General features: G+C 49.6%; 70 protein-coding genes and 1 tRNA gene (1 of these 71 running past the window's edge). 60 read left to right on the top strand and 11 right to left on the bottom strand.

Translation table 11 applies throughout. The features are described from left to right. From ACL2XJ_RS23660 to ACL2XJ_RS23550, 23 genes are all read left to right on the top strand, one after another. On the top strand, window positions 1–87 hold the final stretch of the coding sequence (locus ACL2XJ_RS23660; RefSeq protein ID WP_413724694.1) for a DUF1627 domain-containing protein. Its footprint begins 681 nt before the window's first position; 87 of the gene's 768 nt are visible here — the last part of the coding sequence; the start codon falls outside the window, past its left edge; the stop codon is at window positions 85–87. Between the two features lie 56 nt (window positions 88–143). Then, complete coding sequence (locus tag ACL2XJ_RS23655) at window positions 144–1,103, top strand: replication protein (protein ID WP_413724693.1); 960 nt, start codon at window positions 144–146, stop codon at window positions 1,101–1,103. Next, entirely contained in the window at window positions 1,100–1,789 is a 690-nt protein-coding gene (locus tag ACL2XJ_RS23650) for a replication protein P (protein WP_413724692.1), read from the top strand. Before ACL2XJ_RS23655 ends, ACL2XJ_RS23650 begins: the two co-directional genes overlap by 4 nt. A gap of 20 nt (window positions 1,790–1,809) precedes the next feature. Next, window positions 1,810–2,124 (top strand): MarR family transcriptional regulator, encoded by a 315-nt coding sequence (locus ACL2XJ_RS23645; RefSeq protein WP_413724691.1) that lies wholly within the window; start codon window positions 1,810–1,812, stop codon window positions 2,122–2,124. Continuing rightward, entirely contained in the window at window positions 2,121–2,468 is a 348-nt protein-coding gene (locus ACL2XJ_RS23640; RefSeq protein ID WP_413724690.1) for a DUF4406 domain-containing protein, read from the top strand. Before ACL2XJ_RS23645 ends, ACL2XJ_RS23640 begins: the two co-directional genes overlap by 4 nt. After that, window positions 2,465–3,187, top strand: coding sequence for a DNA-methyltransferase (locus ACL2XJ_RS23635; protein WP_413724689.1), 723 nt, complete (start codon window positions 2,465–2,467; stop codon window positions 3,185–3,187). The genes ACL2XJ_RS23640 and ACL2XJ_RS23635 overlap by 4 nt, the downstream gene beginning before the upstream one ends. Next, a complete protein-coding gene (locus ACL2XJ_RS23630) occupies window positions 3,184–3,456 on the top strand; it encodes a hypothetical protein (RefSeq protein WP_413724688.1) in 273 nt (90 codons plus the stop codon). Before ACL2XJ_RS23635 ends, ACL2XJ_RS23630 begins: the two co-directional genes overlap by 4 nt. Beyond that, window positions 3,453–5,585, top strand: a complete 2,133-nt coding sequence (locus ACL2XJ_RS23625) for a DNA cytosine methyltransferase (protein WP_413724687.1) — start codon at window positions 3,453–3,455, stop codon at window positions 5,583–5,585. Before ACL2XJ_RS23630 ends, ACL2XJ_RS23625 begins: the two co-directional genes overlap by 4 nt. Before the next feature lie 81 nt (window positions 5,586–5,666). Next, window positions 5,667–5,891, top strand: coding sequence for a hypothetical protein (locus ACL2XJ_RS23620; RefSeq protein WP_413724686.1), 225 nt, complete (start codon window positions 5,667–5,669; stop codon window positions 5,889–5,891). A 158-nt stretch (window positions 5,892–6,049) separates the two neighbouring features. Then, entirely contained in the window at window positions 6,050–6,487 is a 438-nt protein-coding gene (locus ACL2XJ_RS23615) for a recombination protein NinB (protein ID WP_203523563.1), read from the top strand. After that, window positions 6,484–7,125: a recombination protein NinG gene (locus ACL2XJ_RS23610; protein ID WP_413724685.1), complete on the top strand. Its 642-nt coding sequence runs from the start codon at window positions 6,484–6,486 to the stop codon at window positions 7,123–7,125. Before ACL2XJ_RS23615 ends, ACL2XJ_RS23610 begins: the two co-directional genes overlap by 4 nt. Beyond that, window positions 7,122–7,955, top strand: coding sequence for an antitermination protein (locus tag ACL2XJ_RS23605; RefSeq protein ID WP_413724684.1), 834 nt, complete (start codon window positions 7,122–7,124; stop codon window positions 7,953–7,955). The genes ACL2XJ_RS23610 and ACL2XJ_RS23605 overlap by 4 nt, the downstream gene beginning before the upstream one ends. A 298-nt stretch (window positions 7,956–8,253) precedes the next feature. Beyond that, the gene (locus tag ACL2XJ_RS23600; RefSeq protein WP_413724683.1) at window positions 8,254–8,766 is read left to right on the top strand and encodes a PH domain-containing protein; all 513 of its coding nucleotides are present in this window, start codon (window positions 8,254–8,256) and stop codon (window positions 8,764–8,766) included. 132 nt (window positions 8,767–8,898) lie between these two features. Continuing rightward, a tRNA-Ser gene (locus ACL2XJ_RS23595) sits at window positions 8,899–8,984 on the top strand. A 124-nt stretch (window positions 8,985–9,108) separates the two neighbouring features. Next, a complete protein-coding gene (locus ACL2XJ_RS23590; protein WP_413724682.1) occupies window positions 9,109–9,501 on the top strand; it encodes a hypothetical protein in 393 nt (130 codons plus the stop codon). Then, window positions 9,498–9,776: a hypothetical protein gene (locus ACL2XJ_RS23585; protein WP_413724681.1), complete on the top strand. Its 279-nt coding sequence runs from the start codon at window positions 9,498–9,500 to the stop codon at window positions 9,774–9,776. The genes ACL2XJ_RS23590 and ACL2XJ_RS23585 overlap by 4 nt, the downstream gene beginning before the upstream one ends. Beyond that, entirely contained in the window at window positions 9,773–10,399 is a 627-nt protein-coding gene (locus ACL2XJ_RS23580; protein WP_413724680.1) for a glycoside hydrolase family 19 protein, read from the top strand. The genes ACL2XJ_RS23585 and ACL2XJ_RS23580 overlap by 4 nt, the downstream gene beginning before the upstream one ends. After that, on the top strand, window positions 10,399–10,695 hold the full coding sequence (locus ACL2XJ_RS23575; RefSeq protein WP_413724679.1) for a hypothetical protein: 297 nt from the start codon (window positions 10,399–10,401) through the stop codon (window positions 10,693–10,695). The genes ACL2XJ_RS23580 and ACL2XJ_RS23575 overlap by 1 nt, the downstream gene beginning before the upstream one ends. After that, window positions 10,670–11,206: a lysis protein gene (locus ACL2XJ_RS23570; protein WP_413724678.1), complete on the top strand. Its 537-nt coding sequence runs from the start codon at window positions 10,670–10,672 to the stop codon at window positions 11,204–11,206. Before ACL2XJ_RS23575 ends, ACL2XJ_RS23570 begins: the two co-directional genes overlap by 26 nt. Beyond that, window positions 11,203–11,667, top strand: coding sequence for an XF1762 family protein (locus tag ACL2XJ_RS23565; protein WP_413724677.1), 465 nt, complete (start codon window positions 11,203–11,205; stop codon window positions 11,665–11,667). The genes ACL2XJ_RS23570 and ACL2XJ_RS23565 overlap by 4 nt, the downstream gene beginning before the upstream one ends. Then, the gene (locus ACL2XJ_RS23560; RefSeq protein ID WP_413724676.1) at window positions 11,664–11,873 is read left to right on the top strand and encodes a hypothetical protein; all 210 of its coding nucleotides are present in this window, start codon (window positions 11,664–11,666) and stop codon (window positions 11,871–11,873) included. Before ACL2XJ_RS23565 ends, ACL2XJ_RS23560 begins: the two co-directional genes overlap by 4 nt. Next, window positions 11,870–12,436: an Ig-like domain-containing protein gene (locus tag ACL2XJ_RS23555; protein ID WP_413724675.1), complete on the top strand. Its 567-nt coding sequence runs from the start codon at window positions 11,870–11,872 to the stop codon at window positions 12,434–12,436. The genes ACL2XJ_RS23560 and ACL2XJ_RS23555 overlap by 4 nt, the downstream gene beginning before the upstream one ends. An 8-nt stretch (window positions 12,437–12,444) precedes the next feature. Continuing rightward, entirely contained in the window at window positions 12,445–12,780 is a 336-nt protein-coding gene (locus tag ACL2XJ_RS23550) for a hypothetical protein (RefSeq protein ID WP_413724674.1), read from the top strand. A gap of 57 nt (window positions 12,781–12,837) precedes the next feature. Here ACL2XJ_RS23550 and ACL2XJ_RS23545 read toward each other — a convergent pair whose 3' ends face one another. From ACL2XJ_RS23545 to ACL2XJ_RS23520, 6 genes are all read right to left on the bottom strand, one after another. Beyond that, complete coding sequence (locus ACL2XJ_RS23545; RefSeq protein WP_413724673.1) at window positions 12,838–13,719, bottom strand: tyrosine-type recombinase/integrase; 882 nt, start codon at window positions 13,717–13,719, stop codon at window positions 12,838–12,840. Between the two features lie 479 nt (window positions 13,720–14,198). Then, window positions 14,199–14,684: a hypothetical protein gene (locus ACL2XJ_RS23540; RefSeq protein ID WP_413724672.1), complete on the bottom strand. Its 486-nt coding sequence runs from the start codon at window positions 14,682–14,684 to the stop codon at window positions 14,199–14,201. Window positions 14,685–14,698: 14 nt separating this feature from the next. After that, window positions 14,699–15,052, bottom strand: coding sequence for a hypothetical protein (locus tag ACL2XJ_RS23535; RefSeq protein WP_413724671.1), 354 nt, complete (start codon window positions 15,050–15,052; stop codon window positions 14,699–14,701). Between the two features lie 122 nt (window positions 15,053–15,174). Beyond that, a complete protein-coding gene (locus ACL2XJ_RS23530) occupies window positions 15,175–16,065 on the bottom strand; it encodes a tyrosine-type recombinase/integrase (RefSeq protein WP_413724670.1) in 891 nt (296 codons plus the stop codon). Window positions 16,066–16,122: 57 nt separating this feature from the next. Beyond that, the gene (locus tag ACL2XJ_RS23525; protein WP_413724669.1) at window positions 16,123–16,296 is read right to left on the bottom strand and encodes a hypothetical protein; all 174 of its coding nucleotides are present in this window, start codon (window positions 16,294–16,296) and stop codon (window positions 16,123–16,125) included. After that, a complete protein-coding gene (locus ACL2XJ_RS23520; RefSeq protein WP_413724667.1) occupies window positions 16,293–16,751 on the bottom strand; it encodes a hypothetical protein in 459 nt (152 codons plus the stop codon). The genes ACL2XJ_RS23525 and ACL2XJ_RS23520 overlap by 4 nt, the downstream gene beginning before the upstream one ends. A 243-nt stretch (window positions 16,752–16,994) precedes the next feature. Here ACL2XJ_RS23520 and ACL2XJ_RS23515 point away from each other — a divergent pair, with 243 nt between their 5' ends. The 29 genes from ACL2XJ_RS23515 (at window position 16,995) to ACL2XJ_RS23375 (ending at window position 42,658) form a co-directional block, all read left to right on the top strand. After that, the gene (locus tag ACL2XJ_RS23515; protein WP_413724666.1) at window positions 16,995–17,126 is read left to right on the top strand and encodes a hypothetical protein; all 132 of its coding nucleotides are present in this window, start codon (window positions 16,995–16,997) and stop codon (window positions 17,124–17,126) included. Window positions 17,127–17,128: 2 nt separating this feature from the next. Further along, window positions 17,129–17,509 (top strand): hypothetical protein, encoded by a 381-nt coding sequence (locus ACL2XJ_RS23510; protein WP_413724665.1) that lies wholly within the window; start codon window positions 17,129–17,131, stop codon window positions 17,507–17,509. A gap of 110 nt (window positions 17,510–17,619) precedes the next feature. Further along, on the top strand, window positions 17,620–17,820 hold the full coding sequence (locus ACL2XJ_RS23505; protein ID WP_413724664.1) for a hypothetical protein: 201 nt from the start codon (window positions 17,620–17,622) through the stop codon (window positions 17,818–17,820). Between the two features lie 52 nt (window positions 17,821–17,872). Continuing rightward, window positions 17,873–18,508: a putative metallopeptidase gene (locus ACL2XJ_RS23500; RefSeq protein WP_413724663.1), complete on the top strand. Its 636-nt coding sequence runs from the start codon at window positions 17,873–17,875 to the stop codon at window positions 18,506–18,508. Window positions 18,509–18,551: 43 nt separating this feature from the next. Beyond that, a complete protein-coding gene (locus tag ACL2XJ_RS23495; protein WP_413724662.1) occupies window positions 18,552–19,055 on the top strand; it encodes a DUF2280 domain-containing protein in 504 nt (167 codons plus the stop codon). Then, window positions 19,036–20,337 carry a terminase large subunit domain-containing protein gene (locus ACL2XJ_RS23490; RefSeq protein ID WP_413724661.1) on the top strand — a complete coding sequence of 434 codons (1,302 nt, stop codon included), beginning with the start codon at window positions 19,036–19,038 and terminating at the stop codon, window positions 20,335–20,337. The genes ACL2XJ_RS23495 and ACL2XJ_RS23490 overlap by 20 nt, the downstream gene beginning before the upstream one ends. Before the next feature lie 2 nt (window positions 20,338–20,339). Continuing rightward, window positions 20,340–21,743 (top strand): DUF4055 domain-containing protein, encoded by a 1,404-nt coding sequence (locus ACL2XJ_RS23485; RefSeq protein WP_413724660.1) that lies wholly within the window; start codon window positions 20,340–20,342, stop codon window positions 21,741–21,743. Beyond that, on the top strand, window positions 21,724–22,779 hold the full coding sequence (locus ACL2XJ_RS23480) for a phage minor head protein (RefSeq protein ID WP_413724659.1): 1,056 nt from the start codon (window positions 21,724–21,726) through the stop codon (window positions 22,777–22,779). The genes ACL2XJ_RS23485 and ACL2XJ_RS23480 overlap by 20 nt, the downstream gene beginning before the upstream one ends. Window positions 22,780–22,895: 116 nt before the next feature. After that, complete coding sequence (locus ACL2XJ_RS23475) at window positions 22,896–23,690, top strand: DUF6651 domain-containing protein (RefSeq protein WP_413724658.1); 795 nt, start codon at window positions 22,896–22,898, stop codon at window positions 23,688–23,690. 135 nt (window positions 23,691–23,825) lie between these two features. Beyond that, window positions 23,826–24,992 (top strand): P22 phage major capsid protein family protein, encoded by a 1,167-nt coding sequence (locus ACL2XJ_RS23470; protein WP_413724657.1) that lies wholly within the window; start codon window positions 23,826–23,828, stop codon window positions 24,990–24,992. A 50-nt stretch (window positions 24,993–25,042) separates the two neighbouring features. Continuing rightward, window positions 25,043–25,228, top strand: a complete 186-nt coding sequence (locus ACL2XJ_RS23465; protein ID WP_413724656.1) for a hypothetical protein — start codon at window positions 25,043–25,045, stop codon at window positions 25,226–25,228. A 33-nt stretch (window positions 25,229–25,261) separates the two neighbouring features. Next, a complete protein-coding gene (locus ACL2XJ_RS23460) occupies window positions 25,262–25,744 on the top strand; it encodes a DnaT-like ssDNA-binding protein (RefSeq protein WP_413724655.1) in 483 nt (160 codons plus the stop codon). 1 nt (window position 25,745) lies between these two features. Beyond that, window positions 25,746–26,102 (top strand): hypothetical protein, encoded by a 357-nt coding sequence (locus tag ACL2XJ_RS23455; RefSeq protein ID WP_413724654.1) that lies wholly within the window; start codon window positions 25,746–25,748, stop codon window positions 26,100–26,102. A 15-nt stretch (window positions 26,103–26,117) separates the two neighbouring features. Then, the gene (locus ACL2XJ_RS23450) at window positions 26,118–26,555 is read left to right on the top strand and encodes a hypothetical protein (RefSeq protein ID WP_413724653.1); all 438 of its coding nucleotides are present in this window, start codon (window positions 26,118–26,120) and stop codon (window positions 26,553–26,555) included. A 9-nt stretch (window positions 26,556–26,564) separates the two neighbouring features. Beyond that, window positions 26,565–26,975 (top strand): phage tail terminator-like protein, encoded by a 411-nt coding sequence (locus ACL2XJ_RS23445; RefSeq protein WP_413724652.1) that lies wholly within the window; start codon window positions 26,565–26,567, stop codon window positions 26,973–26,975. Window positions 26,976–26,981: 6 nt separating this feature from the next. Continuing rightward, a complete protein-coding gene (locus ACL2XJ_RS23440; protein WP_413724651.1) occupies window positions 26,982–27,923 on the top strand; it encodes a phage tail tube protein in 942 nt (313 codons plus the stop codon). A 40-nt stretch (window positions 27,924–27,963) separates the two neighbouring features. Further along, window positions 27,964–28,410 carry a phage tail assembly chaperone gene (locus tag ACL2XJ_RS23435; protein ID WP_413724650.1) on the top strand — a complete coding sequence of 149 codons (447 nt, stop codon included), beginning with the start codon at window positions 27,964–27,966 and terminating at the stop codon, window positions 28,408–28,410. 47 nt (window positions 28,411–28,457) lie between these two features. Continuing rightward, on the top strand, window positions 28,458–28,661 hold the full coding sequence (locus tag ACL2XJ_RS23430) for a hypothetical protein (RefSeq protein ID WP_413724649.1): 204 nt from the start codon (window positions 28,458–28,460) through the stop codon (window positions 28,659–28,661). Window positions 28,662–28,703: 42 nt separating this feature from the next. Further along, entirely contained in the window at window positions 28,704–32,333 is a 3,630-nt protein-coding gene (locus ACL2XJ_RS23425) for a phage tail tape measure protein (protein ID WP_413724648.1), read from the top strand. Window positions 32,334–32,345: 12 nt separating this feature from the next. Further along, window positions 32,346–32,678: a phage tail protein gene (locus tag ACL2XJ_RS23420; RefSeq protein WP_413724647.1), complete on the top strand. Its 333-nt coding sequence runs from the start codon at window positions 32,346–32,348 to the stop codon at window positions 32,676–32,678. 75 nt (window positions 32,679–32,753) lie between these two features. Beyond that, window positions 32,754–33,086, top strand: coding sequence for a hypothetical protein (locus ACL2XJ_RS23415; RefSeq protein ID WP_413724646.1), 333 nt, complete (start codon window positions 32,754–32,756; stop codon window positions 33,084–33,086). 9 nt (window positions 33,087–33,095) lie between these two features. Further along, window positions 33,096–33,788, top strand: a complete 693-nt coding sequence (locus tag ACL2XJ_RS23410; RefSeq protein WP_413724645.1) for a hypothetical protein — start codon at window positions 33,096–33,098, stop codon at window positions 33,786–33,788. Window positions 33,789–33,875: 87 nt separating this feature from the next. Further along, entirely contained in the window at window positions 33,876–34,580 is a 705-nt protein-coding gene (locus ACL2XJ_RS23405) for a phage minor tail protein L (protein WP_413724644.1), read from the top strand. A 9-nt stretch (window positions 34,581–34,589) separates the two neighbouring features. Further along, window positions 34,590–35,333 carry a C40 family peptidase gene (locus ACL2XJ_RS23400; RefSeq protein ID WP_413724643.1) on the top strand — a complete coding sequence of 248 codons (744 nt, stop codon included), beginning with the start codon at window positions 34,590–34,592 and terminating at the stop codon, window positions 35,331–35,333. Beyond that, window positions 35,270–35,857, top strand: a complete 588-nt coding sequence (locus ACL2XJ_RS23395; protein ID WP_413724642.1) for a tail assembly protein — start codon at window positions 35,270–35,272, stop codon at window positions 35,855–35,857. Before ACL2XJ_RS23400 ends, ACL2XJ_RS23395 begins: the two co-directional genes overlap by 64 nt. Window positions 35,858–35,914: 57 nt before the next feature. After that, window positions 35,915–39,109 carry a host specificity protein J gene (locus tag ACL2XJ_RS23390; protein ID WP_413724641.1) on the top strand — a complete coding sequence of 1,065 codons (3,195 nt, stop codon included), beginning with the start codon at window positions 35,915–35,917 and terminating at the stop codon, window positions 39,107–39,109. A gap of 41 nt (window positions 39,110–39,150) precedes the next feature. Next, entirely contained in the window at window positions 39,151–41,355 is a 2,205-nt protein-coding gene (locus ACL2XJ_RS23385; RefSeq protein ID WP_413724640.1) for a prophage tail fiber N-terminal domain-containing protein, read from the top strand. Then, window positions 41,355–42,167, top strand: coding sequence for a hypothetical protein (locus ACL2XJ_RS23380; RefSeq protein ID WP_413724639.1), 813 nt, complete (start codon window positions 41,355–41,357; stop codon window positions 42,165–42,167). The genes ACL2XJ_RS23385 and ACL2XJ_RS23380 overlap by 1 nt, the downstream gene beginning before the upstream one ends. A gap of 107 nt (window positions 42,168–42,274) precedes the next feature. Then, complete coding sequence (locus ACL2XJ_RS23375) at window positions 42,275–42,658, top strand: RND transporter (RefSeq protein ID WP_413724638.1); 384 nt, start codon at window positions 42,275–42,277, stop codon at window positions 42,656–42,658. A 128-nt stretch (window positions 42,659–42,786) separates the two neighbouring features. Here ACL2XJ_RS23375 and ACL2XJ_RS23370 read toward each other — a convergent pair whose 3' ends face one another. Further along, window positions 42,787–43,371, bottom strand: coding sequence for a trypsin-like peptidase domain-containing protein (locus tag ACL2XJ_RS23370; RefSeq protein ID WP_413724637.1), 585 nt, complete (start codon window positions 43,369–43,371; stop codon window positions 42,787–42,789). An 821-nt stretch (window positions 43,372–44,192) separates the two neighbouring features. On the opposite strand from ACL2XJ_RS23370, the gene ACL2XJ_RS23365 reads away from it, so the two are divergent. From ACL2XJ_RS23365 to ACL2XJ_RS23350, 4 genes are all read left to right on the top strand, one after another. Next, window positions 44,193–45,356, top strand: a complete 1,164-nt coding sequence (locus ACL2XJ_RS23365) for an acyltransferase family protein (protein ID WP_413724635.1) — start codon at window positions 44,193–44,195, stop codon at window positions 45,354–45,356. 258 nt (window positions 45,357–45,614) lie between these two features. Continuing rightward, window positions 45,615–47,165, top strand: a complete 1,551-nt coding sequence (locus ACL2XJ_RS23360) for a phage tailspike protein (protein WP_413724634.1) — start codon at window positions 45,615–45,617, stop codon at window positions 47,163–47,165. A gap of 626 nt (window positions 47,166–47,791) precedes the next feature. Then, window positions 47,792–48,481: a PAS and helix-turn-helix domain-containing protein gene (locus tag ACL2XJ_RS23355; protein ID WP_132926708.1), complete on the top strand. Its 690-nt coding sequence runs from the start codon at window positions 47,792–47,794 to the stop codon at window positions 48,479–48,481. A gap of 149 nt (window positions 48,482–48,630) precedes the next feature. After that, the gene (locus tag ACL2XJ_RS23350; protein ID WP_413724633.1) at window positions 48,631–48,894 is read left to right on the top strand and encodes a helix-turn-helix domain-containing protein; all 264 of its coding nucleotides are present in this window, start codon (window positions 48,631–48,633) and stop codon (window positions 48,892–48,894) included. Window positions 48,895–48,979: 85 nt separating this feature from the next. Here ACL2XJ_RS23350 and ACL2XJ_RS23345 read toward each other — a convergent pair whose 3' ends face one another. Further along, window positions 48,980–49,480 carry a hypothetical protein gene (locus ACL2XJ_RS23345; RefSeq protein WP_413724632.1) on the bottom strand — a complete coding sequence of 167 codons (501 nt, stop codon included), beginning with the start codon at window positions 49,478–49,480 and terminating at the stop codon, window positions 48,980–48,982. Window positions 49,481–49,766: 286 nt separating this feature from the next. Here ACL2XJ_RS23345 and umuD point away from each other — a divergent pair, with 286 nt between their 5' ends. Then, complete coding sequence (gene umuD, locus ACL2XJ_RS23340) at window positions 49,767–50,186, top strand: translesion error-prone DNA polymerase V autoproteolytic subunit (protein WP_413724631.1); 420 nt, start codon at window positions 49,767–49,769, stop codon at window positions 50,184–50,186. A gap of 1 nt (window position 50,187) precedes the next feature. Next, on the top strand, window positions 50,188–51,456 hold the full coding sequence (umuC, locus tag ACL2XJ_RS23335) for a translesion error-prone DNA polymerase V subunit UmuC (protein WP_413724630.1): 1,269 nt from the start codon (window positions 50,188–50,190) through the stop codon (window positions 51,454–51,456). A 2-nt stretch (window positions 51,457–51,458) separates the two neighbouring features. Here the strand turns inward: umuC and ACL2XJ_RS23330 are convergent, their stop codons facing one another. From ACL2XJ_RS23330 to ACL2XJ_RS23320, 3 genes are all read right to left on the bottom strand, one after another. Continuing rightward, on the bottom strand, window positions 51,459–52,166 hold the full coding sequence (locus tag ACL2XJ_RS23330) for an SOS response-associated peptidase family protein (RefSeq protein WP_413724629.1): 708 nt from the start codon (window positions 52,164–52,166) through the stop codon (window positions 51,459–51,461). A 334-nt stretch (window positions 52,167–52,500) separates the two neighbouring features. After that, complete coding sequence (locus ACL2XJ_RS23325; RefSeq protein WP_413726952.1) at window positions 52,501–52,710, bottom strand: tyrosine-type recombinase/integrase; 210 nt, start codon at window positions 52,708–52,710, stop codon at window positions 52,501–52,503. A 153-nt stretch (window positions 52,711–52,863) separates the two neighbouring features. Continuing rightward, the gene (locus ACL2XJ_RS23320; protein ID WP_413724628.1) at window positions 52,864–53,001 is read right to left on the bottom strand and encodes a hypothetical protein; all 138 of its coding nucleotides are present in this window, start codon (window positions 52,999–53,001) and stop codon (window positions 52,864–52,866) included. A 384-nt stretch (window positions 53,002–53,385) separates the two neighbouring features. Here ACL2XJ_RS23320 and ACL2XJ_RS23315 point away from each other — a divergent pair, with 384 nt between their 5' ends. Together ACL2XJ_RS23315 and ACL2XJ_RS23310 are read left to right on the top strand one after the other, a co-directional pair. After that, entirely contained in the window at window positions 53,386–53,802 is a 417-nt protein-coding gene (locus ACL2XJ_RS23315) for a hypothetical protein (protein ID WP_413724627.1), read from the top strand. 165 nt (window positions 53,803–53,967) lie between these two features. Then, a complete protein-coding gene (locus ACL2XJ_RS23310; RefSeq protein ID WP_413724626.1) occupies window positions 53,968–54,141 on the top strand; it encodes a hypothetical protein in 174 nt (57 codons plus the stop codon). Window positions 54,142–54,412 lie beyond the last annotated feature (271 nt).

The raw sequence follows: 54,412 nt of genomic DNA, 5'->3' as shown, positions 1-54,412 counted from the left end.
CGGGTGTTGAATAATTACAAGGGCACTTTAACGGCAATGATGCCCGGGCCGGCGCCATCGGGTGATGCTAAGGATGGTGAGCGGTGAATACAGCAGAAATACTCAACTTCCCTGATCGCCAGGGTCTGTTCAGGAGCAACAGGATGGAGAACCAGAAGACCGGTTATGTCCCGTTGTACCGAAGTATCAAGAAGAAGCCATGGGCCAAAGATGTCTACCTTCGTGCTCTCTGGGATAACCTGCTACTGGATGCCGCAAGACAGCCCTATACGGCGGTTTTCAAGGGTAATTCATGGGAACTTCAACCCGGTCAACTGGTCGTTACCTCAGACGATTTGGGGCTGGCTTTATGCGACAGAAAAGGAGTTCCGACAGGGCGCCATGCAGTCGAGCGCATGCTGGCGTTTTTCGTCAAAGAGAAAATGATTGAGGTGCGAAGCGTTCATAGAAAAGGAACGCTGATCACCATCCTGAATTATTCTGAATATGCCGAAAAAATAGGCAATTTACCCGAGCATAATACCGAGCATATCAGCGAGCATAACAAACCCAGTGATGACGCGGCCTCAGGGGGTAGTGCCGCGCATAACAGCGAGCACAACACCGCGCACCATGAACAAGAAGGTAATAACAAGAATAAAAAGATCTCTACGTCGGAGAATTCTGACGAATTCCCCAACGACGTTACAGAAAAATTTCTCTCAAGGCATCCTGAAGCCGTTGGCGGAATATATACCCCTGCTGGTAAGTCATGGGGAACGGCTGACGACCTGAAAACCGCTAAGTTCATTTTTGGCAGGGTGTTAAAAATCAACGCCACCGTCAAAGAACCAAACTGGCCAGATTGGGCCAACGAAGTTCGCCTGATGCGCGAGATTGATGGCCGGACCCTGTCGGAAATCTGTTCCCTGTACGATTGGGCTAGCCGGCACTATTTCTGGTCAAGCAACATTCTGAGCCCCGATAAACTGCGCAAGCAGTGGAATACCTTGACCATTCAGAAATCACGCCAACCCATCCCACCCCAAACACGCCAAGCTAAACCCGCCCTGGACTGGAACAACCGCGACTGGGCCGACTCATTGCCGCCGGGGACCCTATGAAAACACTCCAGCAAGCCATCCATGAACGAGACAACGGCACACTGCAGCGAATGATGCCGGCCGATAACCCGCAAGCGAACGGCCCGGATGCCGTGGACCTGTTTAACGAATTGTTCCGCCAACTGCGTGCCGTGATGCCGGCCATCGATGCGACCATCAGCGACCAGGCGCAATCGAACGAACTACGCCGGCAATGGATGCAGGCTTTCCGGGAAAACGGCATCCGGACAATTGCGCAGATCAACGCCGGCATGACCATGGCCCGCCAGCAGGAAAAGCCATTCCTACCGTCGCCCGGGCAGTTCATCACATGGTGCAAAGAGGGCGCCCTGAAGCAGGCTGGCCTGCCGGATGACGAGGGCCTGGTCACGATGGTGTTGGTGTATGCCCGTAAACGCAGCCAGTACCAGACAGCCGAATCCTATCCCTGGCCCAGTCATGCAGCGTACTGGATGATTACCCGGCTATACGACGGGATGCGTGGCGGGAACTGGAGCGTGCTGGAGCTGCGGCGCGAAGCGCGTCGGGAATTAAATCTCATGGCGCGGCGAATCGAGGCGGGGGAGCCTATCCCGGCGCCGGTGGCACAGCTCCCATTGAGCACGTCAGGTCCGCCGTTATCGAAAGAACGAGGCCTGGATAAAATCGCGGAAATTCGAAAGAAATTTAATCTCCGCCGTAATTAACCAAAATCGAGATTTGACCAATGACCAACACAAAAAGAATGACCACAAAACAGCGCATATCGCGTTACGTGAAAAAATTCGACGGGCCGACAGTTTCCGATATTTGTCGCAGCTTGAGTTTAAGCAAGTCCGCAGTAGGTGATGCCGTTAAGCAACTGAGAGAGGAGGGCGTCATCATAGCTAAAGCAACCTGCGAACCCGGTATGCACGTTTCACAGCGTTATTACCCGGTTACCACCGTTGAAAGTCTGGATCCGGAGCGCACCGTCATTACGCGTATGGCGCTTTTTGACCGGTACATTTTGCAGACGCGTGGAAAAGGCGGAATTTCATGATTAAGGGAAAAGTCGTCTACCTGGCCGGGCCGATAACCGGTATCCCCGATTACAGGGCGCTTTTTCAAAAAGCCGAAGACCGGGCGCTGATACAGTTCCAGGCGCGCGTTGTGCTCAATCCCGCCGCGCTTCCGGGTGGCTTAGAGCATGCCGCTTACATGCGAATCTGCATCCCAATGATTAGCGAAGCAGATTGCGTCTTGCTGCTGCCCGGCTGGCGCAAGAGCACTGGTTCGCAAATGGAATTTTCATTCGCCCGGGAAAATGGAAAACAGATTTACGAATTCGATTATTTTTCCCACTCCCCACGTCTGCGCCCGTTAACGCTTGGGAGCGAGGCATGAGCTATCAGCTTTTTGTCGGTGATTGCATTGATGTGATGCACCAACTTCCCGCTGGTATCGTGGATATGGTTTGTGCTGATATCCCCTATGGGACGACGCAATGCAAATGGGATTCTGTAATTGATCTGGCGGCGATGTGGGAGCAACTGTATCGGGTGGCAAAACCGAATGCCGCGATTGTTTTGTTTTCCGCCCAGCCGTTCACCGCAACGCTGGTGGCCAGCAATTTAGCGCATTGGCGCTCCGAATGGATATGGGAAAAGGGGAACGCTACCGGGTTCTTGAACGCTAAAAAGCAGCCGTTACGCGCGCATGAAAATATCGAGGTCTTTTATCGCCGGCAACCCACATATAACCCTCAGATGACGGAGGGTCACGAACGGCGCACCAGTAAACGCAAAACGGTCAATTCGGAATGTTATGGCAAGGCCTTGTCGTTAACCGAATATGACAGCACATCGCGCTATCCGCGCAGTGTTCAATTTTTCTCAAGCGATAAACAGCGCAATAACTGGCACCCCACACAGAAACCGCTGGCGCTGGTCCGTTATCTGATTGAGACCTACTCAAACCCGAATGATCTGGTCCTTGATTTTACCATGGGCAGCGGCACTACCGGACTGGCCAGTATGCAGACTGACCGCCGATTCATTGGCATTGAAAAGGATCCGGTTATTTACCACAGAGCTGTAGCTCGGATAAGTGGGGTGGCAGCATGACTTCACCATCAGAAGATCCACTAATGCAATACGCCATTCGTCGCATCATTGAACTCGAGGCGCTATTGATGCCGGACGTACCGGAAACCGTCTGGCCGGAAGAGGTTCATTTTCTGTTTGACCAGGTCCCGGCAGCCGGGAACCTACCGGCCCGGTTGCAAAACAAAATCCGTCATCACATACACCAAATGAAACTTGATGGCATGCCCGCCGAGGCCATTATCAGCCAGACCGTAAAATTAGCCGCGGCTATGGGAGCGAAAGCATGAGGGAAATCATTGTTGATAATTTTGCCGGCGGCGGCGGTGCCAGCACGGGAATAGAAATGGCGACCGGGCGCAGCGTGGATATCGCGATTAATCACGACCAAAACGCGATCGATATGCATATGACAAACCACCCCGACACATTGCATTACTGCGAAAACGTTTTTGACGTTAATCCCGTTATTGCCTGCGGCGGTCGGCGGCCGGCCCTGGTTTGGTTCTCGCCTGATTGTCGCCATTTCAGCAAAGCCAAGGGTGCTACGCCAGTGAAAAAGGAAATCCGGGGATTGGCCTGGGTCTCTATTCGCTGGGCACTGGATACCCGTTTTCGGGTTGGCGTACTCGAAAACGTCAAAGAGTTTAGAACCTGGGGGCCATTAATTACGCTTGCTGACGGCACACAAAGGCCCGATCCTGCCAGGGCAGGTGAAACCTTTGCGGCATTTGTGGCGATGCTGACTACCGGCATTGCCGCTGATCATCCTGCTCTGGACGAATGTTGTGAGGTTTTGGGTATCGCATCGGATAGCGACGACCGGCGCCGGCTCATTGCCGGGCTTGGTTATGACGTCGAATATCGGGAATTGCGCGCCAGCAAACTGGGAACGCCGACAATCAGGGAACGGTTCTTTATGGTGATGCGCTGCGACGGCCGTCCGATTGTCTGGCCAGCACAAACGCATGGCGACAGAAAATCTCTTGAAGTCCGCAGCGGAAAACTAAAGCCGTATCACACCGCGGCGGAGATCATTGACTGGAATATCCCAAGCAAGAGTATTTTTGAACGCAAGAAGGCGCTCGCCGATAATACCCTGCGCCGGGTTGCAAAGGGGCTGTGGCGCCACGTCCTGACCAATGCCGAACCATTCATTGTCGGCGCGGGCGGTTCGGAATATAGCGGTAAACCGGCCCCCATAGATCAACCGATTGGTACCCTGACCACTGAGAATCACCGGACTGTCGTGAATCCGGTACTGGCCCCATTTCTGAATGAACACGCCAATGCGAGCAATCAGCGGACGATGCCGGCAGACGAGCCAATGCGCACGCTATGCGCCCAGGTCAAAGGTGGCCATTTCTCAGTTGTTGCACCAACTCTTTTGCCGCTTCATGGAACAAGTGACGCACATCTTACAGGCCACAATGTAGATCAGCCACTCTCGACCATTACCGCCGGCGGTGGCCATCATGCGCTCGTCGGCGCTCATCTGATCACAATCGGCTACGGTGAGCGCGAGGGACAGCAGGCCCGTGCGCAGGACATCAATTCACCATTAGGGACTGTCGTCGTCGCCAATAAACACGCCCTAGTCGCCGCACATCTGATCCATATGACGCACCACGGCGACCGGCCCGGCACCACACCGGCGGATCCGCTGCCAACAATAACCGCCGCCCACCGCGGGGAACAGGCCCTGATTTGCGGCAGTCTGGTAGATATGGGCCATGGCGAGCAGTGTGGTACAGGAGCAAAACGCTGGAGTGATGGCGCTCGCTCACTGGATATGCCACTTAATACCGTGACCGCCAGCAGCGTGCCGTCAGCGTTAACTTCCGCATTCTTCGAGCAGGCGAACGGCGGATTCTACGACGGCGATGGCCACGCAGCTGACGCGCCGATGTCCACAATCACGTCGGCCGGCAGCAATCAACGCCTGGTCACGGCCTACATGGTCAAATATTACAGTTGCGGCGGACAGTCGCAGGGCGTCGATGAGCCGGTGCATACCCTGACAGCTAAAGCGCGGATGGGTGTTGTGCAGGTCATAAACGTGCCGGTCGATTGCCTTTCACCGGAACATCGGGAAAAGGCACCCCAGTGCGCGGAGCTGCTGCATAAATACCTGCCCGAGCATTTTCCCGAACCGGCCGACCTTGTTTTGATGAGCTATCGCGGCACTTGGTGGGCGCTGGTTGATATCACGTTACGTATGCTGCAGCCTACTGAGCTCTACGGCGCCCAAGGTTTCCCGTCTTGGTACGTCATTGATCAGGACTACAAGGGCAAGAAATATTCAAAAGAGCAGCAGGTCGCCCGCTGCGGCAATGCCGTCCCACCGCCGTTCGCCGAAGCGCTGGTCCGGGCTAATCTCCCAGAGTTGTGCCAGGCGAAAGCCGAGGAAGCGGCTTAAGTCTATTTCTTTTTCATTGCAATCCTAATAATTGGAGATGATAATTACTGTATATTTACACAGTAAAATAAGGTGGCAGACGTGAATGAGGTTGCCGATGATTTACCGGAATCCGGGTATGCAGTAGTTCGCTGCGTGGATATGGCTGTAGTAGCGATTTTTGCTCATTTCCCGGACTGTGAAAGGTCCATAATGTATCGGCGTGGCGCCGATATTTCCTTCCTACCGCTGCAACCGGACGAAATCATCGGCACACCCACACTGTTTACTCAGATGCTTGAAAAAGCGGGTTACCGCATTACATAAATTTCTGATATATTCCAATCAGGCTCTGAACAAGCCTGACCTGCTGCGCCACCGGAGAACACCATGGCGCAGTCACAAAAAAGCATTGACACCCTGCGACTGACGTTTAACGACGCCAGCACTTTGTTGTTTTCTGCGTTCGCCCCCGGCGGTGATGCATGAAAGCAACCTTCTATCTCCGCGACGACAATGTCCGCCGCAACCTCATCGAGTACATCAAAGCGCTCCCGGCGGATGCCAATTTCCCCCTGGTGGTGAAGTTTTCTGATCCCGATCGCACCCTGCCACAAAACAGCCTGTTTCATGCGTTATGCGGCGACCTCGAGAAACAGCACATCATTTTTGCCAGCCAGACCAGGCCACTTGTCTCCTGGAAAGCCATTCTGGTCTCAGGCCATGCAGTGGCCACCGGCAAACCCGGCGAAGTGATTACCGGTATTGAGGGCGAGCTCGTCCCGATCCGCGAGAGCACCGCTCAAATGGGCATCCGTCGCATGAACAGCCTGATTGAATACTCCCAAGCGTGGGCGGTTGGCCATGGCGTTCGGCTGCGCGAAGTGCGCTATACGAATGATTATTTCGGGCGGATGGCATGAAAAAACCAACTCGTCGGAAATGCGTATGGTGCCGTGAATGGTTCCATCCGGTGCGCGAGGGGCAAATTGTCTGCACTTACACCTGTGCGGCGGAATATGGCCGGGCGCAAACCGAAAAGACCCGAGCTAAAGCCGCGCAGCTAGCAAAGCAGCGCCAGAGCAACAAACAGAAGGAAGAGCGCATCGCCTGGCGGGAACGAAAGGAAAAATTAACGACAAAATCAGAATGGATGAGGAGGGCGCAAGACGAATTCAATGCGTATATCCGCGAGCGCGATTATGACCGTCCCTGTATCAGCTGCGGTGACGTTAATCCGCCAGACCTGCATGGCGGCAAATGGGATTGCGGCCATTTTCTCTCAGTCGGTTCACATCCGGAACTGCGCTTCGAAGAAAAAAATGCCTTTAGGCAATGCAAAAAATGCAATGGCGGCGCCGGGCACTACACACGCAAAAACCACACCGTCAGCCAGCGATACCGGGAAAATCTCGTTGCTGAATTCGGCCAGGATTATGTCGATTGGCTTGAAGGTCCGCATGAGCCCAAGCGCTATCGCATTGAAGATTATCAACGGATCCGTGACGAGTATAAGGCGAAACGTAAGGCACTTATAGCGAGCCGGGAGGAGGCAGCATGAAGCTCGAATCATTACCGAAGTTTTTTTCACCCAAAAGTATGCATATTGGCGATTCCTCCAGGGCCACAGCTTCCGACTCGCTCACAATCACTGATGTCATGGCATCCCTTGGGCTGGTCGGGCTGCAAGCGCGCCCTGGTATCGAATTGTTTTTGTCCAAGGAGGGCATCAGCAAACCGGATGGCGCCCTGGAATACCTCTACCAATACGCGCTTTCCCAGGCCCACCGGTACCGAGCAGTTGAAAAGCTGCAGGATGACATTAAGCGCCCGACGCTGAGATTGTTAGCAGTTTATGCCTATCAGGATTACGCCCGCAGCGCCGCCAGCGTCCGGACATGTGAATGCTGCGGCGGGGAGGGGTTTCTCGAAGAACGAAAATTCGTCATGAATAAGCTGGCAGCGACGCGCGAGACGGTGTCGATGTTTGAGCGCGGGGATTTGCCCGCCAGCATAGAGCAGATGCCGGGCCGTGAAATGCTGGCAAAGCTTAGCTATTACGATATCACCCGCCGGGTATGCCCAACATGCAACGGTAAAAAAGTAGTCAGCAATTCGTGCCGGTGCAACGGCCGGGGCGAGGTGATGGACAAAGAGAAAACAGCGGAGCAGGGCGGGATCCCCGTTTATAAGACCTGCAGCAAATGCCAGGGCCGCGGGTATTCCCGCATTCCAGCCGAAACAGTTCGCCGCGCTCTCGCCGGCATCGGCCTGGATATGCCGCAACAGACCTGGTCCCGCACATTGAAACCCTTCTATGAAGACCTGATAACGCAATGCCACAAGGAGGAAAGCGACGCTGGCGCCGCGCTCGAAAACATAACCCGTTAAAACCTATTGCGGCTTTGGGTGAAATGGACTAACGTAACGCCAACGATGGGATTTTAAAGCCCGTTGAACAGCAAAGAACATTGAAACCTCGGCAAACGCCGGGGTTTTTTTTCATAACGCCCATGAATGCCTATAAAGAACCTTATTGGTTAGCCATTTCATAACACCAAAAAATCCTATATACCTGCTTAGCTTAATAATAACAAAATCGATTGAAATATTTTTTAACATTCACTGTTAGAAATCTTATTAAAGTTTTACACTCCTTGAAACTTTTTTTCATTTTTCGAGGGCTGTTATGGCTAGCTATGTTGATTCGAACCTTTCCAAAGGCGAAGAAGTTATCTCTAGGGCTCATGTTTCTTGGCTTTCATACTTGTTATCTATTGTCTCAACTATAATATTGCTCTTGTTTGGACTGCTCATGCTTTTGGCTAGTTCATCAGATAAAACTGGAAATTCAAACGGTGCAGGAACTGCTGGCTGGGTGTTTGTTATTCTTTCGTTAGCCATTCTAGGCAACATCGCATTAACTATTTTTACCACTGAGTTGGCGCTGACAAACAAGCGGGTCATTGCGAAGTTTGGCTTTATAAGAAGAACAACGATAGAACTCAGACTTGAGAAAGTCGAAAGTATTGGCGTTAATCAAGGAATTTTAGGACGCATGCTTGGTTATGGGAATATAGTCATAAAAGGCACAGGTGGCACAGGCACGCCAATCCCATCGATCAGTAAGCCATTGGATTTCCGTCGCGTAGTCAACAATTATATAGAAGAAAATGAAAAGCTCCACTATTCAGTAAGTTAAAAAGTATTATACAGCCTTTAACATCGTAGGTTAACTTGATAATTCCTTAGCAGATCGGGCATTCGGAATCACAAGTAATAAAACTCGAACTTTTAACATGAGGGCTGCACTTCGGTGCGGCCTTTTTAATGTGGAGAATTGGCCGAGTGGTAAGGCAGCGCCCTGCTAAGGCGTGCAGCGGAAACGCTGCATAGGTTCAAATCCTATATTCTCCGCCACATTCGTCTACATTGCCAAATCTGACGTACAACCACTCACACCTAATGCGCCTACGGCAGCGCAGACGATCCCCATTCCTCACTGCCTTCGGGTGGATATCAAAATACCAGCATAAGGCACCCTATGGCCGATATTCAAACTACCGCGGGCATATGGGCCAGCATTGGAACGGCTTTCGTTTCTCTGGTAGCCGGCGGCATGTGGTTTGTAAAACAGCGGGCGAAAGATTCAGCGGATATTGCAGGCAGCAAGGCGGAAGTGGAGATGCTCGCAGAGCTGAAAGAGGAAAATAAAACATTAAAAGAAGAGCGCGACGCTGCAAACAAAGAACGAATTGTGCAGTGGCGGCAAATAGCCGAAATGGACGCCCGGCTTCTGATAATTCAAAACTCTGTTGATATTTTGACCAAACAAAATAACAGCCTGACGGCTCAGGTCGAATTATTGACGCAACAAAATCAATCCCTCACGCAGGAAGTTAGTCGCTTGCGCTCTGCGCTGGAGGCCAATAAATGACCGGAACAGCGAACACCATCACCGAAGACGCAAAAAAGGAGTTTAAGCGCCACTGGCAAACCTGGTTTGTTTTGTCGCTAATAGCCGCCGCCGGCTTTTTTGGTGGCTTCTCTGTGGGGCTGATCATTGCCAGTAACAGAGCTGCCGTTGAGATTTCAGCCATACGCGCTGATTACTCTCGCCGCGCCGATAAGCGGGATGCAAAGGTCGAGCAGATTAAGCAGGCTGTTGGCCAAGTCGATGACAAGATAGACGCATCGAAGGATAAAAAATGACATCCGAGCAATTTCAGCAGGCGGCTAATATCAGCGCCGGATTAGCTGCGCGCTGGTTTCAGCCACTTACTGATGCGATGGCGGAATTTGGCGTTAATACCGCGCTGCGCCAGGCGGCGTTCATTGCGCAAATCGGGACCGAGTCGGGCGGGTTCAGCCAATTGTCCGAGTCGTTCAATTATTCGGTCGCTGGACTGGCGATATTTGGGAACCGGCTCACCGACGCTCAGCGTGCCACGTTAGGCCGGCAGCCCGGCGAAAAGGCAGTCCCGATTGAGCGCCAGCAGCAGATCGCCGATATCGTTTATGGCGGCCGGTATGGCAATACGCATGAGGGCGACGGCTGGCTGTACCGCGGGCGCGGGCTGAAGCAGGTCACTTTCTACTACAACTATTTCGAGTGCGCGGCCGCGCTGGACGTTGATGTTGTTGGGGATCCGGATTTGCTGCTGCAGGACGTTAATGCCACCCGCTCCGCCGGCTGGTTCTGGCAGGCGAACAAGTGCAACGGATTCGCTGATATCAGCGACATGATTGGGCTGACCCGGCGGATTAACGGTGGATTGAACGGTTTACCGGACCGGCAGGCCCGATATCAAATCGCGCGGAAGGCGCTCCTGTAATGCCAATGCTCGACATATTCAACAGCTCAGGCGATGAACGACCCTCATTAAGCAAATGGATGAAGGGTCTTGGCTTCATTACCGTAACCGCAGTGATCGGCTGGGAAGCGTACAGAGGCACCCTGACGGACACCATGCTCATTGCCTATTTTGCCGCCGTCATTGCAAACGACCAGATAGGGAAGAGGCAAAGCATTCATCACGATTTGGAAAGAAAGCGGATCAACACGGTCAGTGATGCAATGACACAACAACCCCCGGGCGGACTCCATGACGGAAATACTTCTCACCCTTAAAACGTACTGGCGGCTCTGGGTATTCCTGGCGCTGATGGCCGTGGCGTTCGCCGGCGGCTCGTACATAGAGAGCCTTCGCAAAGACCAGGATATCGCCACGCTTCAAAAGGCATCCGACGACTATAAAAAAGCCGTTGACGATGCCGCAACTGCTCAATTAGCCCAGGCGCTCGCAAAGCAGAAATCGGCGGAACAGGCCGCCGCGGACATTGACACGAAATATCACCAGGACTTAGCGAATGCGAAAACTCAGAATGATGCTCTGCGCGCTGATCTTGCCGCTGGCAGGCGTAAATTGCAGCTCCACGCCACCTGTACCGCAGGTAATAGCAAGTCAGTGTCCGACCCCGCCACCGCCGCCGGCGGAACTGATGCAGCCACCGCCCGACTGGACGACGCCGCTCAACGGGATTATTTCACTCTCACCGAGCGACTCAGCACTCTCACCAGCCAAGTAAACGGACTGCAATCCTATATCCGGAATGTATGCCGCCAAGGCGCAACGAAATGACCATTGTCCCTGTGACGTTCCGGCAGGCGTGCGACTTCGTACGAAAATTTCATCGACACAATAAGCCGCCGCGGGGCCATAAATTCAGCATTGGGCTGGTGGATGATTCCGGCCAGTTGGTCGGCGTGGCGATGGCTGGCCGGCCTATAGCCCGTCACTTGGATGATGGCATAACCATTGAAGTTAACCGGACCTGCACGGACGGAACGGCCAACGCAAACAGCATGCTTTACGGCGCCGTCTGGCGGGCAGCTCGTGCCATGGGTTACCAGCGCTGTATCACTTATACCCAACATGACGAATCCGGCGCCAGCCTCCGCGCCGCCGGGTTCCTGCATCTGAAATCACTACCGCCCCGCAAATCATGGGCTGAATCAAGCGTGAAAATGGCCCAATGTCGTGATCCATCCGGCCCTGGCGCCGTGGCCCGCGAACTGTGGGAAATAGCGAGGAAAAAATGACCGACGAAAGATTTCCTGTTCAGCAAACCAACATGAAGGACATCCCCAAAGATTGGGCGCGTGAAGCTTATAAGGAATATTCGGCCCAATTCGGCACGCAACAATCTTTAGAACGCTTGGGCGAGCGCGCAGGCTTCAGTTGGGGAGAGTTGGTTATGCTCCTCTACCAGCGGATAAAGCGAATCGAGGTGCAGAAACAAAAATGAGCATCAAAACCTTGCTGAAAGGCCTATTCACCGATACGAAGGATAAACCAATGCCTCAATTAATTCTTGCTGTGCTGCTCAACGGGCAGGTTGCTGACGGCGTTGCCGCCAATTCCGTTCAAGTCAATGTCGCCGGAAGCGGCGGTACGCCGGTCGCTGGAGTAGCCGTCAATTTTGGCGTGAATGCCGGTACCGTTACGCCGGCATCCGCCCAGACCGATGCGAACGGCCAGATTACCGTCAACATTACCAATACGGTGGCCGGCCCGATCACGTTCACCGCGACCCTGGAGGACGGCACCGCGTCGCAATCCGTTAATCTGGAATTCGTGGCTGTGCCGGCTGCTGCGCAGAAACCTGTAACAGTGGGCAATACGACCATCGTCGGGACCATTGACGCTGCGGCTGCTGGTGCCCAGGTGCCCTCCGCTCCGGCTGTGTCCCCGCTCGAAAAGTTCAAGGCCGAAGCGCAAAGCTTCGTTGAGTTCGTCGAACACGGCATTTCTGTGCTGGGCGCGGATGCGGAAGCCGACCTGGTGGCATTGAAAAGCAAATACCTGTAAGGGGACCCATGGAAAACCAACACCGTAAAATATCCGGCTATAGGGATTTATCACCGGAAGAAATCGACCTGATGAACCGCATTAAGGCCAAGGGCGTCGAGTTGTTGGCACTCCAGGCTGAGTTGGCCGGCCGTTTGAGAACAGACCATGAAATCAAACTGGCTGCCGCTTGCGATGCACAGCATGGAACTGGTTTCGATGTGTATCAGGGGGCATCAGACGAAGCGCAGGAATTCCGACGTTTCATTGCGGCTGAACCCCAGCGCTGGGCAGCTATCGGCAAGAACGACATCCAAACCGGCATTATGGCGCTGGTTCGCGCTGTGGCGCAGCCTGGCCTGTAGCCACTGCAAGAGCCCATTACCTTTTCCTGATGGGCTCTGACAGTGATTACTGATAAACTACTCGCCGGTTTTTAGTTTTAGATAATTCCATTCCAAACCGCGATTATTATTATATTTATCAGTCATTTCTTTGTGCCTATGCCCTAACAGTCGCTGAGTATCAATGCCGCTTTCTCTGTAGATACGCTCGGCGAGCGAACGTTGTTCATGAAATGATGGGGGAAACTCCCAATGCCCACTGGAAAATGCGGTATCTCTGGCAAATTTAAAACCGTAGCTCAGGGAAAATGCATGTACCGGTTTATTTCCCAGCAGATAATCGTTACCTGGACACGATTCGATGATGTCACCCAAGGATATTTCGAGGGCAGGGCATTTTAAAGTCAATGGTAGCGCAAGCAGGTAGCCTGTTTTCTCTTGTTTGACATGTAAATGTTCATCAAAAACATCAGCGCGCCGCATTTTGGCAATATCTCCCCGCCGTTGCGCCGTGCTCAATGCCAGTAGCATGGCATGCGGCATGTATGAGCGGGATAGGTCCTGAGAAACAGAGAAAATAGTTCTCCAATCCTGTTCATTGAGCCGGGATCGTTTCACCGGTTCGTGAGGAGATCGTAACGGTAATGCGGGGCTATAGGCTACCCATCCATCAAGCCATGCCTCGCGAAACAAATCGCTGATTATGTGAAATGCCGTTTTAGCTGCACTCGATTTACTGTTATTCTCATATACAGCAATGAATGTTTGTAGCATTTTTGGGGTAATGTTTCGGAGTCGTTTACCGCCCAAATCAGCAGTTAACCGGGTGAGGACCGCTGATTTGTTCCGGATAGTTTTTAATTTATAATTTCGTTTCTCAATAATTAATTTATAAACGAGTATCCAATCTGCTAAAGTTTTATTTGACCGACGAGTCCATGATGGATATGTGTTTAACATAATTATGCCTTAAAAAACCGCTGGATCTAATGTCCAGAATCCCCGCTGGCGCAGGGAACATTTAGAATTACTAAACTGATTTTAAGACCGGTTTTGATACAAATTTGCAGATTCCATTGATTTTTTCGATGTGAATTTGCACATTAATTGCGGCCCGCCATAGCAGCTCAAAATCACTGCCCTGGTCAATATAAATATTAATTAGGTCTCGAGCATTAAATTTATTATATATATCAATTGGTTTGACGTACTGAGACAGTCCTAACCATGTATTTCGATTCTTTATATGCAATTCCATCTTGTTTGGTAATTTTTCATGATGGCTATCATTATTTTTTTCGTCTAGATGCATTTTTAATGCATTGAATGCGCAATGCGTGTTAAATTTTAGTTCATAATAATTTGAGCATGAAAATTCATAGGAAAATTGATGCCATTGACTAACTAATCTGAAATAAAAATTGTTATCCATATGCACCTCAGTTTTCTGCTATTTGATTTTCTGGATTTTCAATATAGGATTTTTTAGCATAGTAGAGTTGCTCGATTGATACGCCATCCGGCAACGCTGCGTTATTTCCAGACATATCGATGACGGTACCGTCACTATGAATTGCATAGAGCTTTCCGTCTATATCGAACCATTCGCGCGTTTCCACATCAAGATCGATGCGCATATTGGCGATTTGCATTGATGGCATATAAATTATGCGTTCATAACCGTCCTCCGTTACGAATTCCATTGCAATTTCATCAGCAGCGGCGGTTATAGCTCGGATGCGGGCATACATGAAAGACAACATGCCCCGGATAGCCTCGTCCGGGATTTCGTTTTCACCCGTGGCCCACCTGCGGATGGTTCTGTCGGTTACGCCAAAAAATTCAGAGAGTGGCATTTTCCAATGTTTACCAAACATGGATTCGGCCATTTCGGTAAAATATTCAATTTTGTCTAATTTGTTCATAACCGTGGACTCTATTAGTTAGCGTATACATAGCAAACGGATTGACCGACCCATGAGCGCGGGGCGCGTTGAAAATTGTGCCGTCCGCAGTTATTTTCCTCGCAAATCCAGGATTGGCCGTGTTTGAGTCCATTGCGTTCTGCGGTCTCAGCCAATTCGATATACCGACCCATTTTTAAAGCATCAGGTTTGTACTCTTCATACAGTTCGAAATCCTGCGCTGCACCCTTCGCCTTTGCCCAAGACTGGCGAAGAGCGGATGAAAAAATTTTAGAAATTGGTTCTTTGCGACCCTGAGCAACACGTTTGCGAGTCAGTGCCCATGCCTGTTGCATGATGGATTTTGTGTCGTAGATGAATTTAGTCATTTTGGAGCCCTCGGCTGTTGGGAGTTGCTCGAGCCCCTCCCCTTGAAAACAATAATACTACTTGTCCGATTTTCGGACAAGTTATTTATTCAGTATTTCGTGATAATTATCGCAAAAATTGCTCAGATGATTATTTTCCTGAACTCCCGCCCCCGGTCATCATCGTACCTGTCGGTTGTGCGCTGGTATTTATGCCCGAGCAGCCGTTGAGTGTTGATGCCCTGGTCGCGGTATAGCCGCTCCGCGAGAGACCGCTGCTCATGAAACGAGGGCGGGGTTCCCAACCATTGATCGCGCGGGAATATCGCATCTCTCACTGCCTGGAATCGATGCGATAACGAATGGACCATGATTTGCCGGTGCGACAGCAGGAAATCATTGCCTGGACACATATCTATGACCTCTCGTACAGAAACTCCCAGAGCATCTAGGCGCAAATCCAGCGGTATGGCAATTTTGGCGCCGGTCTTAAGTTGCTCAATATGCAGATGGTCATCGAAAATCTGCTCGCGCCGCATTGCTGATATGTCGCTTCTCCGCTGCGCGGTGACGAGCGTCAGTAGCATGGCGAGAGGGAAATAGTCCGGTGATTGGAATTTTGCGGCTAAATAAATCCTTTGCCATTCATCAACCGTCAGCCGATCTCGCTTAACGACATCATCCGGGACTAGGACTGGCGTGACGGGATTTTTGTTTATCCATCCGCTGAATTCTGCTTCGCGGAAAACGTCTTTAATCAGAAAGTGCGCAATGGCCGCCGATCTCGTTTTTCCCTGGGCAACGTAGAAATCGAGAAAATATAAGACATGGTGCGGTGTAACGGACCCGATAGGCAATGGCCCAATAAAGCGATTTAGGACCGAAAGCATCATGCGTTTATGTTGAAGCGTTGTCCTGGCAAAATTTTTGGCCTGCAGGCGTTTTTCATAAACGGTTAACCAGGTCGAAACGCGGCGATATGACGGGTTGGCCCAGCCGGCGGCAACCGGCAGGATGGCATTCATAATACTCATTGAAATTATTCCTCATGACAGTTATGGACCTGCCTGCACGGCAGTAAGTCATGATGTCTAAGGAGGAGACACTTCTCTGCGCGGGCTATAAAGCTTTCCGTCAAAGACTATCCAGTTATCGTTAATCCAGCCATTGACTTTTTGACGATTGACGCCCATATGCCGGGCGAATTCTGACTGATTACCACCGAAATAGGTTTTGATGTATTCCAGTAAGCCCATGGCCATCATTCTGCAATCACCTTCGGGTTAACGATGAGATAAGAGGTACCGTGTTCGTCGTACATTTCAACGGCATCAAAGCCCAGATGTGCAGCAACACGGCCCCGAAGGCGTTGCATTTCCCACCCAGCATTACCGGTTATAGAACGCGGTGACAGCAAGTATTCGAAAGCGTCGCCACATTCGTCATCTGCAATAGCGTTAGCGAGGTCTTCCAGTTCATCAGGGTTGGCATCGACTTGTGATTTAAGGAATGCGATAACCTCTTTGATGCGGGCATTTAGAGTGGCGCTATTAGCGATGGAAGCAACGTTATATGCGTGGACGTAGTCACCATGGGAACCTGCTACATCGACGTCATCACAAGCAAAAATGCCATCAAACACATTGTCACCGCTCATTGCAAATTCGCCGACTTTTATGATGGGTGCTGCTTCGAAGAATGAGCCGTGGAACAGTTTCATGATGATGCCTCGTTGCGTTGTCTATGATATTAATGTACCCGAAAAACGGGTACAAAACAATAGATAGCCATCACAATTTTTCATCGTCGCGCTGTCGGAAGCGTACCCCGTTAGCAATGACGCTGAACCTCTATACAGCTGAGCGCGCGGATTTCAGTAAACAGAGAATGCCGCCCATTACCGGCTCATAGTGGCTGCGCAGGCCATGGCAGAAGAATGTGCGCATTAACCCAGGAGAGAAAAATGTACAGCGGACTTGATGGTTCATTTACTGCGGTATTTGTCGTTTTCTTCATTATCAGCGCGGTTGTCGGCTGGGCTATGATTGAAGGGCTGATCTGGTTTTTCCATCACCTCAGCTTTGTCTGGAGTTAATTGTGGCTAAAAAGAACAAACATCCAGAAATGCGAACCCCACTGTTTAACTGCGCTCGCATCGTGTTGTTGCGAGACCGGGAGCAGGCGGCGAAATACATCAAAAAGCTGACAGGCGAAGAGTTCGATTTCAGCGGCTATGATGGCTTTGAGATGGAACGTGCAGCAAAAAACCGCAGGACAATCATGCTGGGCGTCTTCAATGATTCGGCGGCCACCCTGGCGCATGAAGCGGGACATGTGGCATTTGAAATATGCAGCATTGTTGGTATCCCAACTCCCAATGACCATACGAACGAAACGTTTTGCTATCTCGTTCAGCGCATTATGGAAAAATTCCTGCCGATGATTAAGGCCAAGCGCGGCAGGTGGACGACTTCATGATGGACCACTACGAAGCCAGCAAGACGAGATAGCGAATTATTGATGGAGTGCAAGCATTTGGGTCAAGACTGCTGTTAACGTAGCATCTTCATCATCATTCGGAGGTTACGATGTTAGAGGGATATTACACGCAACAGGAAGCAAAAACGCCCGAGGCGCATCAAAGGCTTTTAGCTGTGCGTGCCGCATTAGAAATAATCAAGGCCGCCGCCAGTAACGACAGTGCATTCCAAACTATTAAACAAGCGAAAGAAGGTATTAATGGCTTGGCTGACGCCATTCAGTCAGCGTTAGAAAACAACCAAGAATAAAACACAATAAGTCGAATGAACCGCCTGCGGGCGGTTTTTTTATGGAGCGAACATGGCAAGCGACACGCATAGCCTGGACCGGCCATATCCGCCAATTTCTACGCAAAGCGATAATCTTGCGGCAATGAATTTCCAGCCTGCCCCGGAAATTTATGACTGGCTGCATGAAACGGTCCTCAGCGAGCATTCAGCCCTCTACAACCCTGACCATGAACACCTGATTGAACATGATGGAGTCTGCTTTCTGTGGGCAGAAGAAGGCTTCGTGAAGCAAGGGCGCCGTGTGTTGGGACAGGCTGAAATCCCCGCGTTCCGCGTCAGCGGCTGGCAAAAGCTACGGCAAGAAGCCCAGATGATCGGCTGGTTTGGCTTCATTCCCAGCGCTTTGATCACCCTGGACGCCCGTTACTGCAGTCAATGCCAGGATGAAGACTTTTGCGCGCTGGTCGAGCATGAGCTTTATCACCTGGCGCAGCGTGTCGGGGCGAGCGGCCCCTGTTTCGATTCAATGGGCCGGGCTTCATTAACCATTCGCGGTCATGATGTTGAAGAGTTCTTTGGCGTTGTGCAGAGATACGGCGCAACGGAAGACGTGCAAAGGATTGTAGACCTGGCTAATTCCGGCCCCACCATTTCCCGAGCCTCGGTTGCTCATGCATGTGGAACCTGCCTCTTGAAGTTGGCCTGACTGCCGTCCGCGTTGCTTGACCCGGCATGACAAAGAGGTGCTTATGGCAGCGCTCAAGGAGCCTGTAAAAATATATATAGTTCAAGCTCTTGCCTGCATGGATACACCTCAACGAGTCGCGGACGCCGTCAAGCAGGAATTCGGCCTGGAAATTGACAGAAGGCAATGCGCGCTTTACGACCCCACGAAGCGATCAGGTAAAAATTTAAGCAAGAAGCTCAAAGCCCTGTTTTATCAGACCAGGGAGGATTTTAAGGGGAATATTCTCGACATTCCCATTGCCAATAAATCGTTTCGCCTCCGTGAGCTGCAACGGATGTATGAGGATTGGGGCAAAAACAAAATCATGCGTCAAGGCATCCTGAAGCAGGCCAGGGATGAGACGCAGGGCCACGAAATCTCGCTGCTCGACATGGAACTCAAGCGGCTGGAGATTCAGAAACAGCTCAATGGAGAGGGGGGCGTTGGCGACGAACCGACCCCGGTGGCGATAAACGTCAATGTGGTGGACGCGAGGGTTAATCACGATGATCAACCCGACGCTTAATATTCCCCAGGCCCGCTTTCTCGCTTTACCACAAAAATTCAGGACTTACGTTGCCGGGTTCGGCAGCGGGAAGACGTGGATCGGTTGCGGCGCCATCTGCAAAGGCTTCTGGGAATTTCCTAAAGTTAACCAGGGCTACTTTGCGCCGACCTATCCGCAGATCCGCGACATTTTCTATCCGACCGTTGAAGAGGTGGCCGAGGATTGGGGCCTGAAGGTCAAAATCAACGAGAGCAACAAAGAAGTCCATTTCTATGAAGGGCGCCGGTACCGCGGCACCACAATATGCCGCTCGATGGAAAAGCCCGAGACCATCGTCGGTTTCAAAATCGGCAATGCTCTGGTCGATGAGCTCGACGTTCTGAAAACAGCCAAGGCGCAGCAGGCATGGCGAAAAATAATTGCCCGCATGCGTTACAAGCGCGAAGGATTGCGAAATGGCATTGACGTCACAACGACTCCGGAAGGTTTTAAGTTTGTATACCAGCAATTCAAGAAAGCCGTTCGCGACAACCCGGAACTGGCGACGCTATACGGGCTGGTACAGGCGAGCACATACGACAATGAAGCCAATTTGCCGCCGGATTACATTCCATCGCTGCTGAAGTCCTATCCGCCAGAGCTGATAAAGGCCTATCTGAACGGCCAGTTCGTTAACCTGACGAGCGGGACGGTTTACCACCAATTCGATCGCCGGCTGAATGACTGCAAAGATGAAGAGCTTCCGGGCGAAGCGCTGTATATCGGCATGGATTTTAACGTCGGCAAAATGGCGGCCATTGTTCATGTGAAGCGCGAAGGGCTACCGCGCGCAGTCTGCGAAATCATCAATGCCTATGACACGCCAGATATGATTCGCCGGATCCGTGAACAGTTCTGGCTGTACGACGGAAATAATTACAAAAAGACCCGCGAACTTTATATCTACCCTGACGCATCGGGTGATTCGCGCAAGTCCAATAATGCCAGCCTGACCGATATCGAACAGCTCAAACAGGCCGGCTTTAAGATTGTCGTGAATGAAGCAAATCCGCCGGTTAAAGACCGCGTTAACTCAATGAATGCCATGTTCTGCAACGGCAATGGTGAGAGACGCTATCTGGTCAATACCAGGCGTTGTCCGACCTATACCGACTGCCTGGAACAGCAAATTTGGGATAAAAATGGCGAGCCAGATAAAAAATCTGACAATGACCACCCCAATGATGGCGGCGGTTATTTCATCACGAAAGATTATCCAATCATTAAGCCGCAAGGCACCGTTCACAAACTACGGATGTAATCATGGCTGACATTTCAACGCCCATTAAAGCCTATTCCTGCATGGTCGACGATTGGGACCTGATCGACGCCCTGATGGGCGGCACGAAGGGCATGCGCGGTGCCGGAGAAAAGTATTTGCCGCGCTGGCCGAACGAAGATATTGATGCGTATAAATGCCGGCTGAAAGTGGCCACGCTGCTGCCGGCGCTCGAAGAGACAATAAAGGGCATGAACGGGCGCGTGTTCGCCGACGAAACCACGCTTTCCGCTGATACGCCGGACGACATCAAATTTTACGCAGAAAATTTCGACCTGGCCGGGAACAACCTGGACGTATGGGCGCAACAGTTTTTCAATAAAGCCATGGAGCGAGGACTTTGCCATGCGCTGGTTGATTATCCACGCATTGAGGGTGTAAGTAATCTTGCCCAGGAGAAAGCCGTCGGCGCCAGGCCGTATGCCATTATTATCGATCCGCGCCAGCTCATCGGCTGGAAGTCGGCGAGAACGGCAAAGGGCGAAACACTGACCGAAATTCGCATCATGGAATGCGTGACTGTTCCGGATGGCGAGTGGGGCGAAAAGGAAGTGCTGCAAATCCGGTTGCTGCGCCCGAATTACTGCGCGCTCTATCAAAAGCAGCAGGACGCTAATAATCAGGCCGTTTGGGCGTTAACGGATGAATGGGCTACCACGATGGACACCATTCCGCTGGTGACGCTTTATACCAAGCGCACCGGGTTTATGACCGCCTCGCCGCCGCTACTCAATTTGGCGCATCTGAACGTCAAACACTGGCAGAGCCAAAGCGACCAGGACACCATTTTGCACGTCGCTCGCGTGCCGATACTGTCGGTATTTGGGCTTGCTGACGACCAGGAGCTCACGCTCGGCGCGTCAACGGCCATGAAATTCAACGACCGCACAAAGCAGGGCGTCGAATATACCGAGCATACCGGCGCCAGTATCGATGCAGGACAGGCCTCGCTTGATGATTTGCTCGACCAAATGCGCATGGCTGGCGCCAAGTTGCTGCGCAAAGAGAACACGTCAACCAAGTCGGTTGATCAGGTTGGGCAGGAAACCATGCAGGAAGACAGCCCGCTCTACACGATGGCGAATTCCCTGGAGGACGCGCTCGACAACGTCCTGCAGTTCATGGCCGACTGGCGCGGGATGGATGATGGCGGCAATGTCGAAATCCATACCGAACTGGATATGTCGTCCTTGTCAGTTGATGCCCCGGGCGTTACCGCGCTTGTTTCGGCATACCAGGCCGGCGCCATCCGGAAAGTCGATTTAGTGCGTGATTTGCAGACGCTGGGCTTGATTGACGCTGACGCTGATGTCGATGAGGTGATTGCTGAACTGGCCGCCAGCGTACCGGGAATGGGAGCGTACACGAATGGCCCAGTCACTGCATGATAACGCCATACTCATTCAGTCGCTGATTGAGCGCATCAAGGCTGGACAGGGCGGAGAGCTCAAAACCCTATTTAATGATCTGCGCTCTGCCGCGGGCGATATCCTACAGGATTATGACGGCATTATCGGCACGATGGGTGAGCGTGATGAGATATCAAAGCTGCTCGCCAAGGCCATGGCGCTGCCGGTCGATGCTTACGGCCAGCAGCTGCGCGACCTGTGCAATCAGATATCCGGCGAAGTGGTCAATCTGGAATATCATTCGCTGATGTCGATTGCCGGCATGCCGACGCTGGTTATTCCCGATACCGATAAAATCATTCGTCAGCTCAACAATACGCCAATGTCCATCAGGAACTGGCGCGGCGAGTTAATGCTCGACCCGTTCATCAAAGATTGGGAGACGGCAACGCTCACCGCGGCGAATAACGCGGTGCTGCGAGCCTGGAGCGAAGGCCAGACGATACAGCAGCTGACCACAGCGCTGCGCGGCACCAAAAAGCTTAACGGCGCCGACGGCATTATCGGCCAATACGTTCAGAACGCCGACATGATCGGCAGGACGGCGATACAGCACACCTCAAGCGTGGCGCGGGAGGCTTTCTATGATGCCAACGATGACGTGATCGATAAGGTGCGATTTGTTGCCACGCTTGATAATCGGACAACCGCTGTTTGCCGGTCATTGGATGGGACGGAATACCCGATTAATGTCGGGCCCAGACCTCCGCTTCATATTGGATGCCGAAGCACAACTCGTCCGGTGCTGGATGACGACACTTTCAGTGAAGGCGCAACGCGTTCATCAGCAACGGGTTATGTGCCAGCAAACGAAACCTATTACCAATGGCTGGAGCGTCAGCCTGACGAGTATCAGGATAGCGCCATTGGTAAAATGCGGGCCACGCTGCTTCGAGATGGTGGTTTAAGCGCTCAACAATTCGCAGCCCTGCAGCTCGATAAGAACTTTCAGCCGCTTACCTTAGATGAAATGCGGCAACTGGCGCCAAACGCATTCATTCGCGCTGGCGTTTAATCAACTCAATCATTACCTGGTCGCTTCGGCGGCCTTTTTTATGCCTGTCGTCCGGCGGATGCCGGCGGCGAACCGGGGCGGATGCCCTATCAATGGCCACAAGGCCGGAGAAAGTCATGAAACTGAAATTAGATGAGAATGGTCATGCAGTGCTGGTCGACGGCAATCCTGTTTATGTGCATGCCGATGGGAAAGAGGTGCCGTTTGACGCTGCTGGCACTGTTGAAACTATCAAACGTCTCAATGGTGAAGCGAAATCACATCGTGAACGAGCCGAAGCCGCCGAAGCGAAGCTGAAGACCTTTGATGGCATCGAAAGCGTTGAAGCGGCGCTGAAAGCGATCGAAACCGTCAAAAACTTCGATGACAAAAAATTGGTTGAAGCAGGCGAAGTCGAGCGCGTCAAAACCGAAGCCGTCAAAGCCTATGAAGGGCGCCTTACTGAACAAGAAAAGAGGCACGCTGAAGAATTAAGCAAGATTTCTGGCGAACGTGACACCCTTCAAAGCACGTTATTCAACGAACGCATTGGCGGACAGTTCGACCGTTCGCCATTTATCAAAGAAAAGCTGATTATCCCCAGCGATATGGCGCGGGCGGCGTTCGGTAATGCATTCAAAATCGAGGACGGGAAAATAGTTGCGTATGACCCGTCAGGTAACAGAATTTTCTCTCGCGTTAAACCGGGTGAACTCGCTGGATTTGACGAGGCGATCGAAACGCTGGTGGATAACTATCCGAACCGCGATTACATCCTCAAGGGCTCGAATTCTTCGGGCAGCGGTGCTCATGGCGGATTGCCTGGCGGCAAACGCACTGTTACTCGCGCTCAATTTGATGGTCTTTCCGCTGCTGAACAAGCCGCTGTTGCCGCATCTGCAAACAAGGGCGAAGTCAGTATCGTCGATTAAGAAAATTCAGGCCTCGCTAAATGCGGGGCTTTTTTTTGCACCTGGCTATATCCCCGGATGGGGTGCGCCGAATGGGCTGGATGGCCCGAAACACAGGTTCACTCACTCATTTTATAAATTTCGGAGATATGCCTCATGGCTAACACCTTAACCGGATTGATCCCGATCATCTATCAGGCGCTGGACGTGGTTTCCCGCGAACAAATCGGGTTCATTCCTGCTGTTTCCCGCAATTCCAACGGTGAACGCGCTGCGTTGAATGAAACAATCACGATCCCCATAGTCCCTCAGGGCACATTGGCTGACAATACTCCTGGTATTACCGCACCTGACAGTGGCGATCAGCAAATCGGCAATGTCGAAATGACGATCAGCAATTCGAAACATTACCCGATCCGCTGGAATGGTGAAGAGCAAACGGGACTCAATAACGCCGGCATTTACGGCGGAGTATTGCAAAACCAGTTTGCGCAGGCATTCCGCACCATCTCCAATCAAATCGAAATTGATTTGTTTAATACCGTGTATCGGAACGCCTCGCGCGCATACGGCAATCCTGGCACTGCGCCATTCGGTACCGCAGGAGATTTATCTGACCTGTCACTGACCCGTAAGATTCTGGATGATAACGGGGCGCCGCAAACCGATCTGAACGTGGTTTTGGGCTCGTCTGGTATCGCCAATCTTCGCGGTAAACAAAATGTCCTTTTCAAAGTTAACGAGGCCGGTACCGCCGACTTGCTGCGCCTGGGCATCATCGGACAGTTGGAAGGGCAAATGATCCGCAACTCCAACGCTGTAAAGGTTGTGGCGAAAGGAACTGGCGCGAACTATACCTCGGATACGGCGGGCTATGCCGTGGGCGCAACGCAAATTAACCTCATTACCGGCACGGGTACCGTGCTGGCTGGCAATACGGTGACATTTGCTGGTGATGCCAACAAATATGTCGTAGCAGCCGATTTGTCGGCACCCGGTGTATTGACCATCGGCGCGCCGGGTTTGTTGCAAGCCATTCCTGCCGCCGCAACCGCCGTGACTGTGGGCGCCTCCGCTACGCCGAACATGTCGTTCAGCTCCAGCGCTGTTCAGTTGATTACGCGTTCTCCCAAGATGCCTATCGGCCCGGATGGCCGAGCAATGGACATGGCAGATGACCTGATGCAGATCACCGACCCTGTCTCGGGCATTGTCTACGACATCGCCGTATATCGCCAATTCATGCAGTTGGTCTACCACGTCCGTCTTGCCTGGGGCTGTAAGGCAATCAAATCCAATCACATTGCCCAGTTGCTGGGCTAATAAAAATGGAATAGCAAGGGCTGTCATGGCCCTTGCTATATAGGTGATTTATGGAAATTGAAACAATAAAGATCGTGGCGGATATAACGGATGATAATCCGCATGGCTACATCATCATCAACAAGGATGATTTGACGGAAGAACACGAAATCTTCACTGCCGAGCCAGTGGAGGCGGAGCCAGTGAAGAAAAAGGGCAAAGCGAAAGAACCGGATCCGCCGCCCGAGAATCAGTAATTCATGCCGGCACGTTAAAGATAGGAGTGAAGGATGCTCATAACAGACATGAATTCGCCGGATTTCAACAGTTACGCCTCGGTCAATGACTGCCGGGCATACGCTGCCGCCCGGGGCTTCACGCTGCCGACAGATGACGCAGCGGTCGAACCGTTAATGTTCCAGGCTATGGACTGGCTGGAGGGTCGGAAATGGAAAGGCGTGCCGCGGGTATTCGGGCAGAATCTTGCGTGGCCGCGCGCGTACGTGAATCGCGATCATTACATCATTTGCAGCGATGTGATCCCGAAACAGGTGATTGGCGCTCAATGCCGCCTGGCGGTCGAGGCGCAGACGATTGATCTGCTCGCGTCCAATCAGAACGGTCAAGAGGTTTTATCTGAGGCGGTCAGCGGGGTCGTGAGCGTAACTTATTCGGAGTTCAGCCGCGACATTGCGCCCTCGTTCCCGGCTGTTGATGCGCTGCTGCGCGGTCTGTGCGTTGGCGCCGGGCAGATAGCCATCGTGAGGGGGTGATATGGCCGAATTTTATCCCCGTATGCAGGCGACGACCACCCGACTGCTGACGAAGTACGGCAAAACGATGTATCTCGAACGCGCCGGCACGTCCGTGATTGATCCGGTGACCGGCGATGCCACCGCGTCGCCGCCGCAATCGCTGCTGGTGACCGGCATCGTTCAAAACTTCAACCGGATTGAGGTCGACGGTACTCTCATCCTGGCTAGCGACAAAAAAGTCACCATCACCGCGGCGACTGCGCCGCTGAATGGCGATTTCCTGCAAGACGGAACGACGAAATGGCGGATCATCAATATCTTCGATAAAACGCCGGCTGACGTGACGCTCTGTTATCAACTGCAAGTGAGGCGCTAAATGGGTGGATTTTCAATGTCTATCGGCAAATGGGCTGGCGATACCATTCAGCGCACCGAGAATGTCGGCAAGCAGGCTGCAATCGCGCTGTTTAGTGGTGTCATCAATGATACTCCAGTAGATAAAGGAACTTTACGGGCCAATTGGCAGGCAACGGCTGATTCTCCAGCGGCAGGGCAACTTACTGATACTGATATTAGTGGAGCGCAAACCGTCGAAAAGATGACAACAACCGTTAATGGCTTGGGCCAAGACTTTACCGCTTATCTGACAAACAATCTGGCCTATGCGCCAGTCGCCGAATATGGCGAATGGAAGGACAAGGAAGGTAATCCGGCAAACGGTCCGAAAACCGTTAATGGTTATTCAGTCCAGACGCCTGCTGGTATGGTTCGTCGCAACATGTCCCGCATCAACACCATCCTCAATAAGCAGATGATTCTCATCAAATAGGATTCAGCCATGAAGGACATTTCATCCGCTCTGCGCACGCGCATGATAGCGGCGGCCGCCGCATTGTCTTTGCCGGTGGCGTGGCCGCTGGAATCATTCGACCCGCCGGATGGCGATTATCTCCGGTTCTACTTTTCGCCGGCGGGCGATGATGCGCTGTCGTATGGGCCGGGCGGACTGGATTCGATAAGTGGCTTTATCCAGATAGACGTTGTCTGCAAAATCCGCGCTGGCGTGAGCGGCACCATACTGGCCATATTCGACACGCTGCGGGCGCAGTTCAAAATCGGGACCGTTCTCACCTACAACAACACCCGCGTCACTATCAAAAACCGCGACTACACCGATCCGCAGTCTCAAGATGGCTGGGCGGTCGCTCATCTGACGTTTTACTGGTCATCATACGAAACACGGAGTTAAAAAATTATGGCTATGATCACTGCCGCCGGCGCCAAACAGGTTGATTACTGGATGGTGCCTGAAGTCGTTGAGGGCACGACCCCGGCAACGCCCGCATTTGTCCGCATACCGAAAACACCTGGCGAATTGACGTTGACTCGCGACTCGCTGAGTTCGAACCAGGTCAGAAATAACCGCAAAACGTTATTCTCTGGCCGTGGCTCGGAAAGCTCTTCCGGCACGCTGAATACCGAATTTGCTTACGCGGATTTCGATTATCTGCTGCAAAGCCTGCTGTTTAATTCGTGGGTTGAGGATGTTCTCGTTATCGGCGCCACCAAAAAGCCGTTCACGATTGAGCGCAAGCAGTCCGACATCAACACGCTGCGCCGGTATCCCGGCTGTCTAGTCAATACGCTGGCATTGACCGCTACGCCGAACGCCATCGTGACGGCTGACTTCGGCATCATGGGCGCGTCGGTGCTCTATAACGCAACGCCGATCACTGGCGCGACCTACACCGAACCGGCCAACAACGATCCGTTCGATTCCACCGGTGAAAACGCCACGCTTACCGCGACCATTTTGGTGAATGGCGTCGCCAGCAATGCGGTGACGTCGGTATCGCTCAATATGGATAATGGCATTTCTCAGTCGCATGTGTACGGTCAGCGCGGCGTCGCGGCCAGCGGCTCAACCAATGCGGCCACAACCGGGTCGATCACGTTCTTGTACCAGGACGAGGATTTGTCGCAGATGTTTTACGACAATGCGGATATCTCGCTGGAGTTCACGCTGAGCGGCGCGGCCGGCGCGTATACGTTCCTGCTGCCACGCATCAAATTCACGTCTGAGGCATTGGCCGAGGCCGACGCATTCCAGGCGCTGACGTTCAATTTCACAGCGTTCGAAACCAAGGACACCAATATTCTGCTGCAAATCACCCGCGTTCCCGTAGTGGAAGCCTAATCGATTGCCCGGGTATCGCCCGAGCCTAATGGAGTTCCAAATGAAATTAAGTGATTTCGCCACCCGGTCAGAAGCCAATGAAGGCAAAAAGCTGTTCCTGTTGCTGCCCGACGGCACACCGACCGAAGAATATTTGCTGGTGCGCGGCATTGATAGCGACGAATTCCGCGCCGCCAAGACCGCAGCGAGCCGGGCTGTGTTCGAACTGACCAAGGCACAATTGGACGACAAAGCCTTTATCCGAAAATTCGACGAGGACGCCGAATTCACCCAGTTTCAGGCGCTCGTCATCGGCTGGTCGCTGGATGAGGATTTCACGCCGGATAATCTCAAGCTGTTACTCACCGAATCACCGTTTATCAAAGAGCGCGTGAATAATTTCACTGCCAACCGCGCGGAGTTTTTCAAAAAAAAGCCTCCGGTCTCGTCCGATACACCGCATTCCAGCGAAAGCTCGACAAAAAGCAAAAAGACGGAAAAAGCCTAAGAGAGCATTACCACGCCGCGATGAAGTTAGGCATCACGCCAGATGCCATGGTTAATCCTCCTGATTTGCCGGAGGGAACTGGCTACCTGTGGGGCTGGTTCATTGACCTGATGCGTGGGTCCGGCGGCGAGCTGACGTTTTCCGAAGTGAAAGCCTGGGCGGAGTTAACCGGTAACCGGCCGACGCCGGCGGAAATCGAGATCATCATGGACATGGCCTTCGAGGTCATGAAAGACATTCCCAAGTTATAAGCCCGGTGCTCGCCGGGCTTTTTATCGCCCGGAGATAAGCACATGCCGCAAGAAACAGGCAGCTTGATAATCAAGGTTACGCAGGATGGCGTAGCGAAAGCGGCTGATGCTCTGGGAAACCTGACTGCTGCGAGTGTGGCAGCAGAGAACGCCGCTGGCAGTCTTGCCAGTGAAATGGCCACGACCAATACGGTATCGCGTACTGCCGCTGCCGGCGTTGATTTGTATACGCGCCAGACAGCGCAGATGTCGCGGTCAACTGCTGTCGCCTCGAAAAGCATTAATGGTGTTACTGGTGATTTGGCTGCGCAACAAGCGGCTATGGCTTCCTTGCTTGGCAAGATTGATCCGGTGGTCGGTGCGTATGGCCGCTTGGATGAAATGGAAAAACAGCTCAAGGGCTTTAGTGTCGCCGGGTTGATTGGCGGTGAAGATCTCGATATCTATACCGCAAAAATTGATGAACTGCGAACCAAGCTCGAGCAAGCGGCGTTCGCAGCGACGGCAGCAGGCCAAGCGCAAGCCAAAGCGGCGAGAGAAGCCGCGGCAGCAGACAAAGCAGCAGAGACCGCAAAAACTTCCCTCATTGAAAAATTACGTGAGCAAGTTGCGACATTCGGAATGAGTCAGGCGGCCATGCTTGAATATCAAGCCGCCCAACTTGGCGTCTCAAAAACTGCTGGTGCCCTGATTAGTCAACTGACTGAATTGCAAGAAAAGCAACATCAAGAGGCTGAAGCGGCCAAAGCAGCAGCGCAAGCACAAAAAGAAGCTGAAGCCGCCGACCGCCAAGCTGCTGCATCCAAGGCCGCGTTCATTGCCAGATTGCAAGATCAGGTAGCAACATACGGATTGAGCAAATCCGCTTTAATGGAATACAAGGCGGCTCAGTTAGGTATCACTGAAGAAGCGGCCCCGTTAATTGCATCTATCCAAGCCCAGGAAGCGGCGGAAGCAAAAGCGGCAGATCAGCGAAGTGCAGCCGCTATCGCCGCGCGAGGTTTGCGTGATGCGATAAAGCAAATGGAGGCGGAAGAAAGACAAGCAGCCGCTGCCACGGCTGCTGCTGCAGCTGAAGAAGCAAAAGCACAGGCCGTAAAGGATAATTTTGTCCAAGGCTTGCGCGAGCAAACCGAAACAATGGGCCTGACCACGTCCCAACTGTTGGAATATAAGGCCGCGCAATTAGGCGTAACTGCCGAGGCCGCCCCTTATATCCAAAAATTGACGCAACAAGACGGCACGGTCAAGGCCGCTACCTTAAGCTCCAAGCAATACGCCCAGGCGTTGCGCTATCTACCGATGCAGATCACTGACGTCGTGACGTCACTTGCATCGGGTATGCCGGTATGGCTGATAGCCATTCAACAGGGCGGGCAGATTAAAGACAGCTTTGGCGGTATAGGCAACGCGGCAAAAGCACTGATCAGCTTTATCAACCCTGTAACGCTGGGACTTGGCTCGGTGGCAACTGTGGCCGTTGCTGTTGCTCTTGCATATAAGCAGGGTAGTGATGAAACGACCGCATTCAACAATGCCATCACCTTGACCGGCGGATATGCGGGCAAAACATCCGGCCAACTAGAAGACATGGCGAAGTCGATAAGTTCTTCGTTCGGCACGACTTCGGCATCCGCAAAAGCGTTGACTGCTGCACTATCAACCGGCGCATTCAGCGGCGACACGCTGCAAGAAATTGGCAAGACCGCAGTCGCCATGCAGATCACGACCGGTAGGGCGATCGATGACACGATAGCTGATTTCAAGAAGCTATCAGATGATCCACTTCAAGGGTCGGTTGCGCTGAATAATCAGTACCACTATTTAACCCAGGCCGTTTACGACCAGATCTATGCTCTTCAGCAGCAGGGTAATACCCAGGCAGCGCAGAAGGTCGCGGAGGATGCTTATGCGTCGGCCATGCAAAGCCGCGCATCGTCTATCCATGACAATCTGGGCCTGATTGAAAGCGGTTGGCAGGCCGTATGGAATACCGCAAAAGGCGCTTGGGATGCGATGCTTGGAGTCGGGCGTGAAAAATCTTTATCTGATTTGCTGGCCGACGCTCAAAAGGCGGCGAGCGGACAATCCGGAAAGTTGACCTATACCGGCGGTCCCCAAGCCCAGGGTAACGTTACTATATTGCAAAAGGCGCTAGACCTTCAGACGGATACCGTTGCAGTACAGGCCAAGGGTCAGCAGGCACAAGATAAGGCTATAGATTCCCAAGCAAAACTTAACGCCTTACTTCAGCAAACCGCAACAAATGCTCAAATAAGAGCTCAAAAGCAAAAAGAGTTAACTGATTTGCTGGCCAGCGGTGCTAAGCCCCAGAATGGAATGACTGAGGCTCAAGCGCGGCAAGATATTAACGAGAAATACAAAGACCCAGCAGTACCGAAAACCAAGGCTGTTACCGACAATCAAGCCACGCGCATGCTACTGGAAATGCAGGGCCAGGAAGCCTCTCTGCAGGGCCAGGTTGAATCGGAAAGCAAGCTGGGAACATGGGAGCAGAAACGACTTGCGTTCATTCAGTTGATCGCCGACCTGCAAGGCAAGACCATCCTCACAGCAGATCAGAAAAGTCTTTTGGCTAATCAGTCCGCTCTTGAGGTGGAATTCGACAAGCTGACGGCACTGGAGAAGCAAGCCAAACAGCAGCAGGACATTATCAAGTTACAGGAGCGCGCCGCGCAGCTCAACGACACCATGGCATCGGCTTATTCAAATGCCGGCGATCAGTATGCCCGGCAACTCAATGCTTATGGAAAGGGCGATATTGAGCAGCAGCGCACCAACGACACATCGAGCATTTATAGGGAGTACCAGCGCTATCAGGAACAGCTTGATAAAGGCACGCCTGCGGATGCGCTTAATTCTGACGCGTACAAAAAGGAAACGGCTAATATCAAGGCGCAGTTGGATGCCCGGCTGAAACAGCAGAGCGATTATTATGCTCAGTTGGATGCCCTGCAAAGCGACTGGACGAACGGCGCCACTTCCGCATATCAGAACTACATCGATTCGGCCAAGGATATTGCCGGCCAAACGAAAACCGCTTTCACGGACGCATTCAGCGGCATGGAAGATGCGCTGGTCTCGTTTGTCACAACCGGTAAGCTGAATTTTTCCAGCTTTGCCACGTCAGTCCTGAATGACTTGGCACGGATCGCCGTCAAAAGTGCTGAATCCTCGTTCCTGCAAGGAGTGGTCAGCATTGCGTCCGGCTTATTCGGCGGGGCGGCATCTTCCTCGGGCGCCAATGCGGGCACGGCAATTTCTAGTAGCGCCAATCAAAGCCTTAGCCTCAACGCAAAGGGCGGCGTTTACGACTCGCCAAGCCTGAGCGCTTACAGCGGGCGCGTGGTTGACCGGCCGACGCTCTTCGCATTCGCCGCCGGCGGTGGCGTGATGGGCGAGGCTGGGCCGGAAGCCATACTACCGCTATCCCGCGGCTCGGATGGCTCGCTGGGCGTTCGTGCCAAAAGAGGATCCGCCGCAACCGTGGCCTTTGCGCCGCATATCGAGATGAACATCGATCAGCGTGGGAACACGAACGACCAGCAACAGCAGAATAACAACGCTCTCCTGAAGGGATTAAACGGCTTGGTGGATGCAAAATTGGCTAAATTCAAAATGGAAATGCAGCGGCCCGGGTTCAACAATTAAACGGAGCGTGGTATGTACGAGTTTAAATGGCTACCCGACCAGGACAATTTTACCGGTACAGCCACGCCGCTGGTCAGGGTGGTGAGCTACGGCGACGGTTATGAGCAGCGCCAGAAAAACGGCATCCATCATGACCTGCGCTCATACTCGCTGACGTTTACCGGCGAATGCAAATATGTGGATGAGATAGAGCAATTCTTGACAGACCGCGGGGCCGTCGAGGTATTCACCTGGAAGGCGCAGGACCAATGGATTAACAGGACATTCAAATGCGCAACCTGGACGCGCACCATAAATGGCTTGTGGGAAACCATTACGGCCACGTTTCAAGAGGTTGTTGCTTAGCGCCCTCATGATTTGCGTTGTTTTGCGCAAAGCCGGTGATATGCTGTTGCGAAATGTCACCGGCGGGGATCGCAGATGAAAAAAGCATTATTTTTACTGATAATCTTCATGGCAGCAGGTTGCTCCATGTCATCCATTGAAAGCAAAAAACCAGTATTAGACGCCAAAACTTCAAAAACGCCGAGAGAATATGCCCTATGCCTGGCGCCCATTTGGCAGCAATACAACCCAGCCACTACAAGCATAGAAACCGCGACAGGATATAGGATATCTGCGAGTGCTACCTATAACGGCGTGATTGCATTGACGGTTGTCGATAGGGCTGACAAAGGCTCAACGGTTAGAACGCATTTGCAAGCGGATTGGATGGCTGGTGATTGGCTCAAGTCAGCACGTAATTGCCTGTGAGTTGCCACCATGAGCGCGCGGGAATTACTCAAAGAAGCCACTGAGCTTAAAAAACTGAAAGAATATGATTGGGCGTGCAAATCGCTTAGATTGGCTTATGTGTCTGCCGATGTTGATGAATACATAACGCTTAAGGATCGCCTTCGCCTACCAATGTATCTGCAACTTGCAGGAAAGAATGATGAAGGGTGGAGGGAATTAAATATACTTGCTGAACACACTAAAAATTTTCGTGATCAGGCAGATATAAACAATCAAATGAAAATTTTTTTAAGAAAAGAGGGTAATATTAAACAATCCGTAATTCATGGTGTTTATGCGTTTATTCTTGAAGTGATTGACAAAAAGCAATATATAAGAAATTTAGAATATTCAGCAGACCATCCAAAAAAAATCAATGCTGATGATTTAGATTATGAGTTGATGATCTTATTTGATGAAGGCCGTGATATTCACGCATATACTATCAATGGTAGCCCAATATACGATTGCTCTTTTAAATTTATCCGTGAAGACCTTTATAAAATGCTAGATGTACCAACAATGACAAAAAGGTTTGACAAACTTCTTTCTGGAAGTAAATTGAAACTTTCTGGAGCTCAGCTAGCAATTAGAGTTTTATATGAAATAAAATACTTCAGTAACAATACATTATCATCAATTTCAAAATTCTGTTTTGCTAATCACATCATTCCTGATTAGAGATTGCATGGCAGGATATTAAAATAACCACATTTTAGAATCATCACAACCCGGCCAATGTGTCGGGTTTTTTATTGGGGGTAATCCATGCGTGACATTCCTGATTCGATGCGAATCGACGTCACCCAAATTGAGCAGCCCGCCCTTTTGGAATTATTTGAAATCGATTTGACTGAATTCGGCGGAGACATTTACCAGTTTCATTCTGGCCTGAATGGCCGCCGACAGCCGATAGTATGGCAAGGTGAAACTTATAGGCCCTATCCGGTAGAGGCATCAGGCTTCGAGGTGAGTGGCACCGGTACGAGCAACCGGCCAACGCTGACCCTTGCCAATATCAGCGGGTTGATAACCGGCATCAATCAGGACTATGACGACGCCGTGGGCGCTATCGTGACCCGGCGCCAGGTGTACGAGCAGTACCTCGACGAGGTGAATTATTCCAATGGTAATCCGCAAGCAGATCCCACCCAAGAGTCCGTAACGCGATACGTGATTGAGCAGTGCTCCAATCTGCAAACTGAATTCGTTTCCTACACTCTTTGCCTGCCATCAGAAAGCGACGGCGCTTTGCTCCCGACGCGGACGATTCTGGCGGATGTTTGTCCATGGGTGTACCGGTCGGCGGATTGCGGCTATACCGGCGGCCCGGTGGCGGATGAATTCGACGTTCCGACATCCGATAGTAGTAAAGACAAATGCGGCAAACGCCTGGGCTCTTGCAAGCTTCGGTTTGGTAGCACAGGCGTTCTTCCTTTCGGCGGCTTCCCGGCGGCAAACAAGATCAAATAGCAGGACCCCATGATAGAAAATGACATTTTGGCTCACGCCTCGGCATGCGCTCCGGCAGAATGCTGCGGTTTGGTGGTGAATGACGCCTACATCCCTTGCAAAAACATAGCCGCTAAACCGCAAGCCACCTTTGAAATCAACCCAGACGACTGGTCAGCCGCCGAAGATAAAGGCGACATTCTGGTGGTGGTGCACAGTCACCCCGGAGGAGTTCCGTTTCTCAGCGAAGCGGACCGGATAGCGCAATGCCGATCGGGTTTGCCTTGGTGGTTGGTGTGCGACGGCGCCGTCCACAAATTTCGCTGCGTGCCGCCTTTGCTGGGTCGCAAATTCGAGCATGGCGTAATGGACTGCTACACGGTCATGCGCGACGCCTATCACCTGTGCGGCCACGATTTACCCGACTTCGACCGGCAAGACGACTGGTGGGCTAACGGGCAGGATTTATATATCGAAAATATGGAGGCTGGTGGATTTATCCGGCTGGCCGCTGAAGACGAAATACAGGTTGGTGACGTCTTTTTGATGTGCCTCGGCACCACCGGCCAGCATGTCCCAAAGGCCAATCATTCCGCCATCTACATCGGTGATCAATTCATTCTTCATCAGCGCCCGAATACCCTGAGCAAACGTGATGTTTACGGCGGGTATTGGCAACGCTTTACGCATTCAATCTGGAGGTATCAAAAATGGCGACAGTCAGATTTTACGGGGATCTCAAACGATTTGGCAGCGAGTTCCAGCTCGATGTAGAAACTGGCGCGGAAGCGCTTCGAGCTTTGCTTATCCAGATACCTGGACTTCGACAGCACATCAGCGAGGGCCGTTATAAGGTTCGCGTCGGGGAGAAACAACTCACCATGGATACTCTGGATAAAGGGATGCATGCCCGATTGAAGCGGAAAACAGAAATCCGCATTACGCCGGTTGTCGCCGGCGCGAAAAATGGTGGGCTATTCCAGACCATACTTGGCTCGGCATTAATCGCAATTGGTGTTGTGGTCACTGGCATGACTTTTGGGTCCGCTGCAGCGGTAGGCGGCGCGCTGATTTCTGTTGGTATCGGCCTTGCTGCCGGCGGCGTTGCTCAGATGCTCACTAAGACGCCCAAAACCAGCACCTCATCGAACGCTGACAATGGTACTGCCAATAACTACTTCTCGTCCCTTGAGAACGTTGTCGGCCAGGGCGATCCGGTCCCGCTGCTCTATGGCCGTATGCGTGTTGGCTCGCACGTCATTTCCCAGGGCTTAATTACGGATGTGACCAGCAGTTAATTCATGCGCGATTTTTATTTGGCTCGCTTCGGCGGGCCTTTTTTATGGGAGTAGTCCATGGGCGGCAGTAGCAGCAGCGGCAGCAGTCACACGCCGACAGAGCAGGCGGACAACCTAAAATCCAAACAGCGCCTCCAGATTATCGACCTGATATCGGAGGGGCCGATTTACGGCCCGGTTGACGGTCTGAAGTCATTTTATCTGAACGACACGCCCGTCCTTGATTCCAACGGCAATGCCAATTTTACCGGCGTCGATGCCGAATGGACTTCAGGAACGCAGGACCAGGCGTATCTGGCCGGCTATTCGGACGTTGAGAACGAAATCGGTGTCAGTACCGAATTGGTTTACGCCACGCCCATCGTAAAGACCGTGACCGATACGGATGTCAACCGTGTGCGGTTAACCGTAGGCGTTGATTCACTGCTTTCGCAGGACGATGACGGCGATTTGAACTATGCCACAGTCCATATGCAGATCCAGATACAAAACACTGCAGAGGGCTGGGACACGGTAGACAACATTACCATCACCGGCAAAACGACCAGCCAATATCTGGAATCGCACATCATCAATGCGCCCGGGCACACGCCCTGGTCTTTCCGCCTGGTGCGCCAGGAAGTCGACAGCACATCAACCAAGCTGCAAAACGGGACTTATTTCAGCAGCTACACGGAGATTATCGACGCGAAGCTGAGCTATCCGAACAGCGCCATAGTCGGGACGACAATTGATTATACCGGCCAGTTCAGCGGCATCCCGGTCAGAACCTATGACATGAAGGGGCTGATTGTTCAGGTTCCGAGCAATTATGACCCGGTGGCCCGCACGTATGCCGGCTTGTGGAACGGGACTTTTCAAAACGCCTGGACGGATAACCCGGCATGGGTTTATTACGACCTGGTCACCAATACCCGTTATGGCCTGGGAAAACGCCTCGGGCAGTTTGGCTGTGATAAATGGTCCCTGTATGCCGTTGCGCAATTCTGTGATGTCCTGGTGGATGATGGTTTCGGCGGACAGGAGCCACGATTTACCTGTAATGCCTACATCACCGACCAGAGGGCGGCCTATGACGTCCTGAACGATTTAGCTTCTTCTTTCCGGGGGATGCCTATCTGGGACGGTCTGCAAATGACCGTAGTTCAGGATAGACCTGTTGATCCGGTATGGCCCTATACCAATGCCAATGTAGTCAATGGCACGTTCAAATACGCCTCCAGCGCCCGTAAGGCTCGGCACACGGCGATACAAGTCAGTTGGGTCAATCCGGACAATGATTGGGCTTCGGACATTGAGTATGTCTCAGATGATTCGTTGATAGCCCGCTATGGCCTGAATGTAACGCAGGTGACGGCATTCGGCTGTACTTCCCGGGGTCAGGCGAACCGGGTAGGGCGGTGGATCCTCAAAACGGAGCAGCTCGAAACGCAGACTGTCACTTTTGACGTGGGTCGGGACGGACTCAACAACCTGCCCGGCGACATTATTACCGTGGCGGACAATGACTATGCCGGCGCCCGCATGGGTGGCCGCGTCATAGCATTCTCAGGAACGTCAGTTACGCTCGATGCGCCTGTTGAAATTGCGCCAACTGAAACAGCCTATTTTTCCTATCTGAACGATGCGGCCACCATGGTGAAAATCCAGATTGTCGCGCCCGTTTCAGGTAGCCAGATAACGCTGGCCAGCGCGCCGGCCGGGCTGCGTAAATGGGGCATTTTCACTATATCGAAAAGCAGCCTAGCGACCCGGTTATTCCGCTGTTTGGCAATAACCGATAATGTCGATGATGGCACATACAGCATTACCGCGTTGCAGCACGACCCCAACAAACAGGCTGAAGTTGACCTGGGCGAACAGTTCAATAGCCCCACCACGACGCTCTATGGCAGCGCTATTCCGGCCCCGGAGCATATCGCCATCGATGACTCCGTAGCGAACGATGTTTACCAGATCCGCATTACCTGGGATACGGCAAAAATCTATACCGGCATCACCTTCAACCTGAAACTGGTTCGCCATGACGCCGGCGGCGATGTGGTTGTGTTGAAGGCAAACACGGCTGACATGCAATACACCGTCGGCAACCTGTCGCTGGGGAGCTATTCGGTATTCATTCGAGGCATGAACGCCGCCGGCCAGCTCGGCGAAGAGTCCGAAGTAGATATGACCATTGGGCCGCCGCTGGCGCCGTCCTCGTTGTCGCTCTACAGCACGAACTTCAGCATCAAGATTGTTCCGGTCGTTGATGGCGTGGTGACGCTGGGCACCCGGTATCAGTTCTACCGCGGCGCGAGTCAAAGCGAAGCTCTCGCCATGGCGAACTATGTCGGACAGGGCTATGAATTTCTGGATGACGGCCTGACGCCGTTAACGACCTACTGGTACGCAGTGAGGGCCGTTAATAATGTCGGACGTTCGGCCCTGGTGACCGGCAGCATCGCTACCAAAAAAGACGCTACGGATATCATGACGGTCATCAGTGATGCCATTCCCGATATCGAATGGGCGCGTGACCTGTCACAAGAAGTCGCGGTGAATACCTCTGCTGTTGGTCTGCTGTCTGACCGCGCCTATCTTGTGGTGAATAACGAGGGGAAAATATCCGGCATAGCGATTTCCACATCGCCGGGGTCGTCGGTTGTCGATATTTTGGCAAATTGGTTTGCCGTTACCGACCCGAGTACATTACAGCGAAAACTTTATTGGGATGGCAATAATAATCGTTTGGTAGTGAATGGAGAAGTCAATGCTATAGCGGGCACGTTCCAAAATGTCACTATTGCGCAGAATTGCAATATTTTAGGGACATTGACCGCTGCTCAAATATCAGGAGGTACCGCAGCCAACTCCAGTATGGATTTAACCGGCGTTTCAGACCCGAATGGTAACGCCACTCATGTTGGAAATTTTTATAAATCTTTAATTGCAAACCCCTATGTGAATCGAGTCCTGACTATCGTCGGCCCAATGAGCATAGGCGCTTCAGCCAACGGGCCAGGCTCATTATCTGTCGAGATATTCGCCAATAACGTCAGTATTGGTTCTGCAACAATCGAAACTCCCTATTTTAATGCCGAGGCCAGTTCGGCCAATGGTGCTTTTGGCGCATCCGTCACTGTGCCAGCAGGGACGCAAATGGACATCAGGATACAAGTCTCAAAAGTAGACCGCGGCACCATGATTGCCGGTCCTGCAATATTAGTTGCTTGCCGGGATACCGGCGGCGACTGGTCAGCACAAACCTAAAATAGGCCCACTTCGGTGGGTTTTTCATTTGGAGTCAATTCATGACCGTAATCTCTGGCGTATTAACCGCGCCTGACGGCAGCGCTTTGCCCAGCGTTAGCATTAATTTAAAAGCATTGGCGACCTCAACGGCTGTTGTCGCCCAGCTCGAATCGGAAACCGTAACGGACGCCAACGGCGATTATTCTATCTCGGCAGAAGTCGGGCAGTACCAAGTCACAATATCAGCTTATGGCCAGCCTGATAAACTGGTGGGGAATATTCAAATCTTCGTCGATTCGGTCAACGGGACGCTGAATGACTTCCTTACCACGCCAGGCGAAGACGCATTAACGCCGGTTATTGTGGCGACGGTTGAACAAATGCGGGCGGATGCTCAGACCGCCGCCGCTGATGCCATTGCAGCAAAAGCGCAGGTGCTTGCTGTTGGCGATTCAGTCGTTGGTCTAGGGAATGTCTATAAAACAATGCTCCTAGCCCAGGCTGCTATAACCGCCGGGACAATTCCAAATAATGGGTTATTCTCAACCATTTCAACCGATCCATTGCAGACCTATGCCATCTGGCAAAACGTCAACGGCACGCCGACGGCTGTGATTGACCCGTCAACTGGCGCTCAGAAAACTTACCCATCTGGTGCTGCGGTGGATGCGGTGGCTGAAAGTGTGGTAAATATAACTCCATTAAATGACTCTACTAAATTCAGCATATTAGACTATTCTGGAGAATATATTTTTGGTCCAAAATATGATGACGTGACAACGGATCAGAATGGTAATATTTTGTATGGGACGATCGGAGCTAAATATTATAATTACATGGATAGTAATTTTTCATTGATTTCTGTTAAGGCGATTAAGGTAAACGGTATTGAGCTGGATGTTTCAGGAATATTGCCATCCGTTGATAAGGAAAATCTAGAGTCCCTCAGTTCAAGCACTGCTTATTCTTCAGGCGGAGGAGAATATGCATTTAATCCTAAATCATGGGTAGTGTTGGACGGCGCAGGGAACGTTATTTTTGACGTCGATGATTATATGGTCCGTTCTGCGTTATGGGATATTGCCTATCAAAAATCACAGGAGATAACACCGCAAGTAACCAATCCCCTTGCGCCATTCTCTGATGTTGATTCGTCTGGCAAATCACAGGTTTTTGTCTACAATTTTAAAACAGGGATTCAAACGCAGGTGACGTCCGGCAGCAGTAACGAGACAAATTCTCGTCCCGACGATTTGGGCCGCATTGTCTGGCAATCGGACAGAACTAATCCTCCTCCAGGCGGGTTGTTTTATGCCGCGCTTCCTGATTTGACTCCTCATGCATATATTGCTCGCAAAGCCATCGTGGGCTGGGGGCACAGTTTCATAAATCAAGGCCCATTTTTAAACCGGATACATGCCCTAACCGGATTGCCTACATATAATTTCGGACTGTCCGGGCAAACCAGTGACGCAATCGCGGCCAGACAAGGGGGTGTTCCGACTTATTATGCTCCTGTAGGAGGATCGATACCCGCATCCGGTTCTGTTACGCTAACACCGGCTGTGCCAGGACCATCTCGATCATTGGCGGCACCGATTGATTTAAAATGTAATCTTGCTGGTGTTGACGGGACTTTTCATTGGAGCGGAACTGCTGCAACCTTTACACGATTAACCGATGGTTCTGCCGTTAATGTTTCTATCGCTGTTCCACTATATGTATACCCCATCACGACTACTAATGTTTTTAATAGTATAGCGTCAGGTATTCAGTATGATGATCATGATGAATCTATTAATATATTTCAAATCGGACGGAACAATATTACTGAATTTGATACTATCATGGCAGATGCTAGAGGTATGGTGAAATATATAAAAAATATAGGACAAAAAATAGTATTTCTTGGTGATTTTAACGCTTCATCCGAACCAACTGGATCTGCGGGATTTATCCAAGTTCATACATTGAACGATGCTTTAGCAAATGAATTTCCTGACATATATTGTCAAGTAAATGATATAGACCTTTTGCAAAATTTTAATAACCACGCTAATCCCAACTCTCCAAATGACATGGCTGATGTTGCTGCCGGAATAACACCGAGATCGTTACGGCAAGATAATTTACATCCATCATTAGCATTATCAGGCGGTGCTGGCAGCGGGGCATCATTAGACCCGACTTACGCATTGGAAATCGGCGCGAATGTAAATGCTGATTATACCGTTAACTTTTTTCAAAATATGGGGTGGTTATAATGGGAAGAATCGAGCAGCTTATTGGCGTTACCGCTAATACGGGCATAAAACTGTATCGTGATGTCTCTATTAATTCTGGAACCCAGGCGTTATTTGATGTATCAAGCGCGTGGGCAGGCGGCGCTGTGGGTGTGGCTGCTGGTGCGTCTATTAAAAGCCTATCGTTTGAAAATTCCGTCGCAACTTTTGCCAAGCCCCATACCTACGCAAATGGCGGCATGGTCTTTGCCGGGGTACAGGGAGATACTTTTGATCTTCCCGATGTGGCCGCACCGCAACCCGGCGACACACATTGGATGATTACCGCTTGGCTAAAAATAGCAAACTTTGGTGTAGGGACAGCTGGAAATGGCAACAACCAGACGCTGAGTTTTTCTACCGTCGCGAATAATTTAGCGACATCAGCAATGTTAACACTTGTCCCATCTCCTGTAGCTGGAGCGACCCCAACCAGCATATCGCTATTTGTGAGGGGTAAAAATTACGGTGGCTTGGCATCGCAATTGGGCCAGCTTTACAACGGTAACTTGCATCAACTTAGTATTGAGTTTCAGCTCAGTAGTGATGGCACTCAGCAACAGGTGACAGTATACATTGATGGTTCAGTCGTCTATGCGTCCGGTTACGGATCAGTTGCCGCTACCGTTCCATCCGCGCCGACGAGTAAATATATCGGTGCCTCGTCCACATTCCTTATGGCTTGGTCAGGAGCATTTTATAGGTATCGCAAAGACGATATGACAATGTCTACGCTAACAGCATCACAAATTCTATCGGCTGATTCTAGTTCCATCAATGGGCGTTTTTCATAGCGATATTTTTCCCGCGTCTGCGGGCAAAACGATTGTCATCAAAATTTTTTCGTGACATTTTGTCCTAATGCCATAATGTGTAAAGAACACCATACAGGAGGCAAACAATGCAGATTAAGAAAAAAATCTTACTTATATTCTTGCTTACACCTTTCTTGCGCTTCGCTTATGCAGCCGATTGCCAACCCAATGAGATAGGTGGATCATTTTGCATCAACGATGATGGTACGACGTCAGATAGCATGCCGAATGAATATGACGGACAGGATACGCTATCTAGCGACGGTAAATGGACAAGTACAATCCAAAACTATGCCGGAGAGGATGATTCTAACGATAGTCAGGGCACAGGCTCCAGCACTGGCAATAATTCTGTGTCAAGTCCAAGCTCAAGTGGCCCTGGCATAGCAGCTTCAAACGACGGCAGCCCTAACTCTCTGTCAAGTAGTACCTTGGGCGGCTCAGTACCTTATAACTATTCACAAAATTAATTACTTTTAAACAGCTACTTTCACTTATCTATCATTGGCTTAGCTTTAAACAGGCTTAAAGTCCTTCAGATTTTTGGTCAAAAAAGCCGGGTTAGATTAAGCATAAATATTTCTAAAAAATTTATTCTTTAGCTTCGTGTTTCCATACTGAGCCAATTGGAAATTTCTTGGTAAGGAACAAATATGGTTTGATTCCTTTCAGGATGGGTTGCGGTAAATATTCCTACTACCTTACCGTTATCGGCATAGACCGGACCACCGCTCATACCTTGTATACCGCCCGCGCTACTGAGAGCAACGTAGCAGCTCTGTTTTGGCTTGTCCCACCAGCCAAACGCGGCTATAGCGCCGGAGGACGAAGTGGGCTCGATAGTATAGGCGTTATAGCCATACATTTTGACATGCTCTCCCGTAGTGGCTGGGGCCAATTGGGGAATGGACTTGCCATGATTGTCCTGATAGATCAGCGCCACGTCGCACAGAGGATTGTAGGCTTTAACCTCTAACATCATTATCCTGGCGACATGACCCGCTGTCAGACTGTAATTTTCCGTTATCGGGAAACTTGAACCCACCGCGCCGGCCAGGACCGGGATCCCAATGAAGTGTAAATCGGCTTTCTGCTGGGCTTGTTCGTCAACATGATACTGTCCCACCGCACTACACGCTGCAAGTGTGACGCTAATAACAGCAATCATCAGATAATAAGACATAATCGAAAAACCTTTAATCTAAAGCGACTTCGTCACCGGCTGGTAAACCCCTTAAAGTGGGATTTTCCTTGGTTGCCGGAATGCAGAAACTAGCTGTGGTAAAGGTCATCCAGACTCAGAGGGCTTAATAGTAGATAGGTAAAGAGGCTTATTACGGTACAGAACATATAACAGTAGAGTCAGTGTGCATTGTGCTTAAAGTAGGGCCCTGATTCGCTCTGTTTTGTTAAATATAACGTAAATTTTTTTTTCGTCCAAAAAAATGATTATTTTCTAATCATACTTTAAGCGATCTGAATTAAGGACACATGCCAGGTAAGTCAGATCTTTGCGGGATACGGGTCGGTAGCTGGGGGCTCGCCTCAGACTGCTTTGTAGTTTGAGCATAGGCTGGGACGAGCGATGTCTGTCCTTGAAGATGATGACGTTAGAGGGTTGCAGTACAGGGCTTTCCAACATAGCAATCTACCATATTCGAGCAGTGAGATTGATGATGGGTAGGGGTGTGCTAGTTAGTATGCGTCAATCCTCGTGTTTTAGTCATATGCCTGCAAAATCCAATGGCAAATGATAGTAATTTTTTATGATTTAATGTGTTATAGAAGAGCAGTCTTTATAATATTTATTTTAATAGGACCAGTCAAATAAATTTTATTTTGTGTTTTCTATGGAGTTAAATGCTAAGTGATACATATAACTTATTAATTTACATAGAATTACTTTATCTGCTCTTTATTAAGATAAGGTAAATATATGTATCGTTTTGTGTAAAATGACTTTATAAAGATAGGGGAGATCAGCAGCTTACTAGGGTTACTATAATGTCATATTATTTTTTGCCATTATTTTTAATATCTGTTTTAACTGCTTTCACATTCATAACATTATACAATAAGTCTTTTCTAGGTATACAATTGCCGCATGGTAATAGAGACGGGTGTATTGATGGACTGAGAGGTTATCTAGCCTTGCTGGTAGTAGGTCATCACTACATGATAATTTACATGTGGTTACTGACTGGCAAGTGGGTACCCCCGAAAATTATTTATGCAAACAATATGGGAAGAATTGGAGTAGCTGTATTTTTCATGATAACGGGATATTTATTTATAGGGAAATTAATACGTGACAGAGATTTAAATTCGAAAACAAATTGGTATAAATTGTATTTTTCAAGATTTTTTAGAATAATGCCTCTGTATTTACTAGTTGTAAGTATTACTTTCTTCTTGGCGTTATATAAAACAAATTTTCTTATTGATTCAAATTTATCACGCCTCGCAATGGATATTATCAAATGGTTTTTGTTTGTAGGTAGTTCGATCAACGGTTACCAAGATACAATGCATATAAGCGCTGGTGTTACTTGGACATTGAAATATGAATGGGCATTTTATTTTTCATTGCCGGTGATATCCTTTTTCATAAAAAATAAATTCTGTATGTTTATAATGGCGATTAGCCTTTTAGCCATGTTCTTAATTAATAAGACATATTTTGGTTTCGAAAGCAGGTATGCAATATTTTTCCTATTAGGTGGTGGCATTTCTTATTTTAGATTTTCAGTCAATGAAAATATTCGCATGTTTTTATGCTCGAAAAAGTCATCAGTAATCGGTATCGTAGCAATTATGCTTGCTCTTTTATCAAGAGGTGATGTGACAAGAATAGACAATGTATTATTTGTGTTTATATTTTTCATACCCATAGTTTTTGGTAATAGTATATTTGGTCTTTTGTCAAAGCCGGCTTCAGTGATATTAGGAGAAATGAGCTATAGTATTTATTTATTGCATGGGGTTATTTTATTTATATTTTTTAAGCTGCTAATGCCGAAATTACCAGCATTTAGCGGAACTATTTACTTTTCGCTTATGCCAGCTATTTTTTGTTTAGTGGTAATTGCATGTACTATCACATTCAAGACCATTGAAAAACCCTTTATTTTTGTGGGAAAAAAGTTAAACACTCAATTGCCAAGTTGATAAAACGCTAAAAAGTGGGCCAGGGCCGGCTCTAGCGTCCGCAGCAAATGGAACCTAATGGAAACGAGCTCATCATACAGAAACAGCTAAATTCCTCTAGAACTCAATCCATTACGTTTAGCTGCCATTTCAATGCTTCACAAATCCTACCCGATGGCATAGCCTGTAATTATATACAGTAGTTTGTATATGACGGCAGAGTTGAACTCCTTTTCACGTGTGCTCTGCCCCTTCGACAGCATCTTAATGAGGTAGGCTATGACTATTCCTAACGTAGTGGTATCCGCTCCATCTCAGCTTTTCACCTTACCCAGCTCCTTTGCAGCGATAGCCGGCGGTTCGATTTACATCGGCCAAATCAATACCGATCCGACCGTGGCCGCTAACCAAATCCAGGTTTACGTTCAAAACGATGATGGCAGCACAAATGCCGTGAGCCAACCAATCAGTATTGGGGCTGGGGGCTATCCTGAGCACAACGGAGCAGTAGCCAAGTTTGTGACGGTGGAAGGGCAGTCCATGGCTGTACTGGATGCAAATGGGGTACAGCAATTTTATTATCCAGACGTCTTAAAATATGACCCTGAACAACTCAGGTATGATTTGGGCTTAAGTAATGGTTCAAGTCTCGTCGGCACTTTAGGTAATGGTCCCTTTGTTGCTCTAAGTTATTATAAAAACATTGGCTTGACTGATGATGATGCAATGCAAACTGCGTTTGACTCAAATAAATCTATAATTATAGATAGTGATATTACATTAACAAAGAATGTTAATTTTGATATTTATAATCCAGTAAGCATAAGTTATGTCAATAACTCAATAGTCACAGGCCTTCAATATCTTCCACAAACTCTTACAAATCCAGATCATGTTCTATCAAGCAATACAATTAGAAAATCTCTAACACAAGAAGCCAATAAATCACAACAGGGGATGATTGTCGAAACACTGTGTGATGGCATACACGATAATGCAGATGGAACTCTATATAATAAAAATTTTGTAAGTGGTTTTTTCGGAATTACTTCAAGAAACTCATTGCGTCAAAGAATGTGGGCTGTAAACACATTAACCAACGCGCATTCTCAGTTTAATACTGGAGATGAAGCATATGGTATAGAAATTGATATGAATATAGATACTAACGCTGCCACAGACGGAGGTGGTCAGTATGTGGGGTTATATATTGCTGGTATTGGTGATGTGTCAAATATCTCAAACTCAGATGGTATAAGAATACAAAGATTGCGAGACGGACAATACAAATGGAACAATGGATTAAGAATTTTCGATAGTAATAATGGGGTGGTAATTAGCGGCGCAGAAACATATTCATTTTTAAGTGTGTCAGATGCACCTATGCATCTGAGGCCTATCACTCAAAATGGTCAAAATATATTTTCTATTGGTACTACGGCATCCAATTTGCTGGCTAGGATAACAGATTTCGGCTATGCATTCTTTTCAAGATTATTCATAGGCACCAACAGGGTTAATATTGATGGTGGCATGAAATTTTATTCAACAATAAACGCTGTATCATGGGGCGCAATTGCTGTTAATGGATATGTTGATAAGGATGTTACTACACTTTTTGGTATAAATGTCACAGATTGGACGAATGTTAATTTTACAGTAACTCCAACTGGCTATGCTAACAGTATGGCGCAAGTCAACATACAAACCTATATTAATTCAAGTAAAACACAAGCCTATGTTAGGGTCCTGAACATTTCAGGGCAAAATTTAAGCGCTGTAAACGTCGGGTTACATGCAGTTCTGATGTCTCATTCCCCAACAAATTAACTTGAGTGTTGTTACATTTAAAATTTAAATATTTTTTAATAAACATTAATGTGGTGATTGGTAATATAAAGCTTTGGTAGAATTTAAGCTTGCCATGTTTGGTTTCGTGAAAAATTGAACTCTATGCTTTACGCCGAAATAAAAAGGGTCATACAAGCATTGAACCTATCACCTAAGTGAGCTACATTCTCCAAAGATGCCGACTTGCGCTTAAAGCGTGGTCGGCTTTTTTATTCCCCTTTCTGAAGTGAATCCCTATGGCCGCGATTGATATTACCGCTATGAGTGGTGAGACTCCGCGCGCGGTTGCACCTATGTTGTAGCAGTCTGCCGCCGTCTTTGCTTAATATTGCCATTTGCTCAATAGCGTAAATAAAAAAACGGGCCAGGTTTGGCCCGAAACATAGAGACAATAAAATGGAAACTTCGCGACTGAGATTAATTAGAAATTTCAGGCATAGCAACCCTCATTTTACAATATGCGATATTCGCCGCAAATCTATTAAGATGCAATGGTAGATTCTACGATATTATCTTTAGTCACCTGCACTTTAGTTCAGTTCTCGCAAAAATATGAAGTTGATATGCTCCTTAAGGTAATTTGAAATTAACCTAAGGAGAAAATCATGATTGGAAACAAAGTTTCAGAAGTAAAACTATCGAATTCAATGATTAGCCTGCTGGACCAATTTACTGATCCGTACGGTATTAAAGATTTAGATTCACGATATGTATATGTAAACATGGCCGCAGTATCATTATTTGGATTGAAATCTCAGTCAGACGTAATTGGTAAGCTTGATATTGAAATTAAATCAAGGCTGACTGAAATAGATGACTTGGGACTTGAATTCGTTAGGCAAGACAGGAAAGTTACTGACCACGAAAGTAAGCTTGCTACCCTTGAAATTCATCCCCTGGCCGTAGATTATCCTTACATCGTAAATAAAATTCCATATTATAACGATGATAATGAGTGCGTTGGACTGTGTTTGTATTCCAAAAATTTGGAGGTTTATTCATTAAATGATTTTGTCAAAGGGCACATGCCGGGCTCATTGCTTTTGAATAAACCTGATTATTTCTTTACAGAGCGAAACTGTGAGATTATGTTTTTTCGATTGCAAGGATTGACAAATAAAGAAACAGCCGAGAGGATAAATCTATCACCACGAACAGTTGAGAGTTATATGCAAATGCTATATGAAAAAGTAGGTGTTAATCACTTCGATGACTTCAAAAATTTTTGCATATCTAGAGATTATCATAGATATCTACCTAAGCGCTTTATTCATACAGACCATTTGGAGTTTTAATAGCTAACCTCTTATCGTCGGGATCTCAGTAGCTATTTTTATAGCCCGTACTTTGCGGGCTATTACATATAAAATATTTATCTAAAAAATTTACTCGCAGGTTTACCAGTTATCTGGCGGTATCTGTTATTTAAGGAATTAACTATCAAATGAAAAAAGATTGGCATCACGCCGACATCATCGCATCATTACGTAAACAAGGGACTACTCTGGCAGCCGTATCACGTAAAGCGGGCCTCAGTTCTAGCACATTGGCAAATACATTAGTTCGTCCTTGGCCAAAAGGAGAGTATATAATAGCAAAAGAACTTGAAGTCCACCCATGTGAAATATGGCCAAGCCGATATTACGATGCTCACAAAAATCTAATTGATAGAAAGGTGCTAATCAGAAAAAGCCGATATCAGGATTAAAAAATATTTTTTTTCGATAGTAAATAACTAATTTTTAAAAAGCCCGCTCTGGGCGGGCAAAAAAACATCTATAAATATAATTATTTTAATTATATTTTATCTCTTCCTGTTTAATGTCTTGTTTCGTGTCATATTTTCCCGAGAAACTTTCAATAAAATCATCAACTTTTTTCTCTTTCTCAATTTCCTCTTTGGTGAGGACCGTGCTGATTTCTGTATTTGGTTCTTTTGATATTTTCTGCTCTTGATGTTCTCTCCAGTCAGCTATCATGTCTTTAGTTACATCAGTGTTATAACACAGCACATCTTTATTTTCTTTTCTACTCCAGGCGCTGCGAGCCCCACACCTCGAATCACCCTTTGCTCTCATATCAGGACACGGACAAGGTCCACGTTTTGTTACGTGATACGTTAAGTAATCCTTCAGAATAATTTTTCTTATTTCATCATCTGTCTTTTTGTTTTTAAGAAGAAAATCATTTGAACTAGCTCCTTTAGTTATGTTTTCCGTTTGATTCGCATATATCGCTGGCGTTGCGAACATAACGAAAAGAGATAATAAACAGGCTAATTTTGATTTAGTCATAAAAGTCCTTTTAAACAAATTTATTAATGAAGTAATTTTTTTGCTCTTCTCTTGAGAAGAAATTAAATTATATAAAGACAGTCCTCGGTTTAAAAGTTATTTATTGAAAATCAACTGTTGACAATATTAAGAATGATAATAAAACTAACGATGTAATGTTATTTCAAATAACTAAATTATCCTTTATGTCAAAGACCTGCGATTTTCTCCCGCCTCGCTACTTCACAATTCCTCGTTAGCCTGCTTATACTGTATGAAACAACAGTGTCATTTTGAGTAATTGGCTATGAGATTTATACCTGCTGCTGAGCTTGCCGAAGTTATTCCGCTCCCACTCTTCGCGTCGCGCGTGCCCGCTGGCTTTCCCAGCCCTGCACAGGACTACGTCGAAAATCGTATTGATTTGAATCAGTTATGCATAAATCATCCTGCTGCAACGTATTTTGTCCGTGTTACTGGCGACTCGATGATTGAGGGCTTCATCAACGAAGGCGACATGTTGGTTGTGGATAGCGCGATCACCGCTCGCCACGGGCAGATCGTTATCGCTGCAATCGATGGCGAGTTTACGGTAAAGCAGTTGCAGCTCAACCCAATACCGCGCTTAATGCCCATGAACCCCGCTTACCAAGCTATCCCGATTCGTGTTGACGACACTGTCGAAATTTTCGGCGTCGTGACGTTCATTATTCACGCTGCACCTTGATATGTTTGCCCTGGCGGACGTGAACAGCTTTTACGCCTCCTGCGAGACGGTATTTCGTCCAGATTTGCGCGGGCGGCCTGTTATCGTTCTGAGCAACAACGATGGATGCGTAATAGCGCGATCGGCCGAAGCCAAAAAGCTCGGGTTTAAAACGGGAAACCCATTTTTCGAGATCAAGGATATCGTCCGGAAACACCGCGTAAATGTGTTTTCCAGCAACTATGCCCTGTATGCCGATATGTCCAACCGGGTCATGACCACGCTAGAAGAAATGGCACCATCGGTGGAAATTTACAGTATTGATGAAGCATTCATGAACCTGACCGGCGTTAGTAATTGCATGAGCCTGGAGCAGTTTGGTCGTGATGTCCGAGAGCGGGTAAAGCAGCGCACTAAACTGACAGTCGGTGTCGGCATCGCCCCGACCAAAACCCTTGCCAAGCTTGCCAACCATGCTGCCAAGCAGTGGAGCAAAACCGGCGGTGTGGTGGATCTGTCTTCGCCGCTGCGCCAGCGTAAGCTGATGGCCCTGGTGCCGGTTGAAGACGTCTGGGGTGTGGGCCGCCGGATATCGAAGAAGCTCAACGCCATGGGTATCATTACCGCGCTCCAACTGGCTGACAGTCACCCGCCATTCATCCGAAAACATTTCAGCGTGGTGCTTGAGCGTACCGTTAGAGAGCTGTCCGGCGAGTCATGCATCGCGATGGAGGAATTCGCGCCGACGAAACAGGAGATCGTCAGTTCACGTTCGTTCGGATATCGCGCCACGGACTATCAGAGCGTCCGGGAGGCTATTTGCGCATATGCGGAACGGGCGGCAGAGAAACTCCGTGGCGAGCGGCAATATTGCAAAAAAATTTCAGTCTTCATCAAAACTAGCCCCTTTGATTTGGATGAACCGTATTATGGCAACCAGGCGACGGGAGGACTCACAATACCCAGTAACGATACACGGGACATTGTCAGAGTGGCCATGGAGTGCCTGGATAGAATATTTATGCCGGGCATGCGTTATCAGAAAGCGGGCGTGATGCTGGGCGATTTCTACAGCGCCGGCGTCGCACAGTTGGCGCTATTCGATGAACATCAGCCGCGTGTAAATAGCGAAGCGCTGATGCGGGTTCTAGACGAGATAAACCACTCGGGTAAAGGCAAGATATGGTTTGCAGGGCAGGGCATCCAGCAAGCTTGGCAGATGAAACGGGCGCTTCTCTCGCCGGCGTATACGACGCGGTATGCGGATTTGCCGATCGTGAAAGCAAAATAACGCTACACAACCGGGTTCTCGATGCGCTTAATGATTTCAGGGTTGTCGTTATGAATGTTTCCGACAGACCGGCCGACAGGGTGAAACGCAAACTCATCAGCTGAAATGGCACTGTCGTGCGCCAGCTCCTCGGCGCGTTCCGGCGTGGTCTCCGGCGACATCCATTCGAGTGAAGCAGATCGCGTCATTACCAAGGGCCGCCGGTCGTGAATATCAACCAGACCCTTATCGCTGGCCGCCGTAACGATAACAAATCCATCATCCTCCGGAGCGTCCAGGGCGTCGGGATGAAATCGGCTGATAGCAGCAAAGTACACTGGGTGCCCGTTCTGGTGATAAATGAAATACGGCTGCTTGACCTTCGCGTTGTCCGGGTCTTTCTTCCATTCATACCAGCCGTCGGCCATGACCAGGGCGCGGCCAGAATTCCATAGCGGTTTGAACATCCGCCCTGTCGCCGCCGTCTCGACGCGGGCATTTATAAGGGGAGGGCGTCCGCTTTCTTTGGCCCATGCCGGCTGATAACCCCAATGAACGGGATCGAGGTGTAATTTATCCTCGCGCTGGTTCAGCAGCAGAACGCGGGTGCCGGGCGCAACGTTATACCGTCCAACCCGTTCGCCATCAAGAGCACCGACAAATTCAACGTCGGCGTTCAGGAATTCGAGGTATTCCTCGCGTGTTTCAAACTGAGCGAATCTTCCGCACATAGTGTCGTCTTTATGGAAAGGTGTAACTGAAGTATAGAAGGTTTGTATTCGCCGCGGTTTGATGATTATACGAAGAGGTTAGAGTGACAAAAAGGATCCCGAAATTTTCCCATCGCAATCCCGAAATAGTTGATAAGCTTTTGATACGAAAAGGATGTAATGGTAAGCGTTAGTAAGTGATTTATGATGGTATTTGTAGTGTATCTATATGATATATATAATTAATTCTGCGTTGCAACGAAAACAGGAATCGTATTCGGTCTTTTTTTTATCATTGATTTATAAAGATATTTTTTGGTTGCTTCCGAAATATTCCCGCAAACTTGTATTCGGTCTAAATGAAAACGTACTCCGAACCACGGTTTTCCAGATACTTTTGTGTTATCGACATGTTCTTATGTCCGAGCAACTTTTGCGCAAATTCCGCCCCATATTCGATCTCATAAAGTCGCCCGGCCAGACTCCTCATTTCGTGAAATGAAGGTGGGTCTGTGCTGAACTGGGTCCCGCCCGTAGCCCCGACATCTGAAAACGCCTGTGTCAGGCCATCCGCTGTCAGCGGACCCGGCCGCCGCAGCGAACATCCGAATATAAGAGGAAGTCAAAGGGATTATTCTACCGACATTCTGCCATTACGGCCGACCATTTAATCACTGCAAGAGCCCATTACCTTTTCCTGATGGGCTCTGACAGTAATTTACCAACGTGATTTGGTATTTGCATGGAGTGATGAATTAACCATGGCCGCCAGGGCCACCACCACCCGGTCCGCCACCGCCTCCACCACCAGGCCCACCCATTTGACCGCCACCAGGACCACCACCGTCTCCACCATCCGGCCCTGGCCACCAAATACAGCCGCTTAGGGCCACACTAAACATCATGATACTTAACATCATCAATAATCGTCGCATATTTACTCCTTATTAAGTCATGTTGATTATTCATCTCAAGAAGTAATACACAATGCGAATAGTACTAAATGATTACTGATTAGTTCATTTATCTCATATAGTTACATTACTTGAATAAAATCTTACGGTTTCATGTCGCTGCGTTGTCGGAAGCGTACCTCGTTAGCCATGACGCAGCTTCTCTTATCTGCTGAGCGAGGGGATTTAAGCAAACAGCGAATAACGCCCATGACAGGCTCATAGTGGCTGCGCAGGCCATGACAGAAGAATGTGCGCATGAACACGCAATAATTAAGGAGTGCCGCATGGCATCTACTCAATACGGTAAGCTGCGTCGCGCTGGGGTTCGTTTCTTCAATACCTACCCATACACATCGCAGGTAGAATGTTATGTCATCGTCGGTAAAATCGAAGAAAAGATATGCCAAATTACAGAGCAAGAGAAGGCGACAGGAAAGAGGCGATGTCTATCATGGAAAGACAATGGATTGAATCTGGTGCTTATCGGTGTTGTCGCTAATCTGGATGGCTATATCGATACTCTGAGCCATGAGTGTTATCACGCCATGAACGCCATCTACGAATGGGCAGAAAGCCAACACGACCTGGTTAACGATGAGCCCGGTGCGCACTTTCTGAGCTACCTCGTCCGGCATTGCAATAAGGAGTTTGCAAGGATGCCCGAGATTATCGAGTTGCAGACGACCGCACGCGGCAAGTGAACTGTTTCATGATGGGCCATTACCAGCCAGCAAAGCCAAAAAAATGCGCGCACGAACATAAAAAGGCTGATTGAAAAGCAAATCTATGATGTGCACCAATGAATACCATTGGTAAAGCGATATCTTATGAGGATTAATTATCATTAACCTCATGGAATGCATTACATGAAAATAACCGCGTTGGTCAATGTTGGCATTGGCGCGTTCGGTATTGCCGCTGGAGAGCAAATTCGTTTCTGTTCAGAAAATAGAGGGGCTGCTTGCTCAAACCTACATCAGCAGTGCATCCCTTCCATTTATCACCCGCAGCGTTCGGTGGTACCGCGCAAGCAAAATTAAAGGAAGTCTTACTTATGCTTACTATCTTGATTTGTAACATTCCGTCCTGATTACGTACGATTAAACTGTCTGATGTTACTGGGATGAATGGTAATGAAAATTAATAAGCAAGCATTGTTAGTAATTTTTGTTATTACCGTATTTGCAATCAGCTTATGCAGTCGAGTGTCAGCCGAATGAATCAGGGGGCTCTTACTACATAAACGATGATGGTACCACGTCTAATAGCATTCCCAATGACCAGGGTTGGCAAGATACTCATTACAGCAAC

The sequence above is a fragment of the Sodalis sp. RH16 genome (assembly GCF_047324245.1).
Classification (GTDB): Bacteria; Pseudomonadota; Gammaproteobacteria; order Enterobacterales; family Enterobacteriaceae; genus Acerihabitans; species Acerihabitans ligni.
Note: the sequence above shows the minus strand (reverse complement) of the source record. Positions and strands in the feature narration are given on the sequence as shown.

Bases quoted from the DNA above. Each gene is read 5' to 3' on its own strand.
- ACL2XJ_RS23655 (WP_413724693.1), top strand. From the start codon at position 144: ATGGAGAACCAGAAGACCGGTTATGTCCCGTTGTACCGAAGTATCAAG.
- ACL2XJ_RS23650 (WP_413724692.1), top strand. From the start codon at position 1,100: ATGAAAACACTCCAGCAAGCCATCCATGAACGAGACAACGGCACACTG.
- ACL2XJ_RS23645 (WP_413724691.1), top strand. From the start codon at position 1,810: ATGACCAACACAAAAAGAATGACCACAAAACAGCGCATATCGCGTTAC.
- ACL2XJ_RS23640 (WP_413724690.1), top strand. From the start codon at position 2,121: ATGATTAAGGGAAAAGTCGTCTACCTGGCCGGGCCGATAACCGGTATC.
- ACL2XJ_RS23635 (WP_413724689.1), top strand. From the start codon at position 2,465: ATGAGCTATCAGCTTTTTGTCGGTGATTGCATTGATGTGATGCACCAA.
- ACL2XJ_RS23630 (WP_413724688.1), top strand. From the start codon at position 3,184: ATGACTTCACCATCAGAAGATCCACTAATGCAATACGCCATTCGTCGC.
- ACL2XJ_RS23625 (WP_413724687.1), top strand. From the start codon at position 3,453: ATGAGGGAAATCATTGTTGATAATTTTGCCGGCGGCGGCGGTGCCAGC.
- ACL2XJ_RS23615 (WP_203523563.1), top strand. From the start codon at position 6,050: ATGAAAGCAACCTTCTATCTCCGCGACGACAATGTCCGCCGCAACCTC.
- ACL2XJ_RS23610 (WP_413724685.1), top strand. From the start codon at position 6,484: ATGAAAAAACCAACTCGTCGGAAATGCGTATGGTGCCGTGAATGGTTC.
- ACL2XJ_RS23605 (WP_413724684.1), top strand. From the start codon at position 7,122: ATGAAGCTCGAATCATTACCGAAGTTTTTTTCACCCAAAAGTATGCAT.
- ACL2XJ_RS23600 (WP_413724683.1), top strand. From the start codon at position 8,254: ATGGCTAGCTATGTTGATTCGAACCTTTCCAAAGGCGAAGAAGTTATC.
- ACL2XJ_RS23590 (WP_413724682.1), top strand. From the start codon at position 9,109: ATGGCCGATATTCAAACTACCGCGGGCATATGGGCCAGCATTGGAACG.
- ACL2XJ_RS23585 (WP_413724681.1), top strand. From the start codon at position 9,498: ATGACCGGAACAGCGAACACCATCACCGAAGACGCAAAAAAGGAGTTT.
- ACL2XJ_RS23580 (WP_413724680.1), top strand. From the start codon at position 9,773: ATGACATCCGAGCAATTTCAGCAGGCGGCTAATATCAGCGCCGGATTA.
- ACL2XJ_RS23575 (WP_413724679.1), top strand. From the start codon at position 10,399: ATGCCAATGCTCGACATATTCAACAGCTCAGGCGATGAACGACCCTCA.
- ACL2XJ_RS23570 (WP_413724678.1), top strand. From the start codon at position 10,670: ATGACGGAAATACTTCTCACCCTTAAAACGTACTGGCGGCTCTGGGTA.
- ACL2XJ_RS23565 (WP_413724677.1), top strand. From the start codon at position 11,203: ATGACCATTGTCCCTGTGACGTTCCGGCAGGCGTGCGACTTCGTACGA.
- ACL2XJ_RS23560 (WP_413724676.1), top strand. From the start codon at position 11,664: ATGACCGACGAAAGATTTCCTGTTCAGCAAACCAACATGAAGGACATC.
- ACL2XJ_RS23555 (WP_413724675.1), top strand. From the start codon at position 11,870: ATGAGCATCAAAACCTTGCTGAAAGGCCTATTCACCGATACGAAGGAT.
- ACL2XJ_RS23550 (WP_413724674.1), top strand. From the start codon at position 12,445: ATGGAAAACCAACACCGTAAAATATCCGGCTATAGGGATTTATCACCG.
- ACL2XJ_RS23545 (WP_413724673.1), bottom strand. From the start codon at position 13,719: ATGTTAAACACATATCCATCATGGACTCGTCGGTCAAATAAAACTTTA.
- ACL2XJ_RS23540 (WP_413724672.1), bottom strand. From the start codon at position 14,684: ATGAACAAATTAGACAAAATTGAATATTTTACCGAAATGGCCGAATCC.
- ACL2XJ_RS23535 (WP_413724671.1), bottom strand. From the start codon at position 15,052: ATGACTAAATTCATCTACGACACAAAATCCATCATGCAACAGGCATGG.
- ACL2XJ_RS23530 (WP_413724670.1), bottom strand. From the start codon at position 16,065: ATGAGTATTATGAATGCCATCCTGCCGGTTGCCGCCGGCTGGGCCAAC.
- ACL2XJ_RS23525 (WP_413724669.1), bottom strand. From the start codon at position 16,296: ATGATGGCCATGGGCTTACTGGAATACATCAAAACCTATTTCGGTGGT.
- ACL2XJ_RS23520 (WP_413724667.1), bottom strand. From the start codon at position 16,751: ATGAAACTGTTCCACGGCTCATTCTTCGAAGCAGCACCCATCATAAAA.
- ACL2XJ_RS23515 (WP_413724666.1), top strand. From the start codon at position 16,995: ATGTACAGCGGACTTGATGGTTCATTTACTGCGGTATTTGTCGTTTTC.
- ACL2XJ_RS23505 (WP_413724664.1), top strand. From the start codon at position 17,620: ATGTTAGAGGGATATTACACGCAACAGGAAGCAAAAACGCCCGAGGCG.
- ACL2XJ_RS23500 (WP_413724663.1), top strand. From the start codon at position 17,873: ATGGCAAGCGACACGCATAGCCTGGACCGGCCATATCCGCCAATTTCT.
- ACL2XJ_RS23495 (WP_413724662.1), top strand. From the start codon at position 18,552: ATGGCAGCGCTCAAGGAGCCTGTAAAAATATATATAGTTCAAGCTCTT.
- ACL2XJ_RS23490 (WP_413724661.1), top strand. From the start codon at position 19,036: ATGATCAACCCGACGCTTAATATTCCCCAGGCCCGCTTTCTCGCTTTA.
- ACL2XJ_RS23485 (WP_413724660.1), top strand. From the start codon at position 20,340: ATGGCTGACATTTCAACGCCCATTAAAGCCTATTCCTGCATGGTCGAC.
- ACL2XJ_RS23480 (WP_413724659.1), top strand. From the start codon at position 21,724: ATGGCCCAGTCACTGCATGATAACGCCATACTCATTCAGTCGCTGATT.
- ACL2XJ_RS23475 (WP_413724658.1), top strand. From the start codon at position 22,896: ATGAAACTGAAATTAGATGAGAATGGTCATGCAGTGCTGGTCGACGGC.
- ACL2XJ_RS23470 (WP_413724657.1), top strand. From the start codon at position 23,826: ATGGCTAACACCTTAACCGGATTGATCCCGATCATCTATCAGGCGCTG.
- ACL2XJ_RS23465 (WP_413724656.1), top strand. From the start codon at position 25,043: ATGGAAATTGAAACAATAAAGATCGTGGCGGATATAACGGATGATAAT.
- ACL2XJ_RS23460 (WP_413724655.1), top strand. From the start codon at position 25,262: ATGCTCATAACAGACATGAATTCGCCGGATTTCAACAGTTACGCCTCG.
- ACL2XJ_RS23455 (WP_413724654.1), top strand. From the start codon at position 25,746: ATGGCCGAATTTTATCCCCGTATGCAGGCGACGACCACCCGACTGCTG.
- ACL2XJ_RS23450 (WP_413724653.1), top strand. From the start codon at position 26,118: ATGTCTATCGGCAAATGGGCTGGCGATACCATTCAGCGCACCGAGAAT.
- ACL2XJ_RS23445 (WP_413724652.1), top strand. From the start codon at position 26,565: ATGAAGGACATTTCATCCGCTCTGCGCACGCGCATGATAGCGGCGGCC.
- ACL2XJ_RS23440 (WP_413724651.1), top strand. From the start codon at position 26,982: ATGGCTATGATCACTGCCGCCGGCGCCAAACAGGTTGATTACTGGATG.
- ACL2XJ_RS23435 (WP_413724650.1), top strand. From the start codon at position 27,964: ATGAAATTAAGTGATTTCGCCACCCGGTCAGAAGCCAATGAAGGCAAA.
- ACL2XJ_RS23430 (WP_413724649.1), top strand. From the start codon at position 28,458: ATGGTTAATCCTCCTGATTTGCCGGAGGGAACTGGCTACCTGTGGGGC.
- ACL2XJ_RS23425 (WP_413724648.1), top strand. From the start codon at position 28,704: ATGCCGCAAGAAACAGGCAGCTTGATAATCAAGGTTACGCAGGATGGC.
- ACL2XJ_RS23420 (WP_413724647.1), top strand. From the start codon at position 32,346: ATGTACGAGTTTAAATGGCTACCCGACCAGGACAATTTTACCGGTACA.
- ACL2XJ_RS23415 (WP_413724646.1), top strand. From the start codon at position 32,754: ATGAAAAAAGCATTATTTTTACTGATAATCTTCATGGCAGCAGGTTGC.
- ACL2XJ_RS23410 (WP_413724645.1), top strand. From the start codon at position 33,096: ATGAGCGCGCGGGAATTACTCAAAGAAGCCACTGAGCTTAAAAAACTG.
- ACL2XJ_RS23405 (WP_413724644.1), top strand. From the start codon at position 33,876: ATGCGTGACATTCCTGATTCGATGCGAATCGACGTCACCCAAATTGAG.
- ACL2XJ_RS23400 (WP_413724643.1), top strand. From the start codon at position 34,590: ATGATAGAAAATGACATTTTGGCTCACGCCTCGGCATGCGCTCCGGCA.
- ACL2XJ_RS23395 (WP_413724642.1), top strand. From the start codon at position 35,270: ATGGCGACAGTCAGATTTTACGGGGATCTCAAACGATTTGGCAGCGAG.
- ACL2XJ_RS23390 (WP_413724641.1), top strand. From the start codon at position 35,915: ATGGGCGGCAGTAGCAGCAGCGGCAGCAGTCACACGCCGACAGAGCAG.
- ACL2XJ_RS23385 (WP_413724640.1), top strand. From the start codon at position 39,151: ATGACCGTAATCTCTGGCGTATTAACCGCGCCTGACGGCAGCGCTTTG.
- ACL2XJ_RS23380 (WP_413724639.1), top strand. From the start codon at position 41,355: ATGGGAAGAATCGAGCAGCTTATTGGCGTTACCGCTAATACGGGCATA.
- ACL2XJ_RS23375 (WP_413724638.1), top strand. From the start codon at position 42,275: ATGCAGATTAAGAAAAAAATCTTACTTATATTCTTGCTTACACCTTTC.
- ACL2XJ_RS23370 (WP_413724637.1), bottom strand. From the start codon at position 43,371: ATGTCTTATTATCTGATGATTGCTGTTATTAGCGTCACACTTGCAGCG.
- ACL2XJ_RS23365 (WP_413724635.1), top strand. From the start codon at position 44,193: ATGTCATATTATTTTTTGCCATTATTTTTAATATCTGTTTTAACTGCT.
- ACL2XJ_RS23360 (WP_413724634.1), top strand. From the start codon at position 45,615: ATGACTATTCCTAACGTAGTGGTATCCGCTCCATCTCAGCTTTTCACC.
- ACL2XJ_RS23355 (WP_132926708.1), top strand. From the start codon at position 47,792: ATGATTGGAAACAAAGTTTCAGAAGTAAAACTATCGAATTCAATGATT.
- ACL2XJ_RS23350 (WP_413724633.1), top strand. From the start codon at position 48,631: ATGAAAAAAGATTGGCATCACGCCGACATCATCGCATCATTACGTAAA.
- ACL2XJ_RS23345 (WP_413724632.1), bottom strand. From the start codon at position 49,480: ATGACTAAATCAAAATTAGCCTGTTTATTATCTCTTTTCGTTATGTTC.
- umuD (WP_413724631.1), top strand. From the start codon at position 49,767: ATGAGATTTATACCTGCTGCTGAGCTTGCCGAAGTTATTCCGCTCCCA.
- umuC (WP_413724630.1), top strand. From the start codon at position 50,188: ATGTTTGCCCTGGCGGACGTGAACAGCTTTTACGCCTCCTGCGAGACG.
- ACL2XJ_RS23330 (WP_413724629.1), bottom strand. From the start codon at position 52,166: ATGTGCGGAAGATTCGCTCAGTTTGAAACACGCGAGGAATACCTCGAA.
- ACL2XJ_RS23320 (WP_413724628.1), bottom strand. From the start codon at position 53,001: ATGGTGGAGACGGTGGTGGTCCTGGTGGCGGTCAAATGGGTGGGCCTG.
- ACL2XJ_RS23315 (WP_413724627.1), top strand. From the start codon at position 53,386: ATGGCATCTACTCAATACGGTAAGCTGCGTCGCGCTGGGGTTCGTTTC.
- ACL2XJ_RS23310 (WP_413724626.1), top strand. From the start codon at position 53,968: ATGAAAATAACCGCGTTGGTCAATGTTGGCATTGGCGCGTTCGGTATT.